Raw genomic sequence first — 56467 nt, forward strand, 5'->3', positions numbered from 1 at the left:
GAGGAGTACGACCGCCAGGTCGCCGACCGCCGCCGCCACCTCTGAACTCCCCTCCCCCGAAAGGCCTTCGCACCATGAAGACGATCACCCACTGGATAGGCGGCAAGCCCGTCGAGGGCACCTCCGGCCGCTACGGCGTCGTGTACGACCCGGCGACCGGCGCGCAGGACAAGCAGGTCGCGTTCGCGACCGTCGACGAGGTGGACGCGGCCGTCGCCTCCGCCAAGGCCGCGTTCGAGAGCTGGGGTGTCTCCTCGCTCGCCAAGCGCACGGCGATCCTCTTCAAGTACCGCGAGCTGCTGGACGCGCACCGCGACGAGATCGCCGAGCTGATCACCGCCGAGCACGGCAAGGTGCACTCGGACGCGCTGGGCGAGGTCGCGCGCGGCATGGAGATCGTGGAGCTGGCCTGCGGGATCAGCGTGCAGCTGAAGGGCGAGCTGTCGACGCAGGTCTCGACCCGCGTGGACGTGGCGTCGATCCGCCAGCCGCTCGGTGTCGTCGCCGGCATCACGCCGTTCAACTTCCCGGCCATGGTGCCGATGTGGATGTTCCCGCTCGCCATCGCCACGGGCAACACCTTCGTCCTGAAGCCGTCCGAGAAGGACCCGTCGGCGTCCTTCCGCCTGGCCGAACTCGCCTCCGAGGCGGGGCTGCCCGACGGTGTGCTGAACATCGTGCAGGGCGACAAGGTGGCCGTGGACCGCATCCTGGAGCACCCGGACATCGAGGCCGTCTCCTTCGTCGGCTCGACGCCGATCGCGAAGTACATCCAGCTCAAGGCGGTTGAGCACGGCAAGCGTGTGCAGGCCCTGGGCGGCGCCAAGAACCACATGCTCGTCCTCCCGGACGCCGATCTGGACTTCGCCGCCGACCAGGCGATCAACGCGGCCTACGGCTCGGCCGGCGAGCGCTGCATGGCCGTGTCGGTCGTGGTCGCGGTCGGTGACACGGGTGACGAGCTGGTCGCCAAGATCGCCGAGCGCGCCGGCAAGCTGCGCATCGGACCCGGCAACGACCCGGCCTCCGAGATGGGCCCGCTGATCACCCGCGAGCACCGGGACAAGGTCGCCTCGTACGTGAAGTCGGCCGCGGAGCAGGGCGCCGAGGTCGTGGTCGACGGCACCGGCTACTCGGTCGAGGGACACCCCGAGTGCGCGGACGGCTTCTTCCTCGGAGTGTCGCTGCTGGACCGGGTGCCGCTGGCGGCGGACGCGTACAAGGACGAGATCTTCGGCCCGGTCCTGGTCGTGGTCCGCGCGGACTCCTACGACGAGGCCATCAAGCTGATCAACGACTCCCGTTGGGGCAACGGCACCGCGATCTTCACCCGTGACGGCGGCGCCGCCCGCCGGTTCCAGCTGGAGGTCAAGGCGGGCATGGTCGGCGTCAACGTGCCGATCCCGGTGCCCGTCGGCTACCACTCCTTCGGCGGCTGGAAGGACTCCCTCTTCGGCGACCTGCACGTCTACGGCAACGACGGCATCGCCTTCTACACGCAGGGGAAGGTCATCACCACCCGCTGGCCGGACCCGGCCGACGCAGGCATCAACCTCGGTTTCCCCAGCCACTCCTGACCTGCCGTCAGGTCTCTTTCGAGGGAGGTACCTCCATGGCCAAGGCCGGCGACCCCGCACGTGCCATGACCGCCCCCGCGCTCCACTCGCTGGACTTCGCCCTGGACCGGGGCAGTCCGGTGCCGCTCTACTACCAGCTCGCACAGCAGCTGGAGGCGGCGATCGAGCACGGGATCCTCGCCCCGGGCAATCTCCTGGGCAACGAGATCGATCTCTCGATGCGGCTGGGCCTGTCCAGACCCACGGTCCGCCAGGCCATCCAGTCCCTGGTCGACAAGGGCCTGCTGGTGCGCCGCCGCGGGGTGGGCACCCAGGTGGTGCACAGCCAGGTCAAGCGAGGGCTGGAACTCAGCAGTCTCTACGACGACTTGGAGGCGGCCGGCCAGGGCCCGACCACCGAGGTGCTGCGCAACGAGCGCGAGACGGTGACCCCGGACGTCGCCGCCGCGCTCGGCATCGCCGAGGGCAGCGAGGTCGTCGCCCTGGAACGACTGCGCTGCACGCACGGCCAGCCGGTCGCCTTCCTCTGCAACTACCTGCCCGCGAACCTCCTCGAACTGGACAGCGCCCGGCTGGAGTCGACCGGCCTGTACCGGATGATGCGCACCGCCGGCATCACCCTGCACAGCGCCCGCCAGACCATCGGCGCCCGCTCCGCCACCCCCGAGGAGGCGACCCGCCTCGACGAGAAGGCGGGCGCCGCCCTGCTGACCATGCAGCGCACGGCGTACGACGACACGGGCCGGCCGGTCGAGTACGGGACGCACATCTACCGGGCGTCCCGGTACGCGTTCGACTTCCAACTGCTGGTCAGGCCCTGACCCGGGCCGACACGGACCGCCGGGTTCAGGGCCGGAGCACGATCTTGCCCTGCGGGTGGTGCCCTTCCAACTCGCGGTACCCGTCCCGCACCTGCTCCAGGGGGTAGGTGCGGGCGATCGGCACCTCCAGCTCGCCGCGCGCGGCGAGTCGGGCCAGTTCGCCGACGACCACCGCGCACGCCGCCGCGCCCTCTCCGTAGGTGTGCGCCCCGACCCTGGCCGCGGCCTGCCAGTCGCGGATCGTGTTGATCCGCTCGGGCCGCACGCCCAACTCCACGGCCAGGTCCACATATCCGTCGCCGAACGTGTCGATGAACGCGTCGACCCGCCCGCCGGAGGCCTCCCGGATCCGGTCGGCCACGCCCTCCCCGTACGCGACCGGGACGACACCGCGCTCCTTCAGCCAGGCGTGGTTGCGCTCGCTCGCCAGCCCGATCACCGCGGCGCCCCGCGAGCTGCACGGCAAGGGATCCGACACCGCCCGCCGCACCGGACACGACGACCGTGTCGGCCGGACCGGGGTCCACCGCGAACACGGTGGCGTACGCGGTCGTGCCGGCCACGTACAGTGACCCGGCCACGTCCCAGGGCAGCCCTTCCGGACGCGAGACCAGCTGTACGTCGTCGGCCACGACGAACTCCGCGTGGCTCGCCCGGTTGTGGGTGAAGCCCAGCACCTCGTCGCCCACCGCGAAGCCCCGCACCTGCGGACCGGCCTCCACCACGACACCGGCCAGATCGCTGCCCTGCCCGGAAGGGAACGTCGAGGGCCAGCGATCGTGCCGCGCGCCCTCGCGGATCATCACCTCGCCGGGCTGGATCCCGGCCGCACGGACCTCGACCAGCACCTGCCCTGCGCCGGGCACCGGCCGCGCCACCTCCTCCACCCGCAGCACATCGATCCCGCCGTACTCGTGGAACCGCACCGCCCGCATCGCGTGATCACCACTCTTCCCCGCTCGGCCAATCCCGTGGGCGGTCATGCCTCGGATGGCCACACACCGACCGCGCCATCGCCTTCAACGACCCGGGAACGGGGCTGTCTTCCCGAGCGCCCGTCCCGATTCCGGGAGTCGGGCGCGACCTGGAGGCGCTACGCGGACGCGTCGGTCCGGTCGAGATGGCGGTGGAGGAACTCGGTGACGATGCCCATCGTGGTGGCCGAGGACCACGGGAGCCCGCTGCCCACGAGTCCGAGGAAGGCGACATCGCCGTGGTTGGCGCCGTTCAGGACGTAGCGGGTGCTGTCGGCCCCGGCGGCGAGCAGCGCCTGGTGCACGTGCTGCGTCTGGGACGGCGAGACCATCACGTCCGCGCTGCCGTGCAGGAGCAGGAACGGCGGGGCCGAAGCGGTCGCGTAGGTGGCCGGATCCGCGGCACGCACGGCGTCGGGGATATCGGAGAACAGCGCATCGGGCTTGCCGAGGTAGGCCGAGAAGTGGGTGGGCTCGTGCCGGTAGTGGAGCTGGGCCTCCTCGTCGAAGTCGTCGGCGATCGCGGAGAGTCGGGAACTGCCGAAGCCGTCGATCACGGCCTGCACCTGTCCCAGGGGTGACGGGTCGGAGCCCTCGGCGAACTCGGCAAGACCGTTCGTCGTCCCCGTGAGCGCCGCCACATGGCCGCCGGCCGACTCCCCCCACACGGCGACCGCGGCGGGGTCGATCCCGAAGTCGTCGGCGTGCAGGCGCAGATGGGCGAGGGCGGCACGGACGTCGTGGATGGTGTCGTGGTAGGTCGCGCCGTCGGGCGTGACACGGTATTCGACGCCGACGACGACGAACCCGGACTCGGCGACATGCCGGCGCAGTTCGAACGCCATGACCTTGTTGCAGCGCAGGAACGCGCCCCCGGGAAGGTAGACGACCAGTGGCAGCCGCTCGTCGGTGGCGGGCCGCACGATGTCGTACTTCAGCTCGCGCGACTCCCCGTCGGGCAGTTCGACGGTCTTGTAGGTGATGTCGTCATGGGTGTCCACCTCGACGGCGCCGAGGGACATCTGCGGATCCGGGTCGATGTCCAGCAGCGTGCTGTCGCCGAGGTCGGGCGGCGAGATACGGGTGGCGATGGGCAGCGGGATCACCGGCGCGGCGGGCATGTCAGGCATGGTCTCTCCGATCGTCATGAACCACCAGAAGTGAAGGTGAATTCAGTTTCATTTATAGAGACACGCTTGTCAACGCGAACACGACAGCGCCCGACGAAGGTGATCGCAGGTGACCCCGGACCCGGTCAGCCGACGGGGGCGGCGTCCCCACGGAATGCCCCGGCCACCACGGGAACCAGCTGCCGCTCGATCTGCTCGGCGGACAGGGCGGCCAGCTCGGCACCGATGGGCGCCAGGGCGAGCCAGTTCAGCAGGCCGGCCGCGCAGCGCGTACGGAAGATCAGCTCCTCCTCGCCGACATCCGGGATGTTCGGGGTCAGCACCCGGAGGGCCATGCGGCGACTGAGGTCGAACTTCTCGTTCAGCCGCTCCCACCCCTGAGGCGGCTCGATGCCGACGCGCGCCACGGTCCGCATCACGGCCAGGTCCTCCCCGCCGGCCGCCAGCGCGCGCATCATCGGCCGGGCGAAGGCGGTCGCCAGGTCCTGGAGTGTCGCGGTGGGGCCGAGGGAGTCCAGGGCCAGCATCTGCGCGTCCAGATACCGCTCCAGCGCGTGCTCGATCGCCGAGTCGCACAGGGCCTTCAATGAACCGAAGTGGTAGCTCACCGCGGCGACGTTGGCTCCGGCGCGATCCGTGATCTCGCGGAGTGTCACGCCCTCCTGGCCTCGTTGCGCGAGCAGTTCCAGGGCGGCCGCCTGCAGGCCGTCCCGCGTGCGCTGACCGGCCTCTCGGCGCAAGTCCGTTTTCTTCACCGATGTCACAATATTAATTCAATCATCCGCTTGAGTTGATTGTCAAGCAATCCCCCACAGTTCAAACAGTCGCTTGACAGGTTGCCTTGCCGTTCATAATCTCAAGCGAGCGTTTGATTTACCAAGACGGACCAGAAACCGATCTGAAGGAACACGTCATGAAGCTGCTCAGCCGGAAGTCGATCACCGCCGCGACCGCGGTAGCTGTCCTGGGTGGTCTCACCATCGCCGCGATGCCGTCACAGGCCGCGAGCCCTGCCCACAACACCGCGGCGACCCATGGCGGTACGGCACCCCCCCCACCCCTGACCGCTCGCGAGCTGGCGAAGCTGCCGCTCACCGACCGGCACCTGACCAAGCACGAGAAGGCCAACCTCGCGGTCGTCCTGCGCGACTACTACGTGGCCGAGGGCAGCCACATCGACGTCCCGACGTTCGTCAACAGCTTCACCAAGGACGGCGTCTTCAACGACATGGTCTCCGGCGTGGCCTACCGCGGGGAGGCGCTCGGCACCGTGCTGCCCTACATGAAGGGCCTCTTCTCCGATGTCCACCGTGAGCTCAAGCGCATCACCGTGAACGGCGACACCATCAGCATCGAGCTGTCGATCCAGGGCACGTTCGACGGGCGGCTCCAGGCGCCGACGGGCGGCTTCGTCAAGGGGAAGGGGCAGAAGGTCGACGCTCCGACCGCCGACTTCTGGTACCTGAAGAACGGCAAGGTCACGACGTTCAACTGCTTCGTCGGCTACTCGAAGATGTACTCCGACATGGGCGTCGACTTCGACTGGGCCTCGGCCGTCGACAAGCACTGACCGCTCCTCCCCGGCGGGTGACGCGCGCAGCCACAGGCCGCGCGTCACCCGCCGGAGCGCTCTGCCGTGGACCGCGGCTTCGCATTCGATCGCGCACCCAAAGACGAAGGAGCACACCGGCATGACCCGGCTCGGAATCGGTCTCCCGCAGAATCGGCAGTACGACCTCGGCAGGGACGTGCCCGACGTGGCACGCGCCGCCGAGGAGATCGGCTACGACAGCCTCTGGGTGTACGAACGCGCCCTGTTCCCCGAACCCGAGACCCAACCCCTGTACGGCGTCCCGGGCCTGCCCTGGCCCGACGCCTACCGGGGCGTGGCCGAGCCGCTGGTCACGCTGACCCTCGCGGCGGCGGCCACCGAACGGGCCGAACTGGGCACCGCCGTGCTGGTCGCCCCACTGCACATCCCCTTCCAGCTCGCCAAGTCCCTGGCCACGCTGGACGCGGCGAGCGGCGGCCGGGTGGTCGCGGGCCTGGGCAGCGGCTGGTCCCTCGACGAGTACGCGGCCGCCGGGGTGCGCCCGTTCGAGGAGCGCGGCAAGGTCATGGACGAGGTGTTCGAGGTGTGCCGGGCGGTGTGGGGCCCGGACCCGGTGGTCCACGAGGACGGCCGGGTCACTCGCATCGCCTCGGCGGTGGTCGGCCCCAAGCCGGCCCGCCCGATCCCGATCCTGGTGCCGGCCAACAGCCCGCGCGCGATGCGCCGGCTCGTCGACCACGCCGACGGCTGGCTGCCGTACGCCGACGGCCCCGCCCAAGTGACCGAGAACTGGCGCCGGTTGCAGGACCTCGCCGCCGAGCGGGGTCGCACCCTGCCCCTGCGCACGGTGGTCCGCGTGAACCCGGACTACACCGCCAAGCGGTACGAGGGCGCGGACCGCAAGCCCTTCCAGGGCGACGTCGAGCAGATCGTCACCGACCTCATGGCGTACGAGGGGATCGGCCTCGACGAGTTCCTGGTCGACCTCTCATGGGCCGCGCGCGACGCGCAGGAACTGAAGGACGTGTCCGCCGAGGTGTACACGGCGGCCAGGGCCGCGGGCTTCTGACCTGTTCCGCCACCGTCTTACCGAATGCGGCTAGGGTGCTGACGGCTCCCGTGGAGGCGTACAGGCAAGGTACGGGTGTCCGGGGGACGGTCATGGTCGCCGAAAGGCGAGTCGGACACGATGGGGGACGCGCGTTGGATCAGCTGACCGGCCGGCCGGCGACATCGGTACTGCCTCCGACGCTGCGCCCGTGGCTCGGGCTGATCGCGGCCCTTTCCGCCCTGGTGGTCGTCGTGCTCGGGGTCATGTACGCGGGCCACGGCGAGTCCGGGACCGTGGACCGGTGGATCATCGCGCCGACGGCCGACAGTCTGCGGCCGCCGTGGCGGCGCGTCGCCCTCGCCCTGGACTTCCTGGGAGAGCCCGTGGGCGCGGGGGTGCTGCTCGCGGTCGCCGTGGCGGGCTGCCTGCTGCTGCGGCGTCCCCGCGCGGCCGTGTTCGTCGTCGCCGGCGCCGCCACGACCGTAGGGGCGGCGACGCTCCTGAAGCACCTGGTGGGACGCACCATCCACGGCCCCGACAACCTGTCCTATCCCAGCGGGCACACCGCCTTCTTCACCGCCCTCGCCCTCATGGCGGCGTTTCTCGCCACCCCACGGCTCGGCCTCGGCAGGACGGCCGGCACGTCACTCGTGCTCATCGCGGCGCTGGCGGCCGGCGCCGCCATGGGATGGGCGCAGGTCGGACTGGGCGCGCACTATCCGACCGACGCCCTCGGCGGCTGGTGCACCGCGCTGGCGGTCGTCCCGGCGACCGCGTGGCTGGTCGACCGGACGGCCGACCGGCTGGGCGAGCGGTCGGACCGCCGAACGGCAGATGCCGGTCGGCAGGCGCGCCACTGACGTCACCTCAGGTCACACCGCGCTGCGGAACACGGGCTTCACCGGTCGCCCGGCAAGCCAGGGAGTGGGATCGGCGGCGTCCAGCGCCTTCCGGTACACCGCGCATGCCTGGGCCACCACGTCGACGGTGCGGTCGATGTCCGCGTCCGTCAGTGCGCTGCTCACCACGAAGGACGGGGCCAGCACTCCGCCGGCCAGGAGCCGGCGCAGGAACAGGGTGCGGTACTGCTGCGACGGCTGCCCGTTCTCGTCGAGAGTGGCGAAGACCAGATTGCTGGCCCGTCCCCGGACGACGACGTGGTCGCCGACGCCCATGCCGGCCGCCGCCTCGCGGACACCGGCCGCCAGCCGTTCGCCGAGGGCGTGCAGCCGCGCGGTGATGCCCTCCTCGACGTAGGTGGCCTGCACGGCCATCGCCGCTGCCAGGGCATGCGTTTCCGCACCGTGCGTGGTGGACAGCAGGAACACCCGCTCACCGGAGTGCCGCAGCCCGCCCCACTCCATCAGCTCCCGGCGCCCGGCCAGAGCGGAGACGGCGAACCCGTTGCCCAGCGCCTTGCCGAACGTGGAGAGGTCGGGGACCACGCCGTACAGGCCCTGGGCGCCCGCCTCGGACCAGCGGAAGCCGGTGATCATCTCGTCGAAGATCAGTACGCAGCCGTACCGGTCGGCCAGCTCGCGCAGGCCGGCGAGGTATCCGGGCGGTGGCTCGGTGTGGGCGGCGGGTTCGAGGATCAGACAGGCGATCTCGCCGTCGTACCGGGTGAGCAGATCCTCCGTGGCGGCCAGGTCCCCGTACGGGAACGCCACGGTGAGATCCGTGGTCGCCGCCGGGATGCCCGCCGACATCGGCGTGGTGCCGATGAACCAGTCGTCCACGGAGAAGAACGGGTGGTCCCCGCAGATGGCCACCCGCAGGCGCCCGGTGACGGCGCGGGCGAGCCGTATCGCCGCGGTGGTGGCGTCGGAGCCGTTCTTCGCGAACTTCACCATCTCGGCCGTCGGCACCGTGGCCAGGAAGCGTTCCGCGGCCTCGACCTCCACGATGGACGGCCGGACGAAGTTGCTGCCGCGGTCGAGTTCCCGCCGCACCGCCTCGACCACGCGCGGGTGGGCGTGGCCGAGGCTGACCGACCGCAGGCCGGAGCCGTACTCGATGTAGCGATTGCCGTCGACGTCCCACACGTGGGCACCGCTGCCGTGGCTGATGACGGGGGCCAGGTTCTCGGGGTACTGGTCGTCGCCCTTGGCGTAGGTGTGCGCACCCCCGGGGATCATGGCGTGCAGCCGCTCGTTGGCTGTCCGCGACAGGGGCAGGTGGAACTCTTCGGTGTCCACGGGGACCTCAACTTTCTCTGTGCTTCAGGACCTCGGCGAGACTCGGCGCCGCGCGGTCCCGCTGGGACATCAGTGCAGCCGGCAGCGGCCAGGGAATGGCCAGTTCCGGGTCGTCGTAGGCGATGGTCACGTCCTCGGCCGGATCGTGCGGGCGGTCGATCCGGTACGAGGTGTCGGCGGTGTCGGTGAGTGCCTGAAAACCGTGCGCGCATCCCGCGGGAATGTAAAGAGTTGGCTGTGATTCTCCTGTGAGTTCAAAGGAAATCCAATGGCGGAAGGTCGGGGAATCCGGCCGCAGGTCCACCACGACGTCGAAGATCCGCCCGTACGAGCACCGAACCAACTTGGCCTCGCCGGCGCCGGAGCGCAGGTGCAGACCGCGCACCACGCCCCGGACCGAGCGGGACACGCTGTCCTGGACGAAGGCGTGCGGGTCGAGGCCCACCGAGCGGACCACGTCGGCGTCGAAGGTGCGGCAGAAGAAGCCGCGTTCGTCGGCGTACGGCGTCGGCTCGAACAGGAACGCGCCTGCTATCTCCGGAACTTCGGTCGCTTTCATGGAGACTCCTGCCGAGCGTGGACGTGGGTGCGGTCGGCCGCCGGGAACAGGGCCGCGGTCAAGTCGGCGAACTGGCGGTCGAGTTGGTGGGCGGCGTCCCGGTTCCGCTCGACGAGCGTCTGCCGCAGCTCGGGCGATCGCTTCTCCAGCGCCCGGAATTGCTCCAGCAACCGGTCGGCGTCGACCTCGCGGGCCGGGTGGCAGAACGCGCCGAGACCCATCCGGTCCATGAGCGCGTCACTCTTCGCCGCGTAGCTGAGCGCGAGCACCGGCGTTCCGGTCTTCAGCGCGCAGATGAGGTTGTGGTACCTGACTGCCACCACGGTGTCGGCGGCCGTCATCTCCTTCATCAGGTCGTCCAGGGAGGTCGGTTCGGCCGCGGTGACGAGCGGTGAGTCCACCGCGTCGAGGATGGCGGCGACCACCGTCGCGTCGCACCGGTCGCCGGTGAGCAGCCGGACCGTCCTGCCCTCCTCGACCAGGGTGCGGACGAACCGGATCGTGCCGTCGAGATAGCGGCCGTGGATCTCGTCGGCGCGGGCGCGGTCGTCGTTGCCGCCGTGGAAGTCCATGACGCCGACGCAGACCGTGCCCGGTGCGTCCGAGGGCGCGTTCGCGGGTGGTGACGGGAGGGAGAAGGCGAGGTCCGGGTAGACCTCGTCGCGCGCGGTGTTGACGCCCATCGCCCGCATCGCGTCCCGGGACTGGGCATCCCGGTAGGAGCGGTAGGCGGCCAGGCGGCCCGACCAGCGGACCAGGGCGCGGGTGGGCCGGTTGCGGATCTCGGCGGCGCCGACACTGACCAGGGCGACCTTTGTCCGCGTCAGCTTCCCGCTCGCGCAGAGCAGGAACAGGGAGTACGGGAAGCCCCAGGGCCGCAGCGGCAGGGTGGCTTCCAGGACGCCCATGCCCGGCACGATCACCACGTCGTGGCGGCGCACCCAGGCGGCGGTGCGGAAGACGTCGACGAACTTCCCCAGACCCTTCGCCGCGATCGAGCCCAGGCGGGACGCGGTGCGGTACTCGGCGCGGTTCCAGTGCAGTCGCGTGGCGGGGATCCCGAACCGGGCCGTCACGGCCTGGGGTCCGCCGCACAGCGCGTCCACGGCCGCGTCCGGATGGTCTCTGCGGAGGTATCCGAGGACGGCTTCGAGCGACCCGTCGTTGCCGAGGTTGCCGGAACCGAGGAGGCCGAACACGCCCACGCGCACCGGGTGTTGGGGCGCGGACGTCATGCGTGCCTCCCTTCGCGGCCGGCGACGAGGGCGTCCACGGAGACCGTGAGCTGGGCCGGGTCGACCGGGGCGCGGTCCTCGACCCGCTCGCCGGCGCCCGGCCGCACCCGGCTGGTCATCCACGCGGCCAGGTGGCCGTAGCAGGCACGCCGGTCGGCCGGGGAGATCGGCGCCCGCCGGATCGCGGAGGCGAAGCCCCAGACGTACTCGGCGAGTAGTCTGGGCGTCGGGTGCAGCAGACCTGCCCGGCGCGGGTCCAGGTTGACGCACCGGGAACGCTTGGACGGGTTGGCCCGCTCGGCGCGGTTGGGGTGGTCGCGGCGGAAGTAGAGCAGTTCCGGCACCTGGTGGAAGCGTCCGTGCAGGGTGATCTCGGCGACGTACGTACGGTCCGCGTGGTGGTAGCTGTCCATCGGTTTCACCCGGCGCAGCACGTCGGTCCGCATCACTCCGTAGAAGTCGTCGCCGCCCGGCTCGAACAGCAGGCTGCGGAAGCGCTCCGGGGCGTGCGGCGAGCCGGTGGCGAGCGTGTACTCGTAGGGCACCGTCACCTGGCCGTCGCCGTCGATGACGGCCTGGTCGGTGTGCGCGAGGATGACGTCGGGCCGCTCGTCCAGTGCTTCTATGCAGCGCGTCAGCAGGTCGCGGCCGTAGAGGTCGTCGTGCGAGGCCCACTTGAAGAGCTCGCCGCGGGACTCGTCGAGCACATGGTTGTGGTTCGGGGTGGCGCCGATGTTGCGGGGCAGCCGGAGGTAGCGGATGCGGGAGTCCTGGGCGGCGTACTTGCGGCAGACGGCCTCGGTGCCGTCGGTCGAGGCGTTGTCGGAGACGACCAGTTCGAAGTCCTCGTAGGTCTGGCCGAGCAGCGCGTCGAACGACTCGGCCAGGTACTCCTCGCCGTTGTAGACGGGCAGGCCGATGCTCAGCCTGGGTCGGTCGGTCATGAGGTCCTCACTTCGGGGATGGGTTCGCGGTGGCGCTCGCGCAGGGCGGAGCGCAGTTGCAGCCACCACACGGCCGAGCCGCTGATGGTCGCGGCGGCGACGCCCCAGGCCGAACCGGACGTACCGCCGAGGGCCGCGCCGCCGAGTCCGCCGCCGACGTAGCAGGCGGAGGCGAACAGCTGGCAGCGCAGGCTGCGGCGGGCGGCGCCGAGCGCGCGCAGTCCGGCCGCCGCGCCGGTGCCGAGACCCGCGCCCGCGACGCTGAGGGTGATCTGCACGAGGAGATGCGAGGAGGAGTGCCAGACGTCGCCGAGCGCCAACTCGCCCAGCCTGCCCGGCATCAGCAGCAGCGCCGCGCCCCAGAGCAGCGCGCCGGTGGCCTGTCCCCCGCCGAGGAAGAGGCAGAACCTGCCCAGTCGGTGCGGGGCCTGCCGCAGCACGCGGGCCGCCTCGGGGACGGTGACCAGCGACAGCCCCATCAGTACGGCGAGGAAGGGGCCCATGAGGAGTTCGGCGCCGCGCACCGCGCCCACCGCGCTCACTCCGACGATGGCGCCGAGCCCGTACGCCCGCACCTGGCTGGCGCCGCTGAGGCTGACGTTCTCGACCAGGTACCGGTAGCCGAGATCGCGCTGCTCGCGCAGCCAGCCGCGTGCCTCGGCCGGCCGGGGCCGGATGCCGGACTGGAGGTAGCCGTACGCCGCGGCGACGGTGGCGGACGCGCCCCAGGCGAGCACGAAGGCGGCCACGGTGTCCACGTGGGCCGCCACCACCATGGCCGGGACGAGCGCGACGCCCCAGACGACGTCGTTGACGAACGCCTTGCGCCCGGCGCCGGCGGCGAAGAACGAGAACCGCCAGGCGTCCTGGAGCAACAGTCCCGGCAGCATGACGCCGAGGGCCACGAACGCGGGCCCCACCCGGCCGCCGAGGCCGAGCCCGGCCGCCAGGCAGACCACGCCGAGGGCCGCGCCGACGCCGAGCGCGGTGCCCGTCGACCGGGCCACCGCCCCGCGCCAGGACGCCTCCGGCACGCCGCTGAAGCGCACCACGAGCGGGTCGGTGGCAAGGCCCCGGGAGACGTTGAGGACCACGCCGTAGGTCACCCAGGCGAGGCTGAACACGCCGAACGCGGTCACGCCCAGCGAGCGGGCCACGTAGATGCCCACCGCGAAGTTGCTGATGCTGGAGGCCGCCTGGTCGGCCAGTCCCCAGGACAGCCGGCCGACCAGGGCCCGCTTGGCGGACCCGGCCGGTGCTGTCGTCTTCTCCCCCGGGACGGTCATGGGCGTCATTCCTTGACCAGGTCGGCACCGCGCAGGGCGTCGGCCGCGGCGGCGACGGTGTCGAACGGCAGCCCGGACCGCTCGGCGACATCCAGCAGGCTGTGCTCGCCGTCGGAGAGGTTGAGCACCCAGAGCATGGCCATCTGGGCCTGCTTGGTGTCACTGCGGCCACCGAGCGCGTCGTACAGCCCGCGCCGGCCCAACTGCGGTTCGCCGTAGGGGCTGAGGTTCACGTACCGCCGGTTGCGGTCGAGAACGGCGAACGCCTCGCGGCAGACGGCGAGGGTGTCCGCCATGGCCTCCGGGGAGACGAAGTCCGGGTTGTCCGCCGAGGTGTGGTACTCGGGGTAGCCGGCGTACGGGGTGCGGGTGAGGGAGCCCACGCCCAGATTGAAGCCGGGCGAGCAGTACTGCCGCTCGTCGTAGCCGTACGGGGTGAACTCGGTGATGCTGTGCGGCCGTTCGGACGCGGCCAGCACGTGCCGCAGCACTCGGTCGATCTCGGCGTCGCCACGCCTGCTCCGCTTGTACGTCAACTGTCCACGGTCCCCCGCACAGGCCAGCACGAGGCCGTGCTTGACCCGATCCACCCGCTCCGCGTTGCGGGCCAGCCAGGTGATCGCCCCGATGGTGCCGGGCGCGAAGATGAACCGGTAGGTGTAGTACGGCGTTTCACGCGCCAGCTGCCGGGCGAGGAACGTCGCCACCGCGATGCCGGCGAGGTTGTCGTTGGCCAGCGACGGGTGACAGGTGTGGCAGGAGACGATCACCTCGTCGGCCACCTGTCCGGGGACCACGTGCTCGGCGTAGGTGAGGTGGCCGTCCGCGAGGGTGGAGTCGATCCGCACCTCGTAGTCGCCCTCGGGCAGCCCGTCCAGGGTCTCCTGCGCCAGGCAGAAACCCCACTCCGGCTTGTAGTAACTCGTGCGGTACGGAACCCAGTTCGGGTGATCCGGCAGGGTGTGCAGGTGTGCGCGCAGCTCGGCGAGCGGCATGGTCGCCGACACGGGCACGCTGTAGCCGAGCACGTGCAGGCTGGACTCGGCGAAGTCGACGACCCGTCGGCCCGTGCTGTCGGCGATGTACGCGTCCCGGATGTTCCATTCCTGCGGCACCGTCCAGTCGAGCACCTGCGTCCCGGTCGGCACTTCGTGCACCTCCAGCGGGATGTACTCGCCGACGATGTCCAGGGTGGCGCGCACACCGTCGCCGGTGATGCTCCGGCAGAGCGGGTACAGCCGCTCCACCAGACCGTGCATTTCCTCGCCCGGCTCGGTCATCGGCGCCACCGCAGGGTGTCGTCGACGGTGCCGGCCTCGGAGGCCGCCTTGAGCACGGCGAGGCGGGTGAAGCGCTGCTCGAAGTCCTCCCGGGTCAGGTCGAACTTCCGGTAGGCGTCGGCGAGTTCGAGGGCGCCCTGCTTGACCGTCCACTCACAGTCGAAGTCGGGGATGGCGGTGCGGAAGCGGGAGAAGTCCACGCGGTACGACCGCGGGTCGGCGCCGTTCTCCCCGGTGATGACGACCTTCGCGCCGGACACCGCCTCGGCGACCTGCTCGGCGATCTCGGCGACCGTGACGTTGTTGATCTCGCTGCCGATGTTGAAGGCCCGGTCGTGGACCGCCTCGCGCGGCGCGGTGAGCGCGGCCGTGAAGGCGCGGGCGATGTCGGCGGCGTGCACCAGCGGGCGCCAGGGGGTGCCGTCGGAGAGGACCAGCACCTCGCCGGAGAGCAGCGCGTGGCCGACCAGGTTGTTGAGGACGATGTCGGCGCGCAGCCGGGGCGAGTAGCCGAAGGCGGTGGCGTTGCGCATGAACACCGGGGTGAAGTCGTCGTCGGCGAGCGCGTGCACGTCGTCCTCGACCCGCACCTTCGACTCCGCGTACGGCGTCACGGGGCGCAGCGGGGCGTCCTCGGTGACCAGGTCGTCGCCGCCGGAGGCGCCGTAGACGGAGCAGGTCGACGCGTACAGGAAGCGCCCGACTCCCGCGTCGCGGGCCAGCTTTGCCAGTCGTACGGACGCGTGGTGGTTGATGTCGTAGGTGAGTTCCGGGGCCAGCGAGCCGAGCGGGTCGTTGGAGAGCGCGGCCAGGTGGATCACCGCGTCGAACCCGGCCACGTGCTCGGCGGTGAGGTCGCGCAGGTCCACCCGCACGCCGGGCGGGTCGGCGGGCTGCGGGCCGAGGACGGAGTCGGCGAAGAGGCCGGAGTCGAGGCCGGCGACCTCGTGTCCCGCGGCGGTGAGGACGGGTGCCATCACGGTGCCCAGATATCCCTGGTGTCCGGTCAGTAGTACGCGCAAGGTGTTCAACCCCCCAGGTTGAGCGTGAGTTTGGTGACGGCGAAGGCCTCGGCGTAGCGCGCGTGGCATTCGATTCCGCGGATCCGGGCGAGGCCGAGGAAGGCCTCCCGGTCGTACCACGGGCGGTGGCGCTGCGAGGGGTAGTGCTCCTGCAGCAGCCGTACCTTCTGTTCGGCGGTCTCGGTCTCCAGCGGCTGGTAGGCCGCAGGGCGGCCGAGGTCGCCGTCCCACTTGGCGATCTCGTAGCCGAGCACGAGGTGGTCACGGAACGCCGTGGTCATCAACTGCGCCAGGCCGCGGTGGTCCTGGTGGGCGTCGTCGGTGCGCGGCGCGAGGACCAGCTCCGGCTCGGTCTGGGCGCGGAGTTCTTCGACCGCTTCCTTGGCCTCCTCCCAGTGCGCGGGCAGGCGGCCGTCCGGCAGCTTGTGCGCGGTCAGGCGCAGGTCGGCGCCCGGGCAGAAGGCGGTGAGCGCGGCCTGTTCCTCCTGCTCGCGCTCGCTGCCGCCGCCGGAGAGCACCAGCGCGTCGACGCGGATGCCGGGCCGCGCCTGGCACAGCGTCAGCAGGGTGCCGCCGGCGCCGATGGCGATGTCGTCGCAGTGGGCGCCCACCGCCACGATCCGGTCCAGAGGACCGGCTCCGAGCCTGATCACGCACGCACCCCCGCGCTGTCCCGCTCCCACACGGCCCACGGACGGTCGCCCCGCGCGTAGGCCTCGTCGAGCGCGGCCCGCTCCTTCACGGTGTCCGTCGGCTTCCAGAAGCCGCGGTGCTGATGCGCCACCAGCCGCCCCTGCTTGGCCAGTTGGGCACACCCGTCGGCGACCAGGTCGCCGTTCTCCGGTATGTGGTCGAAGACCTCCTGGCGGAGCACGAAATAACCGCCGTTCTCCCACAGCGGCATGTCGCTCACCGCGGTGATGCCGCCCACCAGGCCGTCCTCGCCCAACTCCACGCAGTGGAAGGAGGACTGGGGCGGTACGACCATCATGGAGGCGCCCGCGTCGCGCTGGGCGAACTTGTCGATCATCTCCGGCAGCGGGGCGTCGGTCAGCACGTCGGCGTAGTTGGCGAGGAACATCTCGTCGCCGTCCAGGTGATCCCGCACCCGGCGCAGCCGCTCCCCGATCGGCGACTCGATGCCGGTCTGGGCGAAGGTGATCGTCCAGTCGGCGATGTCGGTGGAGAGCAACTCGGTCTGCCCGCCGCGCAGGACGAAGTCGTTGGAGGCGGTCTCCTCGTAGTTGAGGAAGAAGTTCTTGATGTGGTGGGCGCCGTAGCCGAGGCACAGGATGAACTCCTTGTGCCCGAAGTGCGCGTAGTAGCGCATGACATGCCAGATCAGGGGTCTGGGCCCGACCATCGCCATGGGCTTGGGTACGTCGTCGGAGGTTCCGTTGCGCATGCGCATCCCGTAACCGCCGCAGAACAGGACGACCTTCATGCTGTGACCTCTTTCGACTGCGCCGCCTCGACGATGCTCAGTTCCGGGATGGGAAAGACGAGCCGGCCGCCCCACTCGTGCACGTAGGACAGCTGCTCGACCAGTTCGGCCCGCAGGTTCCACGGGAGGACGAGGACGTAGTCCGGCTTGTCGGCCGCTATCTGCTCGGGCGACAGGATCGGGATGCGGGTGCCGGGGGTGAACCGGCCGTGCTTGTACGGGTTGCGGTCGACCGTGTAGGCGAGCAGGTCGGGGCGGATGCCGCAGTGATTGAGCAGGGTGTTGCCCTTGCCGGGGGCGCCGTAGCCGACCACCGTCTCGCCGCGCTCGGCCGCGTCGATGAGGAACCGCAGCAGGTCCCGGCGCACCTTGGCGACCCGGGCGGAGAACTCGGTGTACCCGGCCAACTCCTGGAGCCCGGCGGCCTTTTCGCGGGCCAGTACGTCGGCCACCCGCTGCGAGGGCTCCCCCGCGACCTCGGCCGGGCGGGACCACAGCCGGATGGAGCCGCCGTGCGTGGGCAGCAACTCGACGTCCACCAGCGTGAGTCCGCCGCTGGCGAGGGCCCGGATCGCGGAGGCGACCGTGTAGTACTGGAAGTGCTCGTGGTAGATCGTGTCGTACTGGTTGTCCTCGATCAGGGTGAGCAGGTGCTGCACCTCGATGGAGACCCAGCCGTCGTCGGCGACCAGGGCGCGCAGTCCCTGGGTGAAGCCGACCACGTCGGGGATGTGCGCGTACACGTTGTTGGCGACGACCAGGTCGGCCGGGCCGTGCTCGGCGCGGACGGTCGCGCCGGTGTCGGGGCTCAGGAAGTCCGTGAACGTGGGCACACCCGCTTCCCGCGCGGCGGCGCCGACGTTCACCGAGGGCTCGATGCCCAGGCAGCGGATCCCCCGGTCCACCACGTGCCGCAGCAGGTAGCCGTCGTTGCTCGCGACCTCGACCACGAAGGAGTCGGTGCCGAGGCCGAGGCGGTCCACCGCGCCGTCGACGAAGGTGCGCGCGTGCTGCACCCAGGAGGTCGAGTACGAGGAGAAGTACGCGTACTCCTTGAACGTCTCCTCCGGCGTGATCAGCGGCGGTATCTGCGCCAGCCAGCAGTCGGTGCAGACCCGCAGATGAAGCGGGTACGCCGGTTCCGGCAGGTCCAGTTGATCGGCGGCGAGAAAGCTCTCGCACGGCGGTGTCGCCCCGAGGTCGACGACGCTCGCCGTCGCCTCCGAGCCGCAGAGTCGGCATCGTGTCATGTGCTGTCCCCATCCCCCCTGCCCGCGTGGGTGTTCCCACCGGGAGCCGGTGCTGACCGTCCCGCGATCGCGGTGCGGTACTCCTCCAGCAGGCGCTCCAGGCCGACGGCCGGGCTGAATCCCTGCTCGTAGCGGCGCCGGGCCGCCTCGCCCATCTCCCGGTTGCGGTCCGGGTCGGCGGCGATCCGGCGGATGCCGGACGCGAGCGAGGCAGCGTCGCCGGGCCGGTGCAGCAGCCCGGTGACGCCGTCCTCGACGAGTTCGACGAAGGCGCCGTGACCGGCGGCGACGGTCGGCACCCCGGCCGCCATCGCCTCCACGACCACCAGGCCGAACGCCTCCAGCCAGGTCGAGGGCGCGATCACGGCGACCGACCGCGCGATGGCCTTGCGGCACTCCGCCGGGTCCAGCAGGCCGACGTAGCGCACGTCGTCGCGGCCCGCCGCCCAGGCGGTGACCTCTTTCTCCAGCGGCCCGGTACCGGCGATCGCGAGCGGGACGCCCACACCGCCGCTCGCCGCGAGCTCGTCCCACGCGGCCATGAGCAGCCGTACGCCCTTGGCCTCCGCGAGCCGGCCGAGATAGAGCACCTGCTCGCCCTCACCCTCCCGGCGGATGTCGGGTTCGGGGACGAAGTTGTGCTTCACCGCGAGGCGTTCGGCCGGCATGCCGGAACTCACCAGGACGTCGCGCTGGGCGGCGGAGATGCACAGGAAGCGCTCCACGCCGGTCCACCAGCGCTTCCGGTTGACCGAGAGGCTGACCGCGAGCGGCACGGTCGCGAGGCTGGAGTTGCGGTAGCAGCCGTGCCGGACGGCGGGCAGCGGGGTCGAGCCGACGCACTCGGTGCACGGGCGGCCGTCCCGCTGGAGGGTGCCGGGCGGGCAGACCTGGGTGTAGTTGTGCAGCGTGGCGACGGCGGGCACTCCGGCGTCGGCGCACGCGGCGAGGACCGCGGGCGACAGGAGCGGGAACACGTTGTGGACGTGCACCACGTCCGGCCGCTCGGCGCGCAGTGTGGCGGCCAACTCCTTGCGCACGGCCGGATTCCACGGCACCAGGAGCGGCACCGCGACCTTGCCGAGGAGGGAACGGGCGCCGATGTCGTCGCTGCGCCGCTCGAACAGCTCGACCCGGTGACCGGCCGCGCGCAGCAGCTCCACCTCCTGGTCGACGACGTTGTTCTCCCCGCTCGGCTGCGCCGAGTTGTAGCGGTTGTGCACCACGAGGACGTGCATGCTCAGTTCACCTCCGAGCCACGGGCCCAGCGCGGGACGTACCGACGACTGTCTTCGGGCATCAGGAAGGGGGCGGGCTTGGCCGGGGCCGCCAACAGCGAGGCGGCCAGGGCCAGATGCAGCAGATACGGCGAGGCGTCACCGAGACCGGCCTCGGTGTACGAGGCGATCGCGCAGTAGCTGATCAGGAAGATCGCGCAGGCCCTCTCCAGTGACGGCGGCCGCAGCAGCGCGACGCCGCCCAGTACGGTGATGATCGCCGCGACGAGGGTGACGCCGATCAGACCCTGTTCGTTGTAGACGGCCAGCCAGCTGTTGTCGATCGGCAGCCCGCCGAACGACTTGTCGCCCAGGCCCACGCCGAACAGGTGCTGCGCGGTCGACCGGGGCTCGGCCAGCAGGGCGTTCCACACCTTGGCCCGGCCGGTGAGACTGGAGAAGTTCTCCTGGCTCTGCCCGCGCAGGAACCACGTCTGCAGCGCGGAGGCGAAGCCGACCGCGGCCACCACGGAGATCAGCACCGCCCAGGTGAAGAAGCGGCGGGCCGCGGCACTGGTCAGGACGAGCGAGCCGATCGCGAGCGCCAGCCCGAGCAGCAGGCCGAGCGTGGCCGTCCGGGTGTGGGTCAGCGCGAGCAGCACCAGCGACGGCACGATGACCAGCACGGCGCTGGTCCGGTCGGTCCGTCTGCCGATGACGAGCAGCACGGTGAGCCCGATGATGACCGCCGCGTACTGCCCGATCTGCGGCGGGGTGAGCGGCCACAGCGCGCCGACGAGGCGTCCGCCGTAGAGGTCGGGCAGGGCCTTGCCCGGGGCGACGACCAGGCCGAGGGCCACCGAGCCGAGGACCCCGTAGTACGCCCGGATGTGGTGGCGGACGAATGTCGCGCTGCCGTCCCACCAGCGGGTGAGCAGCCACAGGGTGCCGACGAAGAGCGTCAGGCGGAAGCAGCGGAACAGCGCGCCCATCCCGGACTCCAGGCTCGCGCTGGAGATCACGCTCGACACCAGCAGCAGGGAGAGCAGCAGCACATAGGCGCTGGACCTGATGCGCACCCGCTGGTTGACCACGAGGGCCAAGCCGAACGCGGCGACCAGCGCGCCCATCGTGACCATCTGGATGAGGGAGCGGGGCAGCGGGACGATGGTCTTGGCCCCGGCGGAGCCGAGCGTGTTGAGGATCAGCAGCCCCCAAACGATCCCGACGGCCTTCGGGGCGCGGGCCGGGCGCGGTTCGGCGCCCGGCTGTGTTCCGGCCTTGTCCGGTCCGCCGGGGAGACCCTCGCGCGCGGGGTTGTCAGCCATCTCGACCACCCACCCGCAGATCGAGGGTGCTGCCCTTGTCCTGTCGGTACGGTGCCGCCTGCCACTGTCCGAAGTCGAGCACCCGGCTCTGGTCCTCGGCGACGAACTTCCACGGTCCGACGTAGACGTTGTCGTGCCAGCGGTTGTGCTGCTTCTCGGTGATGGCGTCGGCCACCCGCTCGCCCTGGTAGGGCGACCAGTCCGGATAGGTGCCGTAGTTGGACAGCAGCCCCATGCGGTCGCACATCTCCGTGCACTTGACGACGGACTCGTCGAGCACGAAGCGGTTGTCGTGGATGTCCACCCGCTGGGTCTTCCACCGGCAGTCGGAGTAGAGCGGCGCCTTGGTGATCGCCGGTCTCACACAGCTGCTCGTCTTCTTCACCAGCAGGGTGCAGTCGCCGGAGGAGGTGTTGGCCGGGCTGTTGCAGAACCGGTCGGCGTTCTCCCACAGAGTGATCCCGGACCAGTTGTTCTCCAGTACGTTCCGGTAGACATCGATCTTGTCGGTGCGGGCCGGGACCCGTGGTTCGCCGCCGGACTCCGACAGGTAGACGGTCGCGTAGGGGAAGTTGTCGCCGCCGGCGGCCGCCTTGCGGCCCTCGACCCAGTTGTTCCGCCGGATCGTGTTGTCCCGGATGACCGCGTTGTAGCTGGTCTCGTAGATCAGTGCGGCTCCGTCGTTGTCCTCGATCACGTTGTTCTCGATGCGGAAGTCGTTGTTGTTGGTGTCCGCCCACAACCCCGTTCCACGGTTGTCGTGCACCCAGTTGCCGCTCACCTCGGCGCGGTCGACGGCCCAGAACTTGATGCCTCCGGTACAGCCGCAGCCCTCCCGCCGCCGCTCCCAGTCGCCGGTGTTGTTGCCCACGATCTCGTTGCCCTCGACCACCAGGCCGGTGATGCGGCCGTCGCCCTTGTACGCGTTCATGCCGTACTGGCCGTTGTCGCGCAGGCAGTTGGCGCGGACCTGCTGGCGGTCGCCGGCCATCAGCCCGGCACCGGAGTTGTCCTGGATCGTGGAGTGTTCGATCGTCCATCCGTCGGCCGAGTCGTGGTTGACCACGCCCTCGTCCAGCGGCGGGACGAATCCCCGCACGGTCAGATGGCTGATGGTGACATCGCTCGCGGGACCCGCGAAGGCGTACTGGTTGACCTTGCGGCCGTCGAGCACCGCGCCCGGCGCACCGAGGTAGCGGTCCCCTTTCTTGGGGATGACCTGCGCGTAGCGGTCCCGCTCAAGTCTGTGCGTGCCCGGCCGGAGCCAGAACGTGGTGTTCGGGGGGCTGCTCTTGGTCTTCGCCGCCAGATCGCCGACCATGGCGGGGTCCACGGTCACCGCCCTCGCCGGCGCCTTCGCCGGTCCGGCGGCGGGGTTGGCACACACCCGGGCCACGGGCCGGGTGGCGGACGTGGACGTGGACGGCGCGGCGCTCGGCTTCGCGTCCGGGGCGCTCGACGTGCTCTCGCAGCCGGTCACGGTCAGCACGGCCAGCGCCGGCAGTATCACCGCCAGCGCCCGGTGCCGTCTTCTGATGCCCACGCGCCCCCCTAGCCGCGGAATCCGAGCACTGTGGTGAACCCGTCCGTGCCGTCGGCGAATCCGGTGCCGACGAGCGTGGTGGTGGGTTCCTTGCGCCCGAATCCTGCGGAGTACCACCCGAGCGGTGGGTCGGTCTCGCCGCGATGTGCCCGCCAGGACAGCTGCCCGGGCAGGTCGAGCACCGCGGACCGCCCCTCGCCGTCCCGGATCCAGGTGAGCACCGCGCGGTGCCCCACCAGGTCCGCGGCGATCGCGGGGCCGAGGTGGAACACCAGTCGGACCTCCTGGCGCGGGCCGCGCACCTCGTCGACGATCCTCAGCTCCTGGTTCGCGGCCGTCAGTTCCACCCGGCGGTGGTGCACCGAGCCCTGGTAGCCGTCGTGCTCCGCGGCCCAACGGGCCACCCCTGCCCCGGAGTCGTCCACGTCCAGGACGCGGGTGCGGGCGTGCCGGGTCCACAGGAACGGGCCGCCGGAGACGGACTGGTCACCGCCGTCCAGTTGCAGGGTGTTGTGGCCGAGCGTCGAGCGGAAGTACTGCCGCCACACGGGCTGACCGTGGTAGCAGTACGTCCCCGGATCGGCGAGTACGTCGACTCCGTCGTGCCGCACCTCCACGGACAGCGCGTCGGCGTGGGCGTGCGCGGCGATGGACAGGAAGCCGTGCGGGCCGCCGTCGCAGCGGCACCAGATCTCCTCCGGACCGCGCAGGACGGTGAGCCCGGCGTCGGCGAAGTGGGCCGGCCGGGTCGCCGGTCTGCCGGTTCCGTCCTTCGCGTACGGCCGGACGAGCGCGGTCAGCAGCGGGGTGCGCACGTCGGTGGCGGTCACCTCCGGCCACCAGTCGAGCCGGCCGAACACGGCGTCGCCGGTGGCCAGCAGGGAGGCCCAGCGGTCGGTACCCGCGCCGTCCAGGATCAGGCCGTGGCCGTCGTCCGCGTCCCCCTGACGGGGCGGTCGCAGCCGGTTGTCCACCACGGCCGCCAGCGCGTCGGTCATCCGCAGCAGCACCAGCCGGAGCGACTCGGGCACCGGCACGTCGGCGGCGTCCGCCTCGGCCACGGCGGCCAGGCCCAGTTCCAGGACGAGTCCGTGGTACTCGGTGGCCAGCTCGCGGTTGAGGCCGGAGTCGAAGGTGTTGGCGCGCAGCTGCCGGTCCAGCGACCGCAGGGCGTCCGATCGCCAACGCGCCGACGTGGGGAACCAGTTGAACGCGCAGGCCGCGGCGAACTGCCCGGCCGTCTCGGCGATGACGTGGTTGTTGGCCGAGGAACCCCGGCTGGGGAAGCCGGCCAGCCAGCGCTGGTGGTGCCAGATCTGGTTCAGCGCCACGGGGTTGTCCTCGAACAGCTCGGCCGCGCCCGGCCAGCCGTCGAGCAGCCGACGGACCCACACCCAGGACAGCAGCCGGATGCCCAGCTCGATACCGCTGATCCAGTGCACGCCGCGCAGTGGCGGGTTGGCCGCCCACCACGACCGCAGATGCTCGGCCACGCGCTCGGCGTACCGCTCGTTGCCGGTGATCGCGTAGGCGGCGGCGAGCACGGTCAGGTACTGGTGCCGCGACAGCTCCCAGATCTGCTTGATGTCCCCGACCGCGTCCTCGTCCCGGTACGGCACGTCGAAGGCGTAGCCCCAGGGGGCCCGGAGCCCGGTCTTCGGGTCGCGCCACCAGTCCGGGTCGTCCAGGTCGTCGCGGACCACCCCGAAGAACTCGGCGTGCCCGTACATCAGCCGGTCCGCCTCGGCGACGAGACGCTTCGCGGCGTCCGGTGCCACCGCGGCGATCGCCTCTTCCGGCAGGACCGCGGTGAACCGGGCACCGGTCACGCTCGGGCAGTCCGGTCGCGCCGATCGCCACCGCCGCCTCCGCACGGCGTCGCCCGCCCGGCCCGCGACCTCCCGCGGTCCCATCCGGGACAGCCGCCGCAGGTACCAGCCCGCGCTCATGGTCATGGCTGCCTCGCCAGGGTCACCGGTGCGCCGCCCGCCAGGCCGGCCTGCACGGCGAGAGTGGCCACCGTGGTGGCGACCAGCGACTCCAGCGGCACCGGCATCGGTCCGCCGGTCCGAACCGCCTTGACGAACGCGGCCAGTTCGGCGTTCTGACCCTTGTCCCGGGCCTTGGGCAGCCGTGAACTGACCCACTTCTTGGGGCCGTGGACCGAGGCACGGACGAAGTCGTCGAACTTCAGCACCTTGCCGTCCCCGACCAGGTCCAGGGTCTCCTTGGGGAAGCCGGAGGCGCCGGTGGTGACGTAGCCGATGGTGGCGGTGGAGCCGTCCGGGTAGCGCAGGACGACCTGGAGGTCCTCGTTGCCGGGCGCGGCCGTCGCGTACACGGAGACCGGGTCGGCGTCGAGGAGCCAGCTCGCCGTGTCGATGAAGTGGCCGCCCTCACCGGCGAACCGCGAGCCCTCGGCGCCCTGTTGGAGATACCAGCTGCCGTGCTGCAGCTTGCCCGCGTTGACCAGGTATCGCAGGTTGGCCGGACCGCTGCGCGCGCCGAACCGGTCCTTGGCCTCCTGGAGCAGCGGCGCGAAGCGGCGGTTGAAGCCCACCTGGATGCGGTCGTTGCCGGACTCCTCCACCGCCGCGAGGACTCCGGCCAGCTCGTCCTCGGTGAGGGCCAAGGGCTTCTCCACGAACACGGTCTTGCCGGCCAGCAGCGCCTGCCGGGTCAGTTCGGCGTGCGAGCTGTGCCGGGTGACCACGAACACCGCGTCGACGGACTTGTCACCGAGGACGGCGTCGAGGTCGGTGGTCGCGTTGGCGAAGCCGAACTTCCGCTGCGCGTTGGCACCGGAGAGCGCGGTCGTGGTGACGACGGTCGACAGTTCGACGCCCTCGCGCCGGGCCAGGTGCGGCAGCAGCATCGACGTCGCGTAGTTGCCCGCACCGACGAACGCGAGACGCACCGGACTCTTCGCGGACCGGGCCGGGGTGGACGTCCCCTCGCTGCGGCGGACCGCGGGCACAGCCACCGACGGGGCCTCCGGCTCCCCCGCTTCCCCCGTCTGCCCGGGGTACTTGAACAGCACGGCCACGGCCTTCAACTCGCCGTCCTTCAGGCGCTGATACGTCTCCACGGCGTCGTCGAAGTCGGCGATGTGGCTGACCAGGGGGTCCACGTCGACCCTGCCTCGGGCGACGAGGTCGAGGAAGCAGGCGAGGTTGCGGCGCTCGGTCCAGCGGACGTAGCCGATCGGGTAGTCGCGGCCCTCCAGCTCGTACGACGGGTCGTAGCGCCCGGGGCCGTAGGAGCGCGAGAAGCGGACGTCGAGTTCCTTCTCGTAGTACGCGTTCCAGGGCAGGTCGAGGCGGCACTTGCCGATGTCGACGACTCGGCCGCGGTCCCGTGCGAGGCGGGCGGCCAGTTCGACGGGCTGGTTGCTGCCGCCGCCCGCGGCCAGGAACACCTGGTCCACGCCGTGCCCGTCGGTGAGTTCGGCGACGGCCGCCTCCACGGCGGCGGACGCGGGGTCGCCGCAGGCCGCGGCGCCCAGGCGCTCGGCGAGTTCGCAGCGCGCCGGGTCGGGGTCGGCGCCGACGACGCGGACGCCCGCCGCGGTGAGGAGCTGCACCACCAGTTGCCCGATGAGGCCGAGGCCGATGACCAGGGCGACCTCGCCGAGCTGCGGCTCGCCCTGGCGGACGCCCTGCATCGCGATCGAGCCGACGGTGCCGAAGGCCGCGTGCTGCGGGGCGAGGCCGTCGGGGACCGGGGCGTAGAGGTTCTTGGGGACCCAGTTCAACTCGGCGTGCAGCGCGTGTTCGTTGCCCGCGCAGGCGACGAGGTCGCCGACCTTCACGTCGTCGATGCCGGCGCCGACCTGCTCGACGACCCCGCACAGCGAGTAGCCGAGCGGGGTGTAGGAGTCGAGCTTGCCCATCACCTTGCGGTAGGTGGCGGGCAGTCCGTTGGTGGCCACGCTCTGCATGACCTTGGCCACCTGGTCCGGGCGGGAGCGGGCCTTGCCCAGCATCGACATGCCGGCCTCGGAGACCTTCATGAGCTCGGTGCCGGTGGATATCAGCGAGTAGGCGCTGCGCACCAGCACACCGCCCGGCTTGCACCCCGGTACCGGAACGTCGAGCACCGCGAGCTCGCCGCTCTTGTAGTTCTGTACAACCTGCTTCACCAGAACTCCTGTTTTCTAAGCCGTCGTCCGAGCGCTCTGGGCGGGGCCAGAGGTCGCGTCGCGATACCAGTACTCGAGGGTCAGTACGTGCCACAGATGCTTGGAGTAGTCCGTCTGTCCGGCGGCGTCCTCGGCGACCATCCGGGCCAGCGCGTCCCGGCGCAGCAGCCCGGACCGGACGAGTTCACCGTCGTTGACCACCTCGCGCACCAGCGGTGCCAGGTCCCGGCTCATCCAGGCCCGCAGCGGGGCGCTGAAGAGGCCCTTGGGCCGGTACACGATCTCCTTGGGCAGGATCGAGGTGGCCGCCTCCTTGAGGACGGCCTTGCCCTGACGCCCGACGATCTTGCGGCTGCCGGGCACGGCGAACGCCGCCTTGACGACCTCGATGTCGACGTACGGCGTCCGGACCTCGGTGGAGGCGGCCATGCTGGAGCGGTCCGTGTACGTGAGGTTCAGGCCCGGCAGGAACATGCGGGAGTCGGTCAGGCACATGCGGTTGACGAAGTCGTCGAGGTCGTTGTCCTGGTAGACGTCCGTGTGTTCGGTGATGACGTCGTCGACCGTCCCGGCGAGGTCCGGATTGAGCAGCGCGAGCAGCTCGTCCTGGTCGTACATGGTGTAGCTGCGCCGGAACGCGGTCTCCTCCGGCAGACCGGCGAAGGACAGGAACCGCTTCGCGAAGCGCACCGACCTGTAACCCCGGGTGGCCGAGGCGACCGGCAGCCGGTCCACCACCCCGGACACTCCGCGCCGCAGGGGGCGCGGGACGCGCTGGTAGCGCAGCGCGAGCAGGTTGGCGAAGTGCTTGCGGTACCCCGCGAACAGTTCGTCCGCGCCCATGCCCGAGAGCATCACCTTGACCCCGGCCTCCCGGGCGGCCATGCAGATCAGGTACGTGTTGATCGCGGCGGGATCGCCGATCGGCTCGTCGAGGCTGTACGTCATCTGCGGCAGCAGGTCGAGCACGTTCGGGGCGATCTCGATCTCGTGCAGGTCGACGCCGAACTGCTGGGCGACCTGCCGGGCGTAGCGCAGGTCGTCCGGCATCGCCTCGAACTTGGCGTCCTCGGCGCGGAATCCGATCGTGTAGGCGGAGATCCCCGGCTGGTGGCGGGCGGCCAGCGCGGTCAGATAGCTGGAGTCGAGGCCGCCGGAGAGGAAGGTCGCCACGGGTACGTCGGACATGAGGTGGCGGCGGGTCGACTCCTCGACGATGGCGGCGAGGTCCGGCCGTTCACCGGCCAGGGCGCGGTCCCGGCCCTCGGCGGCGACGTCCTTGAGGCTCCAGAAGGTGCCGCGCTCGACCCGGCCGTCGGGCCGGCAGCGCAGCCAGCTCCCCGGCGGCAGTTTCTCGGCCTCGCGGAACGCGCAGCGGGAGTCCGGCACCCAGTAGTAGAGGAGGGAGGCCACGAGCGCCGCCTGGTCCACCTCCAGCTTCTTGCCGGTCGCGGCGGCGAGCGCCTTGAGCTCGGAGGCGAACATCAGGCCCTCGCCCCGCCGGAGCAGGAACAGCGGCTTGATGCCGAGCTGGTCGCGGACGAGCACCAGGTCACCGGTGCGCTCGTCGAAGATGCCGAACGCGAACATGCCGCGCAGCCGGGGCAGACAGTCGGTGCCCCAGCGCCGCCAGGCCTCCAGGACCACCTCGGTGTCGGAGGTGCCGCGGAAGCGCACCCCGGTGGCCTCCAACTCCGTCCGGAGTTCAGGGGCGTTGTACAGCTCGCCGTTGTAGGTCAGGGCGAGGCCGTCCGAGACCATCGGCTGGGCGCCGGTCTCGGACAGGTCGATGATGGACAACCGGCGGTGCCCGAGCTGCACTTCGCCGTCACCGACCGGGTGGCCGTAGCGGCCCGAGCCGTCCGGGCCGCGGTGGGCGAGGGTGTCGGTGAGCCGGTCGGTCACGGCCTTTCCGTCCGGCCATCGGTACGTGCCCGCGATGCCGCACATGTCCTACCTCACCTCCTGGTCGTTGTCCGGGACCCGGGCGGCCCGTATCGGCTGCCGTTCGGGGAGCCGTCGTTCCGCTCGATCCGTGGCGTTCTGCCAGGTCGGCGGCTCGCTGCGGCCGCGCAGCGCGTTGGCCAGGCCGTCCCACAGCGTGCCGTCGGTCCGGTCGCGCGGATCGGGGTCGATCAGCACGACACCGACCACCGGGATGCGCTGGTCCGCGAGCTGTCGTGCCACGGTGTGCAGCCATGCGGCGCTGCCGTGCCCGGCGCGTACGACGAGCACGGTGCGGCCGCCGAGGTACTGGAGGTCGGTCCACGCCGTGCCGGGCGCCACCGAGCCGACGCCGATCCGCTGGTCCTGAGGGGGCACGGTCGCGGCCTTCTCACCGCCGACCACGGTGGGGTCCCCCGGTTTCGGGCGGCGGCGCGAGAGCTGCGTGCCGGGGAGGCCGTCGACGACGTTCACCGGTCCGTCCTCCCCGAGGGCCCGGGCGAGACCGAGGGCGATCACTGCTGTGCTGCGCGCGCAGCCCAGTTCCAGCAGCGACAGTGGTTCCGCCGAGCCGCGCGCGGTGCGGGCCAGCGTCGTGGTGAGCCGTTCGCGGGCCACTCTGGTCCGCCGTCGCTGCCACAACCGGCCGGACCTGCGCGGCAGTTCCGCGATGACCGAGGCACCGAGGTTCGCCGCGATGTCCCGGCGCAGTACGGGGCGGTCCGCGACGACCACGCCGACCGCGGCCAGCGCGAGCCCCAGGAAGAGCCCGAGGACGAGTCCGACCACGCCGTCGGTGACGAGGGCCTTGGGCAGGGAGTGCTTCACCGCGCGCGGGGCGTCCACGATCTGGGTGCCGGCGACGAGTTGGGGCGCGCCGACGCGTGCTTCCTCGGCGCGTTGGCCGAAGTCGGAGATCTGCGAGGTGAGTTCGGCCCGCCGGGCGAAGAGCGACTCCAGGTTCGCCGCGTCCGCCGGGTCGCTGTCGGGCGACCTGCCGCCGATCGTCTTGTTGACGTCGGCGAGCTCCGACTGCATCCGGGCGCGCTGGTCCAGGAGGCCCTGGGCGTTGGCGTCGGCGATCTGCTGGATCCGCTTGGCGTGGTCCGCGACGAACGCCTCGGCCAACGCCTTGGCCCGGGCCACCGCTTCCGCGTCGGTCTTGGCCGTCACATCGATCTGCAGGACGTTGTTGGTCAGTCCGGAGCCCCGGTAGTCCTTCATGAAGTCCTCGGGTTTCTCGGAGGACTTGAGGATCTTCAGGGCCTGGCCGGCGATCCGTGAGGTCGCCAGCAACTGCGCGTCGGTGCGGATCAGCGTTCCGGTGTCGTTCGGCTGGTCCTCCTGGTGCGCGACCAGCACCTTGGCCGTGGCCGCCGGCGCCGGTGGCAGCAGGACCGCCACGGCCGCGCCGGCCAGCAGCCCGAGCAGTGCCATGGCGCCCCACAGGCGGCGGCGTCTGCGCACCGCGACCACCAGCGCCTGGAGGTCGAGGAGCGGGGTGGCGGCCGACGACTCCGAAGTCGTGCTCGTCGTCACGCTGGATCTCCTGTCGCGTGGCCGTGGACCGCGAACGTCAAAGTGGCGTCGTCGGAAAGCCGGTCGGCGGTTTTCCCCGTCGTGCGGGTGTGGACGGTGCCGGCGACGACGACGCCGACGAGTTCGTGCCCGCCGTCCGCGCACGCCTCGGCGATGCCGGCGAGTTCGGCGGCGGTCCAGTTCCCCGCGCTGAGGAGGGCGAGGGCGGCGGACTCGGTGTCGCTGTCCGGCACGATCGGCCGGTCCGCCGAGACCTCCACGACCCTCAGCCGGGGGTCGTTGGCGGACTCGGCGACGAGTTGTCCGGCGGCCAGCCGGGCGATCTCGTCGCCTTCCGGTACGACGACCAGCAGCCGCCGGGGTGCGGGCAGTTGGTTCCGGAGGCGGGTGCACACCCGCCGGTAGCGGATCCGCCGCTCGGCCTCGTCGCCGGAGAGCAGCGGGGCGGGCAGGTCCCATCGGGTGTCGGTGCCGAGGAACCGGCGCAGCCGGGCCCGTGCGCCGTGGCTCTGGGACTGGTGCCCGTGCCGTTCGTCCGGCACGTCGACGGTGCCGAGGAAGGGTGCGCCGAGCGCGGCGACGATCTCCGGTTCGGTGCGCAGTCGGCGGTTCATCCGTGCGGTGGCGAGATGCCCCACGACGGCGAGCAGAAAGAACAGCAGCGCCCCACCGGCGATGAGCTGTGTCCTCGTCGGCGCCGCCGCGCCGGTCGGCCGGGGAGCCGGTCCCATGACGACCAGGCCGGCCTTGGCGGTCGCCGGGTTGGCCTCCTCCAGCTTCTTCATGGCGTCCGCCAGTCCGGTGCGCAGGGCTTCGAGCTCGGTGCGGGTCTGCACGCTCTCCACGGTCTGCCCCGGATCCGCCGCGTCGGCCAGCTCGGTGATGCGGCGGTTGGTCTTGGCCACCTGCTTCCGCAGCGCCTCTGTCGCGGTGTCCGCCGCGGGGTCGGTGCTGCCACCCGCGATGCGGGTGGCGAAGGTGACGAACTGCTGCGCCAGCTGGTCGGCGAGCCGCTGCGCGCGCTCCGGGGTGTCGGCCGTGCCCGAGACCTTGATGATGTTCCCGTCGTCGGCCTTGGCACTCACCTTGTCCCGCAGTTCGGTGCCGTCGACGCCTTTCCAGTGGAGCGCGGCGGCGGCGCGGTCGACCACCGCCGAACTGGTGGCGATGTCCACCTGGGTGAGCAGTTCGCGCTCCTCCCACTGACCGGGCAGCAGTACCGATGCCTCCGCCGTGTAGCGCGGCGGAAGCAGCAGCGCCGAGGTGCCGTAGCCGACGAGCGCGCCGACCACGGCGAGGACGGCGAGGAGCCGCCAGCGCCGCCGGAGAATCCGTCCGATCGTGGCCAGACGGATCGTGTCGTCATTCAATGGTGCGGCCTCTTCCCCGTACGGACCGGCCCACCCGTCGACACCGGGGCTTGGTCCCGGGTGGCGGCGGCGTAGGCGGCGAGCAGCGACGCTTGCGAGTTCTCCCAGGACAGCGGGCCGCTGATCCGCTCCTGGCCGATCCTGCCCATCCGGGCCCGCTTCTCCGGATCGTCCAGGAGCAGCGCGATGAGCTTGGCGAACTGGGCCTCGTCGTCGTCGGGCGCGTAGACGGCGGCGTCACCGGCGGAGACGCGCGCCTCCCGGAGGTCGAACGAGACGATCGGCCGTCCCATCGCCATGTACTCGAGGACCTTGTTCATGGTCGACACGTCGTTCAGCGGATTGCACGGGTCGGGGGAGAGACAGACGTCCGCGGTGCACAGGTAGCGCACCAGGTCGGCGTCCGGGATGCGCCCGGTGAACTGCACCTGGTCGGACAGGCCGAGCTCCCGGGCCAGCTCCACCATCGCGTCGAAGGCGTCGCCGGCGCCGACGAAGACCGCGTGCCAGTCGGTCCGGCCGACCTCGTCGCGCAGTTTCGCCAGGGCCCGCAGGGCGTAGTCGACGCCGTCCTGAGGTCCCATGACGCCGAGATAGCAGAGCAGATGGGACTTGCCGCGCTTCAACTCCGGATCTTCAGGCACCGGTTGGAAGCGGTCGGTCGCGGGCGCGCTGCGCACCACGAAGACGTCCTCCGGCCGCTTGCCGCCACGGCGCAGTGCGACGTCCCGGTAGCTCTCGTTCGTGGCGAGCACGATGTCGGCGGCCCGGTAGGTCCGTCGCTCCAGCGCGCACACGGCGCGGTAGAGCAGGTCCTCGCCACGGTCGAACCGGGAGAGGTACAGCTCGGGCACCAGGTCGTGCTGGTCGAAGACGAACCGCGCGCCGCGCCGCTTCATCCACAGGGCCGGTAGGAACAGCAGGTCGGGCGGGTTGCAGGCGTGGACCACGTCGACCGGGCCGACCTTGCGGGCCAGCCGGAGCGTGTGCCAGAGCGCCGATCCGTACTCCCGCAGATAGCCGGCCGGTCCTCCGGTGGCGGCGCGCAGCGGGTAGCGGTGGATCCGCACCCCGTCGATCACCGCCTCCGGCTCCGTGTCCCGCTTCTCGCCCCGGGGGCAGATGACGTGCACCTCCCAGCCCGCGTCGCGCAGCGTGGTGCATTCCTGCCACACCCGCCGGTCGAACGGCACCGACAGGTTCTCCACCAGGATCAGCGCGCGACGGTTCGTGCCGTCGCCGCCGGTCGCGTTACCAAGCAAGGCCCATGTACCCCGGTTCGGTCCGGCGCGCGTCGGCGTCGGGAAGGCGGATGAGGTCGATGATCGCCGGGCTGCCCGCATGGGGCAGCGCCGACAGCACGGCGGGATCCTTGGTCCCGACCAGGCACACCTCGGCGTGCTCCAGCACCTCGTCGACGGAGTCGGCGAGCAGTTGTGCGAGATGCGGCAGCCGGCTCTCGATGTACTCGCGGTTGGCGCCGAGCAGCCGGGAGAGGCTCACGTTGGCGTCGTAGATCTTGAGGTCGTAGCCCTTGCCGAAGAGCCGCTCCGCGAGTTCGACGAGCGGGCTCTCGCGGAGGTCGTCGGTGCCGGGCTTGAAGGAGAGCCCGAAGAGGCCCACCTTGCGCTTGCCGGTGCGCTCGACCAGGTCCACCGCACGCTGGAGATGGTCGGAGTTGGAGGCCAGCACGTGGGACAGGATCGGCACGGAGACGTCGGCCCGCTGTGCCGCGAAGACCAGGCTGCGGAGGTCCTTGGGCAGGCAGGAGCCGCCGAAGGCGAAGCCGGGGCGCAGGTAGGCGGGGCTGATGTTCAGCTTGCGGTCGGCGAGGAAGACGTCCATCACCTGGTGCGAGTCCACGCCGAGGGCCTGGCAGACGGCGCCCAGTTCGTTGGCGAAGCCGATCTTGAGGCCGTGGAAGGCGTTGTCCGCGTACTTGATGGCCTCGGCGGTCGGGATCGGCACCCGGAACACCTCGCCGGGCAGGCCGTCGTAGAGCGCCGCGACCGCGTCGCCGCTGGCCGGGTCGAGTTCGCCGATGACGGTCTTGGGCGGGTCGAAGAAGTCCTTGACGCTGGTGCCCTCGCGCAGGAACTCCGGGTTGACCGCGACTCCGATGTCCACGCCGGCGGTGCCGCCGACGTGCTTCTCCAGGATCGGCACCAGCAGGTTGAGGCAGGTGCCCGGGAGCATGGTGCTGCGGAAGACGACGGTCTGGCGGCCGCCCCGCTCGGCGAGCGCGGCGCCGATCTCCTCGGTGACCCGCTCCAAGTAGGTCGTGCACAGGCTGCCGTTGGGCTCCGACGGGGTGCCCACGCAGATCAGCGACACCTCGCTGTCCGCGATCGCCTCGCGGACGTCGCGGGTGGCGCGCAGGGCTCCCGTTCGTACGACCTCGGCGATGAGTTCGCCGATACGTTCTTCCACCACGGGTGCCTTGCCGTCGTTGACCAGGTCGACCTTCACCTGGTTGACGTCCACCCCGATGACCTCGTGGCCCATGCTGGCCAGGCACGCGGCCGATACACAGCCCACGTAGCCGAGTCCGAAAACGCTGACTCTCATGACCGGTCTCTCCCCCCAGGCAGGCCGTTGCGGCCTGCGGTCCGCGCGTCGGTCGGACGACCCCCGCGCATCAGTAGGCCCCCTGCCCGTGGATCACGGCGCGCAGGGTCTTCCACAAGATCACCGTGTCCAGGGCGAGCGACCAGTCCTCCACGTACCGCAGGTCGAGGCGGACGGCCTCCTCCCACGGCAGGTCGCTGCGTCCGCTGATCTGCCACAGGCCGGTGAGCCCGGGCTTCACCAGCAGCCGGCGCCGGATGTCCGGGCCGTACTCGGCGGACTCCTCCGGCAGCGGGGGCCGCGGTCCGACGAGCGACATGGCTCCGGTGAGCACGTTGAAGAGCTGCGGGAGTTCGTCGATCGAGTAGCGGCGCAGCACCGTACCCACCCGGGTCACCCGCGGATCCCTGCGGAGCTTGAACAGCAGGCCCGCGCCCTCGTTGCGGTCGGCCAGCTCGGCGCGTGCCTTGTGGGCCCCGACGACCATGGTGCGGAACTTGAGCATGGTGAACTCGCGGCCGTCCTTGCCGACCCTGCGCTGGCGGTAGAAGGCCCCACCCCGGCTGTCCACCACCACGAGCAGCCCGACGACGATCAACAGCGGCGCGAACAGCACCAGCAGAATCGTTGCACCCAGTCGGTCGACGACCCCTTTGATCGCCCGGCGGCCCCCGGTGAAGGTCGGCATGCTGACCCGCAGCAGTGGGATCCCGAGCACCGCGTCGACGTGCAGTCGCGGGCCGGCCACCTCCATCAGCACAGGGGCGACGATCATCTCGGCGTCGCTGCCTTCGAGGTTCCAGGCCAGGCGCTGCAGCCGGTCCGGTGACCAGTGCGGGTCGGGTGTGACCGCGACGACCCGGTAGCCGTCGTGGCGGACGTGCTTGGCGACGTCCTCCAGCATGCCTATCACCGGCACGCCGTCCAACTGGTCGCCGTCCAGGCCGCCTTGCTCACCGTCGACGCCGCGGCCGTCCGTCGTGCACACGGCCTCCACCCGCCAGCCGAGGTGCGGAAACTTACGGGTGCGGGCGATCAGGTCGCGCACGGTCGCCGGGCTCCCGGCGGCGAGCACCGGTCTCAGGCAGCGTCCTTCGTTGCGCTGTCTGTGCAGCCAGAGGCGGAGCACATACCGCTCCGTCATGGTGACGAGCGCGATCGCGGGGATCGCGACGAAGATCCAGAGCTTGATGTTGCGCGAGGTCAGAGCGATCCCGCCGAGCGCCAGGACGACGGTCGCCGTGAACAGCGAACGTCCGAGCCGGCGGAACTCCTCGGCACCCTGGCCGAGCACGGCCGGAGCCCACGAACGGCTCACCGCCAGCGCTCCCAGCACCAGCAGCTGGGTGCCGAATGCGAGAATTCCCCATTTCTCGTGCCAGTTGGCCGCGTCCCGGGCCCCGAAGAAGTCTCCGATCGCCGCCACCACGCAGGCGGTGGCCACGGTGTCGCTGGTGATCACGGTACGTCGGTACCGCTGCTCCCAGTCGGTCGCGGGCTGACTGATTACCCCGTCCGTCAGACGCTCGCGCGCCGCCGAAAAAGGGCCGACTATTCCCCCCTGTGGCACAGAACCCCCCAAGGTCCCCAGTGGTACGACGTGTTCGCCTCACACTGTTTCGCTCCCCGCGGAGGTCCCCGCCCTCCGCAGCGCTGTTCCCCCCGAGAAACTGCCGCCCCTCTTCCCCTGCCGGGAGGCCCCTACCTCCCGTGCGTGGCGGCCCGGCCGTCGCGGAGCCACCTGAACCGCTACCGATCACCCCGCCGACGGACCTGGACGCTCCCCGCGCCACAAGCCCCTCTCGGGCTCCGACAGTCGGTCTCCCCCACGCCTGACGCGAGAGCCACCGATACTGTCCGCCTTGCCGCCGGACCCATAGATCATCATTTGTCGCCTGGTGTCACAGCTTGCGAAGCACGGTCAATCTAGACCATCTGAGCCCGTCTGCAGAGAGGCTTGTGTGCAATTTGTGCGCAAGATTTGAAGAAGAGTCATCGGACCAGTGCCGCCCCGCGCGCCTCCCGGTACACAGAAGGCGCCCGCAGCCCAGCAACGGCGGGAGTTTTACGAGCCGCGGGGCACTGATAATCCGAGGCGTCCCGGCACTGAACGCGGGTGCCTAGGAAGGGCTTTCATCGCTCTGCCCGCACCGACGGACACCGAGGGTGGCCTCGGCCGGGTCGTCGCCGTCGACTCCACGACCGCACGAGTGCCTCGACCGATCGGCCGCGCTCACACAACGCCAGATACGGTCGTGACCGAAAAGGCGCACTCCTTATGAGCCACCAGTGGTTGCCCCGACGTGAACCGCCCATGGACGTCAAGAATTGTTTTCGACAATCTCCGCCACGGAATTCCGCCTTAGCCTCGGCATGCGGCCACCGGCCTTCCGGGAACGCGAAAGCCGCCCTCTCCTGAATGAGAGGACGGCCACCGACCCGCCACAAAGCTGGTCGGGACGACAGGATTTGAACCTGCGACCCCTTGACCCCCAGTCAAGTGCGCTACCAAGCTGCGCCACGTCCCGATGCGACACACGCGGAGAAACGCGTGATCACGCGGACAGTACTTTACCGCACGCCGCGTGCCGCCCCGAAGGGGGCATGGGGCGCGGGACACTTGGCGCATGAGTACTACGGGACGCGGCAGCGACGCAGCGCCGGACGAAGTCACCGACGGGCGCGACCGGGACGCCGACGGGCGGGCGCGCAACGCCCGGCCGCGCGACGGGCTCGGGCGGCCCCTGCCCTACGGGGCGGCCGGGGTCGAGCGGCAGCCCGAGGGAGTCGTACGTCCCCCGGAGCGGTCCGTCGTCGAGGCGCAGGAGCTGCTCTCGGCCGGGAAGCCCTTCCACGCGCACGAGGTGTTCGAGGACGCCTGGAAGTCGGGGCCGGCGGAAGAGAGGGCCCTGTGGCGGGGGCTGGCCCAGCTCGCGGTGGGGCTCACGCATGCCGCGCGCGGCAACCTCACCGGTGGTGTCCGGCTGCTGCGGCGGGGCGCCGGAGCGGTGGAGGAGTGGGCGTCGGAGACGGGACGGCAGCGGCCGTACGGGATGGATCTCGCGGGGCTGGCCGCATGGGCACGGGAGTTGGCGGACGACGTGGAGCGGGACGGCGCGAGCGTGGACGCGGGGGCGCGGGCGCCTCGGCTGCGGGGGTAGGCCTCCTCGCAGGTCCACGCGCGGAGCCGGTGCACACGTTGTCAGTGGTGTGCGGCAGACTCGACGGCGTGCGAAAGATTCATGTCATCGGTATCGGCGCGGGCGACCCCGACCAGCTGACCCTGCAGGCGGTCAGGGCGTTGCGCGGCACGGACGTGTTCTTCGTCCTGGACAAGGGCGAGGTGAAGAGCGACCTCACCCAGCTGCGCCGGGACATGCTCGACGCGCACGTACCGCAGGGGTCGTACCGGGTGGTGGAGGCCCGCGATCCGGAGCGGGACCGCGCCGCCGGAGGTGCGGCGTACTCCCCCGCCGTCGGGGACTGGCGCAGCGCCCGGGCCGCCATCTACCAGCGGCTCATCGCCGAGGAGCTGGGCGAGGAGGAGAGCGGCGCGTTCCTTGTGTGGGGGGATCCCGCGCTGTACGACAGCACGCTCGGCATCCTGGAGGAGATCCTGGAGCGGGGCGAAGTCGCCTTCGAGTACGACGTCGTGCCCGGGATCAGCAGCGTCTCGGCACTGGTCGCCCGGCATCGGACGGGGCTCAACCGGGTGGCCGGGTCGGTCCAGATCACCACCGGGCGGCGGCTGGCCGAGGGCTTCCCCGACGGGGTGGACGACGTGGTGGTGATGCTCGACGCGCACCAGGCCTTCCGGCGGTACGCCGACCAGGACATCGACATCTACTGGGGTGCGTACATAGGCACCCCGGACGAGATCCTCGCCTCCGGTCCGATCGCCGAGGCCGGTCCGCGGATCGAGCGGCTGCGGGCCGAGGCCCGGGAGCGCAAGGGCTGGATCATGGACACGTATCTGCTGCGCCGGAACCCCGACCGGAACTAGGGGCTGTCCTGCCCGCGACTCCGGGCTGATCCGAACGACAGCCCCCAAGGGTAGATTCCGCCACCCGAGCGGTCCCGCAACACGTGCGCCTCCGGCGGCCCGGTGGGATCGTGACCTCGTGACAGTGACCGAGGACACCGCACCACCCGCCGCCTCGCAGCCGCCGGTGCTGGACGCGCGTCGCCGCAACATCGTCTTCGTGACGATCATGCTGGGCATGCTGCTTGCCGCCTTGGACCAGACGATCGTGGGCACGGCGCTGCCGACGATCGTGTCGGACCTGGGCGGCGCGGAGCACATGTCTTGGGTGGTGACCGCCTACCTGCTCGCGGAGACGGTGTCGACCGTGCTGGTCGGCAAGTTCGGTGACCTGTTCGGCCGCAAGGTGGTCTTCCAGGTCTCGGCCGTCGTCTTCATCTCGGGCTCGTTCCTGTGCGGCTTCTCCACCAACATGACGCTGCTGATCGCCTGGCGCGCGGTGCAGGGCATCGGTGCCGGTGGCCTCATGGTGACCGCCATGGCGCTGATCGCCGACGTCATCCCGCTGCGCGAACGCGGCAAGTACCAGGGCGCGATCGGCGCGGTGTTCGGCGTCGCCACGGTCATCGGACCGCTGCTCGGCGGCCTGTTCACCGACCATCTGACCTGGCGCTGGGCGTTCTACGTCAACGTGCCCATCGCGATCGTCGTCGTGATCGCGGCCGCCCGCACCATCCCGGTGGTGAAGGCGGTGTCCCGGCCGGTGATCGACTACCTGGGCATCGCGCTGGTCGCGGTCGGCGCCAGCGCGCTGATCCTGGCGACCGGTTGGGGCGGCAACGAGTACGCGTGGGGCTCGGCGACCATCATCACGCTGTTCGTCGGCGGCGCGATCGCGCTGGGGCTGTTCTGCTGGGTGGAGACCCGGGCCAAGGAAGCGATGCTGCCCATGCGGCTGTTCGCCAACCCGGTGTTCACGGTCTGCTCGATCCTCAGCTTCATCGTCGGCTTCGCGATGCTCGGCGCGTTGACGTATCTGCCGACCTATCTGCAGTACGTCGACGGCGACTCGGCCACGGTCTCCGGCGTACGGACGCTGCCGATGGTGATCGGGCTGCTGATCGCGTCCGTCGTCAGCGGCAACGTGGTCAGCAAGACCGGGCAGTACCGCTGGTTCCCGATCGTCGGCTCCGTGGTGATGGGCGTCGGCCTGTATCTGATGTCCCTCATGGGCCCCTCCAGCGGTGCGTGGCTGGAGTCGCTCTACATGTTCGTGCTCGGCACCGGGATCGGCCTGTCCATGCAGGTCCTGACGATCGCCGTGCAGAACACCGTCGACTACGCCGACCTCGGCACCGCGACCTCCGGTGTCACCTTCTTCCGTACGCTGGGCAGTTCGTTCGGCACCGCGGTGTTCGGCACGATCTACGCCAACTCGCTCAAGCCGAACCTCTCCGAGGGCGTCGCCGGCGCAGCGCGGGTCGGCGGCGTGGACCCGGTCACCCTCACCAAGGCGGCCAGCAGTCCGGAAGGCCTGCACAAACTGCCTTCGGCCACGGCCGAACCCATCGTCAACGCCTACGCGGACACGCTCCAGACGGTCTTCCTGTGGACCGTGCCCGTCGCGGTCGTCGGGTTCGTGGTCGCCCTGTTCCTCAAGCAGGTCCAGCTGCGCGACAGCGCCCGGGCGGGCTCCACCGACATGGGCGAGGGGTTCGCGTCGCCGCGCGGCGGGGACTCGCAGCGACTGCTCGAAGCGGCGGTGGGGAAGATCATCGGCAGCACGGACCTCGACACGGCCCGGCGGCTCATCTCGGACTCCGACACACGGCTGGACATCGCCGGGGCCTGGGCCGTCATGCAGGTCGAGCTGTACACGCGGATGGTGGGCCACTCCAGCCTCGGGCTGATCGCCGCACGCCGGCATCTGCCGCCTGAGGTACTGCTGCCGGTCTTCGACCGCATGGTCTCGGAGGGTTATCTGACCCGCGACGGCAATCTGCTCTCCCACACCGCGGCGGGCAAGCGTGAGGCCTCGGTCATCGGCGAGGCCTGGGGCAAGTGGCTGGAGGACCGGGTGCAGCAGGACGTCGGCCGCCCGTCCGGCACCGACCTGCGCGCGGCGGTGGACACGATCGCCAAGCGCCTGCTGGTCGAGGACATGTCCACCGGACTGCCGCAGAAACAGCCGGAGTTGGCGAAGAGCGGGCCGAAGTAGCTCAGCACACAGGGGTGTCGGACCGACCCGGGCCGCCGCTCAGGCCGAGTCGAGCCCCAACCGTCCCAGCACACCCGCCGCATCGGCCACCGCCCGCACTCCCTCCGGCAGCGGTGGCCGTCGTACGACCACCACGGGCAGGGCGAGTTCACGCGCGGCCGTCAGCTTGGCGGCCGTCGCCTCTCCCCCGCTGTCCTTCGTCACGAGTACGTCGATGCGGTGTTCCCGCAGCAGAGCGGTCTCGTCGGTGACGGTGAACGGCCCGCGGGCGATCAGCACTTGGGTGTTGGGCGGCACCGGCGGCTCGGGCAACTCCACGGACCGCACGAGGAAGTGACGATCCGTCAGACCGATGAAGGCCGAAAGACCCAGTCGCCCCGTCGTCAGAAACACCCGTCGCCCGAACCGCGCCAGCGCCTCCGCCGCGTCCGCCAGGGAATCGACGAGATGCCACCGATCCGCGGCCCCGGCCGTCCACCCCGGACGGCGCAGCACCACCACCGGCACCCCGGTAGCCGCGCCGGCCCGCACGGCGTTCTCGGTGATCGCGGCGGCGAAGGGATGCGTGGCGTCGACGACGGCGTCCACGTGCTGCTCGCGCAGCCAGTCGGCGAGCCCCTCGGCCCCGCCGAACCCCCCGATCCGCACCTCCCCGTCCAGCGCCCCGGGCCGAGCCACCCGCCCGGCCAACGACGTCGTGACCCGGACACCAGCGCGCGCCGCGAGCACACCGGCCAGTTCGCGGGCCTCGGTGGTGCCGCCGAGGATCAGGAGGTGCGGGGACATGGGTGCGAGCGTACGAGGTCGTCCGCGGGGAGGCCGCACCGGGACGTCGGCGCGGTCGACCCGCCGAACACTATGAACAGAACGATCTCCGCCATGGCTCCCCCGCCCCCTTGCTACTTAGCATCGCCGCGCACGGCGCGACGTTGCGTCGGCGTGGACGAGGAGAGCCGCCTTGGACAGTTGGAGAACACGCGCACGGGATTGGCGTCGAGCGGGAGTCGTCGCCTCCGCGACGGTCGCGCTCCTGGGCACCATCGGCGGAGCCCCGCCGTCGGCCCGGGCGGACGCCCCGCCGCCGACGACCGCGACCTGCCCGGCCGAACTGGTCGGCAAGGCCACCTGTTACACCGGCCAGGACAAGAACGGCGCCTACTACGCCATCGCCGTCCCCAAGGACTGGAACGGCTCCCTCGTGGTCCACGCCCACGGCGGCCCCGACCTGGGCAACACCTCCGATCCGCAGCGCAGCGTCGACGACCTGACCCGCTGGTCGGTGATGGTCGAGGAGGGGTACGCCTGGGCGGGCTCGTCCTACCGGCGCGGCGGCTACGGCACCCGGATGGCCGCCGAGGACACCGAGAACGTACGCCGGCTGTTCGTCGACGAGTTCGGCAAGCCCCGGCGGACGTATGTGCACGGCCAGTCGTGGGGCGGTGACGTCGCCGCCAAGGTCGTCGAGACGTACGGCAAGAAGCACGGGCGGTACGACGGGGCGCTGCTCACCAGCGGGGTCCTCGGGGGCGGGTCCCGCGGGTACGACTACCGCGTCGATCTGCGCGTGGTCTATCAGTACTACTGCCAGAACCACCCCCGCCCGACCGAGCCGCAGTACCCGCTCTGGCAGGGTCTGCGCGCCGACTCGACGATGACGTCCGCCGGGCTGCGCGCACGCCTTCAGGAGTGCACCGGATTCGAGTCGGCTCCCGCCGAGCGCACCGCGCTCCAGCAGCGCAACCTCGACGACATCCTCGCCGTCACGCGCCTGCCCGAGCGCACGCTGGAGTCGCATCTGCGGTTCGCGACGTTCACCTTCCGGGACATCGTCCACAACCGCCTCGGCGATCGGAACCCGTTCTCCAACCAGGGCGTCCGGTACACCGGTTCGCACGACGACAAGGCGCTCAACGCCGGTGTCCAGCGCTTCGGCGCGGACCCGACCGCCGTACGCGATCTGTCCTACGACAGTGATCTCACCGGCAAGATCTCCATCCCGGTGCTCACGATGCACGCGATCGACGACCCGACGGCGTTCGTGGAGCACGAGGCGGCCTACCGGGCGACGGTCGAGGGGGCCGGCCGGGAGCGGTACCTGGTGCAGACGTTCACGCGGGAGTCGGAGCACAGCGCGCTGAGCGACTCCGAGTACGCCAACGACATCTCGGCGCTGGACCGTTGGGTGCGGACGGGCAAGCGGCCCACGGCCAAGTCGATCGCGGGCTCGTGCGCCGGCTTCGACCGGACGTACGCCACCGGCTGCTTCTACGATCCCGGGTACCACCCCGCCGCCTACGCCACGCGCGTGCGGCCGCGGCCGGGCGGGCTGCGCTGGCCGGCCATGACGGCGGCGCAGGAGAAGGCGTGGAGCAGGATCCCGGGGGTCGGGATCGCGCCCTAGACGGGACATGCGAGTGGCCCCCGTGCACCTGCACGGGGGCCACTTCGTCTTCGTACGCTCCTCAGCCCTGGCGGGCCTTGAAGCGGGGGTCCTTCTTGTTGATCACGAAGACCACGCCCTTGCGGCGGACCACCTGGGCGCCGGGCTTGTTCTTCAGTGAACGCAGGGACTTGCGTACCTTCATCGTTCTGCTCTCCTCGTCACACGCGCCGATTCGAGGTCGGCGCCGGGTCGCGGTCAGCCCTGGGCGGCCGTCGCCCGGCCGTAGCGGCGCTCGAAGCGCTCCACTCGTCCTGCGGTGTCCACGACCCGGGTGTTGCCGGTGTAGAAGGGGTGGGACGCCGAGGAGATCTCGACGTCGATCAGGGGGTAGGTCCGGCCGTCCTGCCACTCGGTCGTCTTCGCCGAGTCGGCGGTGGAGCGGGTCAGGAACGTGACGTCCGCGGCACGGTCACGGAAGACGACGAGCCGGGTGTCGGGGTGGATGCGGAGCTTCATGGGATGTCCTTCCTGGGGCGCCGGGCGACGCGTCGGGCGTGCTGCTCGACGCGTCGCGCCTGTGGTGCGGCCGAGCCGGTGGTTCAGCGGGTCTCGCGGAACTCGACGTGCGCCGCGGCGACCGGGTCGTACTTGCGCAGGACCAGTCGGTCGGGGTCGTTCTGGCGGTTCTTGCGGGTCACGTAGGTGATGCCGGTTCCGGCCGTCGACCTCAGCGTGACCACGGGACGCGCCTTGCTGCGTGCCATGAAGTCCTCCCTTCGCCCACGCCACGGATCTCTGATCCGAGCATGTCAATCACAGCTGGTCCAACAACGCCTCCCCCCGTCGCATTCCCGAGCCGTCGGCGCAGGCCGAAGGGCAGGTGTCGGGTCAGCGCAGCAGCAGCTGAAGCCCGCCGACGATGGTCGCCGCGATCACGAGTTGCTCGAAGAGTCGCTGGTTGATTCGGTTCACAGCCCATTTGCCGATCAACGCGCCGGGCACGACGAACAGGACGAGCGCTGCGTCAAGGAGCAGCGAGTTGCCGTCGATCAGACCGAGACCGGCGCTGAAGGGCACCTTGGCGACATTGACGATCAGGAAGAAGAAGGCCGAGGTCCCCAGGAAGCCCAGCTTCCGGAAGCCCGCGGAGAGCAGGTACATCGACATCACCGGCCCACCCGCGTTGGCGACCATCGTGGTGAAGCCGCCGAGCACGCCGTACGAGCGGGCCTTGACCCGGCCGGACCTGGTGGCCACCGAGTCCGGTTCCGCGTCGGCCTCCGCGGTGCGCCGCCGCCAGACCGTCACTCCGGCCATCAGCAGCAGGATCGCGCCGATCGACGTCCGTACGATCTGGTCGTCGGCCCAGACCAGGAACACCGTCCCGGCCACCACGCCCGCCGCGACCGCCGGGAACAGCCGCCACAGCGTCGGCCAGTGCGCGTGCCGCCGGTAGGTCAGCACCGCCAGCACATCGCCCGCGATCAGGATCGGCAGAAGTACGCCGGTGGAGGCGCGGGCGGGCAGGACCGCCGCGAAGATCGCGAGGCTCACCGTGTTGGCCCCGCTCACCGCGGTCTTCGAGAAGCCGACGAGGAGAGCCGCCGCGGCGAGGGCGGCGAACTCCCAGCCGGTTATGTGCCAGAGCGTCATCGTGTCCATGCGAACACCGATGCTATGCGCACGTATCCGGCCACCGTAAGGAGCGTCTCGCGGGTCGGTCCGTACCGGCGTCCTGGCACCTAGCCAGTATTGGACTGTGGACCTCCGCTCCACCCCTGAGAAGATCTCCCCGGGACCTTCGCCGACGCTGCTGGAGGAGACATGGCCGACGTCCGCGAGCACGCCCTGGACGGCGTCAAGGGCAGGATCGTCGTCACCGAGTGGGCCGCCGAGCGCCCCCGCTACCTCGCCCTCGTGCTGCACGGGTACGGCGAGCACATCGGGCGGTACGAGGAAGTGGCGGGGGTGCTGGTGCGGCACGGCGGTGCCGTCCTCGGGCCCGATCACGCCGGGCACGGCAGGTCGGCGGGCGAGCGGGTGCTGATCGAGGACTTCGAGGACGTGGTCACCGACGCGCACGCCGTCGCGGACCTGGCCCGGTCCGCGTACCCCGGCGTACCCGTCGTCCTGGTCGGGCACTCGATGGGCGGCCTGATCGCGGCCCGCTACACCCAGCGGTACGGGGACGAGCTCGCCGCGCTCGTGCTGTCCGGGCCGGTGATCGGCGACTGGACGCTGCCGCACCGGCTGCTGGCCCACGACGAGATCCCCGACACACCGATCAACCCGGCGGCGCTCTCCCGCGATCCCGGGGTCGGGGCGGCGTACGCGGCGGATCCGCTGGTCTGGCACGGGCCGATGAAGCGGCCGACGGTGGAGGCGTTCGCGCGCACCCTGGAGACCGTGTCGAAGAGCGGCGCGGTGGGCCGGCTTCCGCTGCTGTGGCTGCACGGGGACGACGACCGGCTGGTCCCGCTCGCCGGGAGCCGCGTCGGGGTCGAGGAGCTACGCGGTCCCGGCCTCCTCACCTCACGCATCTACGCGGGCGCCCGGCACGAGGTCTTCCACGAGACGAACCGGGCGGAGGTCTTCGCCGATCTGACCCGTTTCCTGGACGGGGCGCTGATCACCCGCTGACGCTGCCGCGTTTGCGCCGTTTCGCGTCGGGCACCCGGATGGGACGAACGACGACGAAGGAGATGCCCGTATGACTGTGGTGAAGAGCGCACTTCCCGAACCGGCCCGTGCGATCGCCGGGGACGCGTTGCAGGGCACCCTCGTGGATCTGCTCGGCCTCTCGCTGATCGGCAAGCAGGCGCACTGGAACGTCGTGGGCCCGCGGTTCCGCTCGATCCACCTGCAACTGGACGAGGTGGTCGACACGGCCCGCGCGTTCTCCGACACGGTGGCGGAGCGCGCCGCGGCCCTCGGGCTGCCGCCGGACGGCCGGCCCGAGACGATCGCGGCCGCCTTCACGCTGCCGAGCCCCAAGGACGGCTGGCAGCAGGACACCGAGGTCGTGGAAGTGATGGTGGCCTCGCTGGGGGCGGCGATCGGCCGGCTGCGCGAGCGCATCACCGCGACCGACGAGGCCGACCCGGTCACCCAGGACCTGCTGATCACGATCACCGCCGAGCTGGAGAAGCAGCGGTGGATGTTCGAGGCGGAGAACTGGCCCCTCGACAAGTGACCGGCCGGCCCGCCCTGTCGGGTGGCCGCCGGTGCCTCACCCCAGCAACCAGCCCCCGTCCACGCTCAACTCCACCGCGTTGACCGACCGGTTGCGCAGCAGGAAGTCCGTGGCGTCCACCACGTCGGCCACCGTGGCGAGTTGACCGGTGGGAGTCCCGGCGCGCAGACCGGCCAGGACCTCCGCCGGTTTCGCCCGCCAGTAGGGGCTGTCTCCCACGACACCCGGGTGGACGGCGTTGACACGGATCGGGGCGAGTTCGACGGCGAGGGTGTGCACCAGGCCCCGTATCCCCGCGTTGACGGTCGCCACGGTCGTCGCGCCGGGGTAGGGGCGCTCCTTCGCCTGCCCGCCGAAGAGGACGATCGCGCCCTCGTCGTCCATGCGCGGGCGCATCACGTGCACGACCTCGGTGTAGCCGACGAGTTTGAGCGTGACGAGGTGCAGGGCGGCTGCGATGTCGTAGTCGGTGACCCGGTTCTCGTCGCGGGAGACGCCGGCGAGGACGAGGTGGTCGACGTGTCCGACGTCGGCCAACGCGCCCGCGATCTCCTGCGGTCGGGCCAGGTCGAGCGCGAGGCCGCGGGCGCCGATCTCCTTGGCGACGGTGTCGGCGCGGTGGGTGTCACGGCCGGTGAGGACGACCTCGTCGCCTCGCTCCGCGCGGACGCGGGCGAACTCACGGCCGATCCCGGACGTGCCTCCGACGACCAGAACACTGCTCATGGGTCCAGGATCTCCTTCAGGTAGTCCCAGTCGCGGGTGAAACGGTAGGAGTGGCGGGACGGCGGCTGCGGCGCCTGGGTCTCCAGCCAACGCAGCGGCCCCCGGCCCGAGTTGGCGAAGCCGTGCACGCAACCGGCGCCCGCCCAGGCGCAGTCGCCCGGCCCGAGCCGGTACCGCTCGCCGTCGAAGACCGCCTCGGCTTCCCCCTCCAGGAACAGGTACGTCTCCTCGAAGGGGTGGTCGTGGCTGCCGGCGACACCGTCGGGCGCGTACTGGACCATGAACATCGTCGAGGCGACCGCGCCGAGCTCGCCGTCGACCATCATCTTCACCGTGATGCCGCTGTAGACGAGCAGGGCGGTGCGCATGCTCGCGGAGACCGCGAGGAGGTCCTGGGACTGCTTTCCCGGGTCCATCTGCGCCGGTTCGAAGTGGCCGAAGGAGCGGGTGCGCGGGTCGCGGACGTCGACGCGGACGGGGTCGCGGGCGGGCAGCGCGGGCACGGGCCGGGTGTCGTGGCCGTAGCGCGCCCGCGGGACCGGCGCCAGCATGTCCGCCCAGCGTGCGGCCGTGTCCCCGGCGCCGCGCCAGGCGTGCGGGACACCGGTCGGGAGGAGGCCGTAGTCGCCCTCTTCGAGGAGGTACGAGCCCTCGGGCACGTCCAGGATCACGGTCCCGTCGAGCACGTGGAAGCTCTCCTCGTACGAGTGCACATGCGCCGACACCTCGCCGTCCGGCCGGAGTTGGCAGACGCCGAAGCCGGTGTGGACGCTCCCGTCGTCCTCGCCGACCAGTGCGCGGCGCCGGAATCCGTGCGCGTCGTAAGGGAGTTCTGGCAGGTCGGCGGCCCTGCGCACCAGATGCCTCGTCATGCGCTCTGCTTCGCCTCCTTCGCCGCGAGGAGGCGGTCGCGGGACTCCTCGACGAGCCTGCGGGCACGGGCGACGTCGGCCGTCAGTTTTCCGTCGCGCTTGTGGACCACGCCGTCGACGATGACGGTCTCGACGTTGGACACGTCGGCCGACAGGGTCACCGCGGTGACCGCGTCGTGCAGCGGAGCGACGTTCAGCGCGGTGGCGTCGATCGCGACGACGTCGGCGCGCTTGCCGGGGGTCAGGGAACCGGTGCGGTGTTCGAGGCCCGCGACATGCGCGCCGCTCAGCGTCGCCGCCTCCAGCATCTGACGTGCCGTCAACATCGTGTCGGGCACCGGCACATCGGCCTGCCAGCTCGCCGCGTTGACGCGCGCCCGCTCGGCACCGAAGGCCGCGCGGATCTGGGTGAACATGTCGCCGGGCACGGTGGTCACGACGTCGATGCTCAGCGAGGGCCGCAGCCCGTGCTCGATCGCCTTCATCACGGGCGGCCAGCCGTGCCCCATCTGCGTCTCCACCTGCGGCGCGATGGAGACCGTACCGCCGCTGTCGGCGACCATCCGCCACTCCTCGTCGCTGAGATAGCAGCAGTGGACGTAGGTGGTGTCCGGGCCCAACAGGCCGAGTCCGTGCAGCTGTTGGACCATGCCGTAGCGGCCGGCCAGGCGACCCATCGCCACGTGCACGGTGATCGGGATGTCGAGGTCACGGGCCAGCGCCCACTCGGCGGTGACGACGTCGTTGACGCAGAAGCCGGGGCCGCGGGTGGCCAGGCCCATGGTCAACAGGCCGTCGTCCGAGGGGAAGTGGGCGGCTCGGATGCGGCGGACGTCGTCCCCGGGGATGGCGATCTTGCTCTCGAACCAGTAGTCGGCGAGGCAGGTGTTGGCGCTGCCGTACGCGTACTGGGCGCGGATGCCGGTCTCGCTGAGGGCCTCGATCGCGGCGTCCGGGTGCTCGGGGGTGTTGTTGATGTGGGACCAGTCGACGAGGGTGGTGATGCCGGCGTTGAGGCACTCCAGGGTGCCGGCGAGGTTGGCCGCGTAGACGTCCTCGGGGGTGTAGAGCGGGGCGAAGGTGTCGAGGATGTCGACGAAGTAGTCGTCCAGGGTGGCGTCGGGGGCGACGCCCCGGATCGAGGCCTCCCAGGTGTGCCGGTGGGTGTCGACGAAGCCGGGGATCAGGATGCGGCCGGACATGTCGAGGATCTCGGCGTCGGCGCTGATCTCCCTCTGAACGGCGGTGATTTGGCCGTCCTCGATCAGGACGTCCCCCTCGGGCAGGTCCCCGATGTCGGGGTCCATGGAGACGATGTGGCCCGCGCGCAGGAGTAGTCGGTCGGTCATCGCGCTTCCTCCCAGGGAAGGTCGGGGGTTCTCAGTAGGCGGCGAGGTGGCGGACCGCCGCCACGACCTTGTCGACGGTGGGGATGACCCGTTCCTCCAGCGCGTCCGCGAACGGCAGCGGGACGCACTCCCCCGCCACCCGGCGCACGGGCGCGTCCAGCAGGCCGAACCCCTCGTCGGCGACGACGGACACGAGGGTGGCGCCCCAGCCGCCCTGGTACGGGTTCTCCTCGACGGTGACGAGCCGCGAGGTCCGGCCCAGGGAGGCGATGACGGTGGCGGTGTCCAGGGGCACCAGGCAGCGCAGGTCGACCACTTCGGCCTCGACGCCTTCGGCCGCGAGGAGTTCGGCGGCCGTCAGCGCCACCGGGACCATGGAGGCGAGGGCGACCAGGGTCACGTCCGCGCCCTCACGGACGACGGCGGCACGGCCCAGCTCGACGACGTGACCGGGTGGTGGCGGCGCCCCTTTGCTCGCGAGCAGCCCCTTGTGCTCGAAGAAGACGACCGGGTCGTCGCTGCGGATCGCCGCCGCCATCATGCCGACGACGTCGGCGGGCGTGGCCGGAGCCGCGATCTTCAGCCCGGGGACGGTGAACGCCCAGTTCTCGGTGGCCTGCGAGTGCTGGGCACCGAAGCCGAGACCGCCCCCGTTGGCAGTGCGCACGACGAGCGGGACGGTGACCTGACCGCCGGTCATGTACCGCACCTTTGGTATCTCGTTGGCGAGGTAGTCCCAGCAACAGGCGAGAAAATCCGAGAACATGATCTCGGCGACCGGCCGCATGCCGGTCATCGCGGCGCCCATCGCCGCGCCCACGATGGCCTGTTCGGAGATCGGCGTGTCCCACACCCGCCCGGGCCCGAACTCCTCGAACAGCCCGGCGGTCGTCTTGAACACCCCGCCGGCCGCCCCGATGTCCTCCCCCAGGCACACGACGGCCGGGTCCCGGCGCATCTCGCGCGCGATGCCCTCGGCGACCGCCTGCCGGTAGGTGATCACGTCCGCCATGCGGCACCCCCGTCCGCCCATACGTCGGTGAGCGCATCGCGCGGATCCGGCGCCGGCGCGTTCTTCGCCGCCTCGACCGCCCGCTCCACGACGTCACGCGCGCGGGCGTCGGCCTCGGTGACCGTCTCCTCGGACATGCCCAGCTCGACCAGTCGGCCGCGCGCGAGGTCCAACGGGTCGTGCTTGAGCCAGCGTTCGACCTCCTCCGCGGGGCGGTAGGCGGCCGGGTCGGCGCGGCTGTGCCCGAAGTGCCGGTAGGTCGCGGCCTCAAGCAGGGCGGGCCCGTCTCCGGCCCGGGCCCGCCGGGCGAGGCGGGCGACCGTGTCCCGGACGGCGACGACGTCGTTGCCGTCGACGGTCTCGCCGGCCAGCCCGTAGGCGGCCGCCCGGTCGGCCGCGGGCTGGGCCACCGCCGTGACGTCGGCGATCGCGGTGTACTCCATGTAGAGGTTGTTCTCGCAGACGAACAGCACGGGCAGCTTCCATACGGCGGCCAGGTTCAGTGCCTCGTGGAAGGCGCCGATGTTGGTGGCGCCGTCGCCGAAGAAGGCGACCGCCAGCTGTCCGGTGCCGCGCAGCCGGGCCGACCAGGCCGCGCCGACCGCCATCGGGAGGTGGGCGCCGACGATCGCGTAGGAGCCGAGCATGCCGGTGGACGCCTTGGTGAGGTGCATGGAGCCGCCCTTGCCTCCGCACAACCCCGTGGCGCGGCTCATGAGTTCGGCCAGGCACTCCTCGGGAGTGGCACCGCGGGCCAGCGCGTGGTGGTGGCCGCGGTAGGTGGCGAAGACGTAGTCGTCCTCGCGCAGAGCGGCGCTCGCGCCGACGGCGATCGCCTCGTGCCCGGCGGCGAGATGGGTGGTGCCCTTGACCAGGCCGGACAGGAACAGGTCGTGGGCGGCCTTCTCGGTACGCCGGATGACGGCCATCCGTTCGTACAGGGCGAGGAGTTCGGCCGCGTCCATCAGCGGGTCCCGTCCGCGAAGCCGGTGTTGAGGTGGGACTGCGCCTCGCGCCGGGTGTTGAGCTCACCGCCGACGGTCCAGTACTTGCGGCCCGCGACCAGCAGTTCCTCGGCCGGGAACTTGGTGATGACCTCGCAGCCGTCGGCGGTGACGACCAGTTCCTCCTCGATGCGGGCCGCGGACCAGCCGTCGGCGGCCGGCCAGTAGGTCTCCAGGGCGAACACCATGCCCTCCTGGAGGACTTCGGGATGGTCGAGGGAGACGAGCCGGCTGAAGATGGGCTTCTCCCAGATCGACAGGCCGACCCCGTGGCCGTACTGGAGCGCGAAGGCCGCCGTCTCGTCGGCGAACCCGAACTCCTCGGCGCGCGGCCACACCCGGACGATGTCGGCGGTGGTGGCGCCGGGCCGGACCAGGGCGATGGCCCGGTCCATGTACTCCCGGCAGCGGACGTACGCGTCGCGCTGGGCACCGGAGGCGCTGCCGACGGCGAAGGTGCGGTAGTAGCAGGTGCGGTAGCCGAGGTGGCTGTGCAGGATGTCGAAGAAGGCGGGGTCGCCGGGGCGGATCAGCCGGTCGCTGTAGACGTGCGGATGGGGTGAACAGCGTTCGCCCGATATGGCGTTGACGCCTTCGACGTACTCGCTGCCGAGGTCGTAGAGGGTCTTGCTGACCAGTCCCACGCACTCGTTCTCGCGGACGCCCGGCCGCAGGAAGCCGTACAGCTCCTCGTAGGCCGCGTCGACCATCGCGCAGGCCTGGGTGAGCAGGGAGATCTCGTCGCGGGTCTTGGTGCGGCGGGCCTCCAGGAAGACCTGCTGGCCGTCGACGACGTCGATGCCCTCGGTGCGCAGGGCGGCCAGCACGGGCATCTCGGCCACGTCGATGCCCAACGGCTCGCCCGCCAGGCCGTGTTCGCGGAGTTCGGCGGCGATCTTCCGGGCCACGTCCTCGGCGATGCCCGCGTCCGGGTGGAAGGCGCCGCGCAGGGTGGAGATGCCGGCGCGGGCGCCGGTGGGCGGGCCGTCCTTGCCGTCGCTGTAGTCCAGCCACGGGTTGTAGAGCTGGTGGTGGCGGGCGGCGGAGCCGAAGTCCCAGACGATGGGCTCGCCGCCGCGCGTCAGCAGGGCGAAGCGGATCAGCTTGTCCATCGCCCAGGTGCCGATGTGCGTGGCGGTCATGTAGCGGATGTTGGCGAAGTCGAAACTGAGCACCGCGCCGAGGGAGGAGCGGTTCAGCGAGTCGTGCAGCCGGGCCAGCCGCTCCGTGCGGAGCCGGTCCAGGTCGATGCGCTCTTCCCAGTCGACGGCGTTGGGTCCGAATGTGCGGATCGTCATGGCGACCACCCCCGCTTCGGAGTGAACGACCGGACCCGGCGAGTGTCAAGTGTTACTGAACAGTCGGCCCGTGCCACTGAACGGATTGGCTGAACACGAACCAGACGCCCACGGCCGGTTCGGCGCCGTCGTTCCGGTAGCGGTGCGGGGTCGTCGACTCGAAGCACACGGCATCGCCCGGACCCAGCGTGTACTCGTCGAAGCCGAGGGTCAGGACGAGTTCGCCGGAGGTCAGACACCCGTACTCGGTGCCCGCGTGCCGCATGAGGCCGCCGGAGCTGGAGGAGGAGCCGCCGGGCCGGTAGGTCACCTGGAGGAAGTCGACGTCCACGCCGGGCACATGACCGAGCCGCTCCCACACGACGCCCGAGTCCAGCTCCAGCGTCTCCCGTTCACCGGGGGTGACCAGCGGCCCGATACGGCGGCCGGGGTCCGCGGCGAAGGCGGCGAGGGCGTGCAGGACGGTGCCGGGGACCGCCGAAGCCGTTGCCGCGGCGGCGACTTGAGCGTCGGCGGCGATGTCGTCACGGCCGTCGTCACCGCCGTCGAAGAGCGACTCGATCGAGATCCCGAGAGCCGTGGTGATCGCGTACAGCGTGCTCACGGACGGCTGGCTCTTGCCGGTCTCGATCTGGGAGACCAGGCTCGCGGAGACGCCGATCTCCCGCGCCAGGGCGCGCAGACTCATGCCCCTCGCCTGGCGCGCCCGCCGGACACGGGCACCGACGGGCGGTGCTGCGGCAGGAGACACGACCCCTCCCCTCAGGACCGAACGTGTGCAGCTCCATTGAACAGTACGCGTGCGATCGTGCGCAGCACGCCGTTGTCATTGTTGGACGGGGCTGTGTAGCGGGCTCTGGCGACGACGTCCGGATGGGCGTTGGCCATCGCGAAGGACCACTCCGCGGCGTCCAGCATCTCCAGGTCGTTGAGGTAGTCGCCGAAGACCATGGTCTGTGCGGGCGTGATGCCCAGGTCACGCTGGAGGCCGCGCAGGGCGGCGCCCTTGTTGGCGGTGGGGTTCATGACGTCGGCCCAGTGCTCGCCGGAGACGACGACCTGGTGGGTCGTGGCGAACGGGGCGAGGCCCGGGGCGGTGGTGCGCTCGGCGGAGCCGAAGTCGTAGAGGGCGACCTTGAGGATGTCGTCGTCGATCACGGTGGCGTCCTCGACGACCTGGTTCTCGACGTAGTACCGGCGCACCTCGTCCAGGAACGCCCCGTCGATCCGCTCGACGTACGCGGACCGCTTGCCGCAGACCACGGCCCCCACGTCCACGCCGGACGCCGCCAACTGCCGTACCGTCCGCACCAGTTCGGCGACCACGCCCGGTGCCAGCGGGTCCGAGGCGAGTTCCACGCCGTCACGTACGACATAGGTGCCGTTCTCGGCGATGAACGCCATGCCCTCGGCCACCTCGGCGAACTCCCGCGCCAGCGTGGCGTACTGGCGGCCGCTCGCCGGGCTGAACAGCACACCGCGCCGGCGCAGTTCGGCCAGCGTCTCCCAGAGGCCGGGCGGGATCCGCTTGGCGTCGTCCAGGAGCGTGCCGTCCATGTCGGTGACGATCAGCCGGATGTCCGCGGGACCGGTGGGAAGGTCGGTGACGAGGTGTGCGGGGGCGGAGGACATGACCTGCTTCCGGTGAGGGTGGACGGCACCGCCGCCCGCTCCGGACGGCGCTTCCACCCTACGTGAGCCGGTCGAAGCCCAGGTCAGCCGCCCGACCGGATGAGTCCGGTCAGGTAGCGCCACAGCGCGGACCGGCGCTTGGCGCTGTGGTCGGGGCCGTCGGACGCGTCCGGTTCGCCGGATACGTCCTGGCCGAGCGAGACGCCCGCCATGCGCGGCGGCGGGTACGAGGTGACCGGTGCGGACAGCTCGTAGCGGACCGGCAGGGAGCGCAGGCCGCGCATGAACGGCGAGGAGCGCCAGGGCAGTTGGTCGACGGGGAGGGCGAGTTCGAGGTGCGAGAACCGCTCGAAGAGCCGGCCGACGCCGGCCGCCGCGATCGTCGAAGCAAGCTCGCGGGCGGGGCACTGGCGGCGGCCCGCGCCCCAGGACAGGTGGGCGCGGCTACTGATGGTCGAGGTGCCGGGTGCCGTCTTGTCGGCGAAGAGCGGGTCGGCGTGCGCGGCGGCGGAGGAGACCCACACGGGGTCGCCGGCACGGATGGTGTACCGGCCGAGCCGCGTGTCCTCGGCGGCGAACCTCGGTACGAAGTTGACCAGCGGCGGCTTGCGCATGACCACGCGGTTCATGGTCTCGCGGACCATCCCGGCGGACAGCGCGGTGCGCACCCCGCCGTCGGCGTCCCCGGAGATGACCTCGCCGACGGTGTTGGAGATGAGGATGCCGACGTGGTCGGAGGTCATGCCGAGCAGCATGAACAGCTCGCGGGCCAGCTCGTCGACGGAGAGGTCCGGGTGGGCGGCAACCAGGTGGGAGGGGAAGTCGTCCGCGGGCTGCGCGATCTTCGAGGCGGCGAGTTCCTTGAGCGTGTGCAGCAGCCGGTCGAGGGCCGGTTCCGCGTCCGGGCCCGCGTCGAGCACCCGCCACATGTCCATCAGGGCGTCGTCGCCCTGAGAGCCGGGGAAGCCGAGCAGATGACTCGCCGCCATCAGCGGGAGCGGCCGGGAGAACTGGGCGGACAGGTCGGCCGCACCCGTGACGCCGCCCTGCCCGAGCAGGGAGATCAGCTCGTCCGCGTAACCGGTGACGGCCGCCTTCAGCCGCTTCGCCTGCGGGTTGCGCGGGTCCTGGAAGGGCCGCAGCGCGGTGTCCCATGCGGTGCGCAGCGCCGGGTAGCCAGGGCCGCCCTGGATCAGGACGTGGTTGACCTCGAGGGACGGGCCGAGCGGCCAGTCGGCGGGCACCCGGCCCTCCGAGCGAGCCCGCCAGTTCTCCAGGCCCTTCGGCCAGCCGGCGTCGTCCTGGAGCACCTGGAGCGACTCGCGGTAGCCCAGCACCAGCCACGCGGGCACGCCCAGCAGGTCGACCGGCGCCACCGGTCCGTGCCGGTCGCGCAGCCGCTCGTAGACGAGCGCGGGGCGGGTCTCGTAGTCCCGGGTCAGCAGGGGCTCGGGGGCCAGGGCCTCCAGCCGCGGGCTGTCGGACACCGCGCCCCCTTCGTCGACCAGGTCGATCTCCATGCGTCAGCCGCCCCCTTCGACACCGCCGGCCTGCGGACGCGGGGGACGTTACCCCAGGCCTCCCACGTGTCACCGGGCGGGGGTACTGACCGGTAGCCGATCGTGATGTCGTCAATTCACCGGCGGCGGGCGGCCTTTGACGGACCGGGAGACAGGGGCCGGCGGACGGCTCGGTCGGGATGGCCGAGGCATGCGGTGACCTGCGTCCACGACCGCTCGGGCATCACCCGTACGGGCCAGTGCGCTGGTGGGCCGGTGGGCCCGGTGGTGCGCTGAGGGGAGACCCGATCCTTCCAGGAGGCACCCGTCATGACCCGTCGTGCGTCCCGCCCCGTCCGTGTGTTCGCCGCCGCGCTGGCCGCGGGCACGCTGCTGACCACCGCGGCCTGCTCGGACGACGGCGACGGCGGCTCCAACGCCTCGGACGTCGCCGCTCCGGATGTCGCCGCCTCGTCCGTCACCGACGAGGCCCGGGCCGCCTCCCCGCTCGCCGCGCGGACGTCGACCGCGCCGGCCCGGCTGACCGAGGCCGGGGCGCGGGCCGCGCTGATCACCGAGGCGGACATCGAGGACGACTGGACGAAGGTCGACGACGCGGCGACCTGGCGGGACGAGCTGCTCGTCGGCAAGGTCGACGTGGCGGGCTTCCTCACCGCGAAGACGAACGCGGCCGACTGTCAGAAGCTCCTCGACGGCCTGTACGCCGACGATCTGCTCGGCAAACCCGCGGGTGCCTCCGCCCTCATCGGCTTCGAGCAGGGCGACTCCCGCCTCCTCCACCAGGTCGCCGCCTACGACCGGGCCCCGCTCGCCGCCTCTCTGACCTGGCTGGGGACCCTGCCGGACAAGTGCGACCAGTTCACCGCGACGGACACCAAGGACGGGAAGCGGACGGTCCAGGTGATCGAGACCTCGGTGCCGAAGGAGGGCGACGCCCGGCAGGGGCTGCGCGTGACGGTGCAGGGCACCACCAACGGCACGGCCACCACGCTCACCCTGGACGTCATGGCCGTACGCGTCGGCGACGACGCGATCACCGTCACCGCGGGCGGTCTCGACGGCGACGAGTCCGACTCGGCCGAACAGGCCGTGAAGGAGGGCACCTCGCGCCTGAAGGACGTCCTGGCGGGGAAGACGCCCGCCGCGGACCCCGGCAACGACGACTGAGAACGCTCCCCCGTGTCTCGTCCCACCCCCTGCACCCCGATTCCCGGGACACCGTGATCACCGCGCGGCACAATGGCGACGAAGGTGGCAGGCGGTGCGAGGAGGAGCAGAGTCGTGAGTGAGAGCCACACCCCCTCG

Annotated in this window: 51 protein-coding genes, 1 tRNA gene and 1 pseudogene (2 of these 53 cut by a window edge); 14 read left to right on the forward strand and 39 right to left on the reverse strand. The window is 71.1% G+C overall.

Annotated features, from left to right (window positions below):
- The 3 genes in view from iolD to ACIP6U_RS02800 are tightly spaced (at most 35 nt apart) and all read left to right on the forward strand, a layout consistent with a single transcriptional unit that may run on beyond the window.
- Window positions 1–45: the 3' end of a 3D-(3,5/4)-trihydroxycyclohexane-1,2-dione acylhydrolase (decyclizing) gene (iolD, locus tag ACIP6U_RS02790; protein ID WP_401711903.1), read on the forward strand. The gene continues 1833 nt to the left of window position 1, outside the view; 45 of the gene's 1878 nt are visible here — the last part of the coding sequence; its start codon lies beyond the left edge, outside the window; it ends in the stop codon at window positions 43–45.
- A gap of 29 nt (window positions 46–74) precedes the next feature.
- Entirely contained in the window at window positions 75–1577 is a 1503-nt protein-coding gene (locus ACIP6U_RS02795; protein WP_401711906.1) for a CoA-acylating methylmalonate-semialdehyde dehydrogenase, read from the forward strand.
- 35 nt (window positions 1578–1612) lie between these two features.
- Entirely contained in the window at window positions 1613–2398 is a 786-nt protein-coding gene (locus ACIP6U_RS02800) for a GntR family transcriptional regulator (RefSeq protein ID WP_401711908.1), read from the forward strand.
- A gap of 25 nt (window positions 2399–2423) precedes the next feature.
- Here ACIP6U_RS02800 and ACIP6U_RS02805 read toward each other — a convergent pair.
- The 3 genes and pseudogenes from ACIP6U_RS02805 to ACIP6U_RS02815 all read right to left on the reverse strand — a co-directional run bounded on the left by ACIP6U_RS02805 (window position 2424) and on the right by ACIP6U_RS02815 (window position 5257).
- Window positions 2424–3333: pseudogene (locus tag ACIP6U_RS02805) on the reverse strand (NADP-dependent oxidoreductase).
- 158 nt (window positions 3334–3491) lie between these two features.
- Window positions 3492–4502 carry an alpha/beta hydrolase fold domain-containing protein gene (locus tag ACIP6U_RS02810; protein WP_401711911.1) on the reverse strand — a complete coding sequence of 337 codons (1011 nt, stop codon included), beginning with the start codon at window positions 4500–4502 and terminating at the stop codon, window positions 3492–3494.
- A gap of 125 nt (window positions 4503–4627) precedes the next feature.
- On the reverse strand, window positions 4628–5257 hold the full coding sequence (locus ACIP6U_RS02815) for a TetR/AcrR family transcriptional regulator (RefSeq protein WP_401711914.1): 630 nt from the start codon (window positions 5255–5257) through the stop codon (window positions 4628–4630).
- A 158-nt stretch (window positions 5258–5415) separates the two neighbouring features.
- On the opposite strand from ACIP6U_RS02815, the gene ACIP6U_RS02820 reads away from it, so the two are divergent.
- The 3 genes from ACIP6U_RS02820 to ACIP6U_RS02830 all read left to right on the forward strand — a co-directional run bounded on the left by ACIP6U_RS02820 (window position 5416) and on the right by ACIP6U_RS02830 (window position 7965).
- Window positions 5416–6072, forward strand: a complete 657-nt coding sequence (locus ACIP6U_RS02820; RefSeq protein WP_401711916.1) for a nuclear transport factor 2 family protein — start codon at window positions 5416–5418, stop codon at window positions 6070–6072.
- Window positions 6073–6193: 121 nt separating this feature from the next.
- Window positions 6194–7123: an LLM class F420-dependent oxidoreductase gene (locus ACIP6U_RS02825; protein WP_401711918.1), complete on the forward strand. Its 930-nt coding sequence runs from the start codon at window positions 6194–6196 to the stop codon at window positions 7121–7123.
- A 143-nt stretch (window positions 7124–7266) separates the two neighbouring features.
- Window positions 7267–7965: a phosphatase PAP2 family protein gene (locus ACIP6U_RS02830; protein WP_401712904.1), complete on the forward strand. Its 699-nt coding sequence runs from the start codon at window positions 7267–7269 to the stop codon at window positions 7963–7965.
- 12 nt (window positions 7966–7977) lie between these two features.
- On the opposite strand, the gene ACIP6U_RS02835 is transcribed toward ACIP6U_RS02830, so the two are convergent.
- From ACIP6U_RS02835 to ACIP6U_RS02940, 22 genes are all read right to left on the reverse strand, one after another.
- On the reverse strand, window positions 7978–9303 hold the full coding sequence (locus ACIP6U_RS02835; protein WP_401711921.1) for a glutamate-1-semialdehyde 2,1-aminomutase: 1326 nt from the start codon (window positions 9301–9303) through the stop codon (window positions 7978–7980).
- Window positions 9304–9310: 7 nt separating this feature from the next.
- Window positions 9311–9862 carry a dTDP-4-dehydrorhamnose 3,5-epimerase gene (gene rfbC, locus ACIP6U_RS02840; protein WP_401711924.1) on the reverse strand — a complete coding sequence of 184 codons (552 nt, stop codon included), beginning with the start codon at window positions 9860–9862 and terminating at the stop codon, window positions 9311–9313.
- A complete protein-coding gene (locus tag ACIP6U_RS02845; RefSeq protein WP_401711927.1) occupies window positions 9859–11097 on the reverse strand; it encodes a polysaccharide pyruvyl transferase family protein in 1239 nt (412 codons plus the stop codon). Before ACIP6U_RS02845 ends, rfbC begins: the two co-directional genes overlap by 4 nt.
- Window positions 11094–12041 (reverse strand): glycosyltransferase family 2 protein, encoded by a 948-nt coding sequence (locus tag ACIP6U_RS02850; RefSeq protein ID WP_401711929.1) that lies wholly within the window; start codon window positions 12039–12041, stop codon window positions 11094–11096. The genes ACIP6U_RS02845 and ACIP6U_RS02850 overlap by 4 nt, the downstream gene beginning before the upstream one ends.
- Complete coding sequence (locus tag ACIP6U_RS02855; RefSeq protein WP_401711932.1) at window positions 12038–13336, reverse strand: hypothetical protein; 1299 nt, start codon at window positions 13334–13336, stop codon at window positions 12038–12040. Before ACIP6U_RS02855 ends, ACIP6U_RS02850 begins: the two co-directional genes overlap by 4 nt.
- Window positions 13333–14616 (reverse strand): DUF4910 domain-containing protein, encoded by a 1284-nt coding sequence (locus ACIP6U_RS02860; protein ID WP_401711934.1) that lies wholly within the window; start codon window positions 14614–14616, stop codon window positions 13333–13335. Before ACIP6U_RS02860 ends, ACIP6U_RS02855 begins: the two co-directional genes overlap by 4 nt.
- Window positions 14604–15629 (reverse strand): NAD-dependent epimerase/dehydratase family protein, encoded by a 1026-nt coding sequence (locus tag ACIP6U_RS02865; RefSeq protein ID WP_399123257.1) that lies wholly within the window; start codon window positions 15627–15629, stop codon window positions 14604–14606. Before ACIP6U_RS02865 ends, ACIP6U_RS02860 begins: the two co-directional genes overlap by 13 nt.
- 5 nt (window positions 15630–15634) lie before the next feature.
- Window positions 15635–16282, reverse strand: coding sequence for a PIG-L deacetylase family protein (locus ACIP6U_RS02870; RefSeq protein WP_401711937.1), 648 nt, complete (start codon window positions 16280–16282; stop codon window positions 15635–15637).
- Window positions 16279–17073, reverse strand: coding sequence for a sugar phosphate nucleotidyltransferase (locus ACIP6U_RS02875; RefSeq protein WP_401711939.1), 795 nt, complete (start codon window positions 17071–17073; stop codon window positions 16279–16281). Before ACIP6U_RS02875 ends, ACIP6U_RS02870 begins: the two co-directional genes overlap by 4 nt.
- The gene (locus ACIP6U_RS02880) at window positions 17070–18323 is read right to left on the reverse strand and encodes a class I SAM-dependent methyltransferase (RefSeq protein ID WP_401711942.1); all 1254 of its coding nucleotides are present in this window, start codon (window positions 18321–18323) and stop codon (window positions 17070–17072) included. Before ACIP6U_RS02880 ends, ACIP6U_RS02875 begins: the two co-directional genes overlap by 4 nt.
- Complete coding sequence (locus ACIP6U_RS02885) at window positions 18320–19561, reverse strand: glycosyltransferase family 4 protein (RefSeq protein WP_401711945.1); 1242 nt, start codon at window positions 19559–19561, stop codon at window positions 18320–18322. Before ACIP6U_RS02885 ends, ACIP6U_RS02880 begins: the two co-directional genes overlap by 4 nt.
- Before the next feature lie 2 nt (window positions 19562–19563).
- Window positions 19564–20868: an O-antigen ligase domain-containing protein gene (locus ACIP6U_RS02890; protein ID WP_401711948.1), complete on the reverse strand. Its 1305-nt coding sequence runs from the start codon at window positions 20866–20868 to the stop codon at window positions 19564–19566.
- Window positions 20861–22411, reverse strand: coding sequence for a right-handed parallel beta-helix repeat-containing protein (locus ACIP6U_RS02895; protein ID WP_401711951.1), 1551 nt, complete (start codon window positions 22409–22411; stop codon window positions 20861–20863). Before ACIP6U_RS02895 ends, ACIP6U_RS02890 begins: the two co-directional genes overlap by 8 nt.
- Window positions 22412–22419: 8 nt before the next feature.
- Entirely contained in the window at window positions 22420–24366 is a 1947-nt protein-coding gene (locus ACIP6U_RS02900) for an alginate lyase family protein (RefSeq protein WP_401711953.1), read from the reverse strand.
- Window positions 24363–26552: a bi-domain-containing oxidoreductase gene (locus ACIP6U_RS02905; protein ID WP_401711956.1), complete on the reverse strand. Its 2190-nt coding sequence runs from the start codon at window positions 26550–26552 to the stop codon at window positions 24363–24365. The genes ACIP6U_RS02900 and ACIP6U_RS02905 overlap by 4 nt, the downstream gene beginning before the upstream one ends.
- 15 nt (window positions 26553–26567) lie before the next feature.
- On the reverse strand, window positions 26568–28502 hold the full coding sequence (gene asnB / locus ACIP6U_RS02910; RefSeq protein ID WP_401711959.1) for an asparagine synthase (glutamine-hydrolyzing): 1935 nt from the start codon (window positions 28500–28502) through the stop codon (window positions 26568–26570).
- A 3-nt stretch (window positions 28503–28505) separates the two neighbouring features.
- Window positions 28506–30035: a Wzz/FepE/Etk N-terminal domain-containing protein gene (locus ACIP6U_RS02915; protein WP_401711962.1), complete on the reverse strand. Its 1530-nt coding sequence runs from the start codon at window positions 30033–30035 to the stop codon at window positions 28506–28508.
- Window positions 30032–31405 (reverse strand): Wzz/FepE/Etk N-terminal domain-containing protein, encoded by a 1374-nt coding sequence (locus ACIP6U_RS02920; protein WP_401711965.1) that lies wholly within the window; start codon window positions 31403–31405, stop codon window positions 30032–30034. The genes ACIP6U_RS02915 and ACIP6U_RS02920 overlap by 4 nt, the downstream gene beginning before the upstream one ends.
- The gene (locus ACIP6U_RS02925; RefSeq protein ID WP_401711967.1) at window positions 31402–32667 is read right to left on the reverse strand and encodes a glycosyltransferase family 4 protein; all 1266 of its coding nucleotides are present in this window, start codon (window positions 32665–32667) and stop codon (window positions 31402–31404) included. Before ACIP6U_RS02925 ends, ACIP6U_RS02920 begins: the two co-directional genes overlap by 4 nt.
- Window positions 32657–33973 carry a nucleotide sugar dehydrogenase gene (locus ACIP6U_RS02930; protein ID WP_401711969.1) on the reverse strand — a complete coding sequence of 439 codons (1317 nt, stop codon included), beginning with the start codon at window positions 33971–33973 and terminating at the stop codon, window positions 32657–32659. Before ACIP6U_RS02930 ends, ACIP6U_RS02925 begins: the two co-directional genes overlap by 11 nt.
- A gap of 70 nt (window positions 33974–34043) precedes the next feature.
- On the reverse strand, window positions 34044–35543 hold the full coding sequence (locus ACIP6U_RS02935) for a sugar transferase (RefSeq protein WP_401711972.1): 1500 nt from the start codon (window positions 35541–35543) through the stop codon (window positions 34044–34046).
- Window positions 35544–36424: 881 nt separating this feature from the next.
- Window positions 36425–36501, reverse strand: a tRNA-Pro gene (locus ACIP6U_RS02940).
- Window positions 36502–36600: 99 nt separating this feature from the next.
- Between ACIP6U_RS02940 and ACIP6U_RS02945 the strand changes: the two genes are divergently transcribed.
- The 3 genes from ACIP6U_RS02945 to ACIP6U_RS02955 all read left to right on the forward strand — a co-directional run bounded on the left by ACIP6U_RS02945 (window position 36601) and on the right by ACIP6U_RS02955 (window position 40173).
- Window positions 36601–37134, forward strand: coding sequence for a DUF309 domain-containing protein (locus ACIP6U_RS02945; RefSeq protein WP_401711974.1), 534 nt, complete (start codon window positions 36601–36603; stop codon window positions 37132–37134).
- Between the two features lie 68 nt (window positions 37135–37202).
- The gene (gene cobF / locus ACIP6U_RS02950) at window positions 37203–37976 is read left to right on the forward strand and encodes a precorrin-6A synthase (deacetylating) (RefSeq protein ID WP_401711976.1); all 774 of its coding nucleotides are present in this window, start codon (window positions 37203–37205) and stop codon (window positions 37974–37976) included.
- Window positions 37977–38094: 118 nt separating this feature from the next.
- Window positions 38095–40173, forward strand: a complete 2079-nt coding sequence (locus tag ACIP6U_RS02955) for an MDR family MFS transporter (RefSeq protein ID WP_401711979.1) — start codon at window positions 38095–38097, stop codon at window positions 40171–40173.
- A gap of 39 nt (window positions 40174–40212) precedes the next feature.
- Here the strand turns inward: ACIP6U_RS02955 and ACIP6U_RS02960 are convergent, their stop codons facing one another.
- Window positions 40213–40959, reverse strand: coding sequence for a cobalt-precorrin-6A reductase (locus ACIP6U_RS02960; protein ID WP_401711981.1), 747 nt, complete (start codon window positions 40957–40959; stop codon window positions 40213–40215).
- Between the two features lie 172 nt (window positions 40960–41131).
- On the opposite strand from ACIP6U_RS02960, the gene ACIP6U_RS02965 reads away from it, so the two are divergent.
- A complete protein-coding gene (locus ACIP6U_RS02965) occupies window positions 41132–42574 on the forward strand; it encodes a DUF6351 family protein (protein ID WP_401711984.1) in 1443 nt (480 codons plus the stop codon).
- 61 nt (window positions 42575–42635) lie between these two features.
- On the opposite strand, the gene ykgO is transcribed toward ACIP6U_RS02965, so the two are convergent.
- The 4 genes from ykgO to ACIP6U_RS02985 form a co-directional block, all read right to left on the reverse strand.
- Window positions 42636–42758, reverse strand: a complete 123-nt coding sequence (gene ykgO / locus ACIP6U_RS02970; protein WP_124002110.1) for a type B 50S ribosomal protein L36 — start codon at window positions 42756–42758, stop codon at window positions 42636–42638.
- 53 nt (window positions 42759–42811) lie between these two features.
- Window positions 42812–43072, reverse strand: coding sequence for a type B 50S ribosomal protein L31 (locus ACIP6U_RS02975; protein WP_401711986.1), 261 nt, complete (start codon window positions 43070–43072; stop codon window positions 42812–42814).
- Between the two features lie 83 nt (window positions 43073–43155).
- A complete protein-coding gene (gene rpmG / locus ACIP6U_RS02980) occupies window positions 43156–43320 on the reverse strand; it encodes a 50S ribosomal protein L33 (protein ID WP_124002108.1) in 165 nt (54 codons plus the stop codon).
- Between the two features lie 124 nt (window positions 43321–43444).
- Entirely contained in the window at window positions 43445–44218 is a 774-nt protein-coding gene (locus ACIP6U_RS02985; RefSeq protein ID WP_401711990.1) for a sulfite exporter TauE/SafE family protein, read from the reverse strand.
- Between the two features lie 162 nt (window positions 44219–44380).
- Between ACIP6U_RS02985 and ACIP6U_RS02990 the strand changes: the two genes are divergently transcribed.
- Together ACIP6U_RS02990 and ACIP6U_RS02995 are read left to right on the forward strand one after the other, a co-directional pair.
- Complete coding sequence (locus ACIP6U_RS02990; RefSeq protein WP_401711993.1) at window positions 44381–45196, forward strand: lysophospholipase; 816 nt, start codon at window positions 44381–44383, stop codon at window positions 45194–45196.
- Window positions 45197–45266: 70 nt separating this feature from the next.
- Window positions 45267–45749, forward strand: coding sequence for a DNA starvation/stationary phase protection protein (locus ACIP6U_RS02995; protein WP_124002105.1), 483 nt, complete (start codon window positions 45267–45269; stop codon window positions 45747–45749).
- Between the two features lie 36 nt (window positions 45750–45785).
- On the opposite strand, the gene ACIP6U_RS03000 is transcribed toward ACIP6U_RS02995, so the two are convergent.
- From ACIP6U_RS03000 to ACIP6U_RS03040, 9 genes are all read right to left on the reverse strand, one after another.
- The gene (locus tag ACIP6U_RS03000) at window positions 45786–46475 is read right to left on the reverse strand and encodes an SDR family NAD(P)-dependent oxidoreductase (protein ID WP_401711995.1); all 690 of its coding nucleotides are present in this window, start codon (window positions 46473–46475) and stop codon (window positions 45786–45788) included.
- Window positions 46472–47347 (reverse strand): cupin domain-containing protein, encoded by an 876-nt coding sequence (locus ACIP6U_RS03005; RefSeq protein WP_401711998.1) that lies wholly within the window; start codon window positions 47345–47347, stop codon window positions 46472–46474. Before ACIP6U_RS03005 ends, ACIP6U_RS03000 begins: the two co-directional genes overlap by 4 nt.
- On the reverse strand, window positions 47344–48696 hold the full coding sequence (locus ACIP6U_RS03010) for an amidohydrolase family protein (RefSeq protein WP_401712001.1): 1353 nt from the start codon (window positions 48694–48696) through the stop codon (window positions 47344–47346). The genes ACIP6U_RS03005 and ACIP6U_RS03010 overlap by 4 nt, the downstream gene beginning before the upstream one ends.
- A 31-nt stretch (window positions 48697–48727) precedes the next feature.
- A complete protein-coding gene (locus tag ACIP6U_RS03015) occupies window positions 48728–49708 on the reverse strand; it encodes an alpha-ketoacid dehydrogenase subunit beta (protein ID WP_401712004.1) in 981 nt (326 codons plus the stop codon).
- The gene (locus tag ACIP6U_RS03020; protein WP_401712006.1) at window positions 49696–50673 is read right to left on the reverse strand and encodes a thiamine pyrophosphate-dependent dehydrogenase E1 component subunit alpha; all 978 of its coding nucleotides are present in this window, start codon (window positions 50671–50673) and stop codon (window positions 49696–49698) included. Before ACIP6U_RS03020 ends, ACIP6U_RS03015 begins: the two co-directional genes overlap by 13 nt.
- Window positions 50673–52010, reverse strand: coding sequence for a M24 family metallopeptidase (locus tag ACIP6U_RS03025; protein ID WP_401712009.1), 1338 nt, complete (start codon window positions 52008–52010; stop codon window positions 50673–50675). Before ACIP6U_RS03025 ends, ACIP6U_RS03020 begins: the two co-directional genes overlap by 1 nt.
- A gap of 52 nt (window positions 52011–52062) precedes the next feature.
- Window positions 52063–52761 carry a helix-turn-helix domain-containing protein gene (locus ACIP6U_RS03030; protein ID WP_401712011.1) on the reverse strand — a complete coding sequence of 233 codons (699 nt, stop codon included), beginning with the start codon at window positions 52759–52761 and terminating at the stop codon, window positions 52063–52065.
- A gap of 11 nt (window positions 52762–52772) precedes the next feature.
- Complete coding sequence (locus tag ACIP6U_RS03035) at window positions 52773–53642, reverse strand: Cof-type HAD-IIB family hydrolase (RefSeq protein WP_401712014.1); 870 nt, start codon at window positions 53640–53642, stop codon at window positions 52773–52775.
- 83 nt (window positions 53643–53725) lie between these two features.
- Window positions 53726–55162, reverse strand: coding sequence for a cytochrome P450 (locus ACIP6U_RS03040; protein WP_401712017.1), 1437 nt, complete (start codon window positions 55160–55162; stop codon window positions 53726–53728).
- A 309-nt stretch (window positions 55163–55471) separates the two neighbouring features.
- On the opposite strand from ACIP6U_RS03040, the gene ACIP6U_RS03045 reads away from it, so the two are divergent.
- Together ACIP6U_RS03045 and ACIP6U_RS03050 are read left to right on the forward strand one after the other, a co-directional pair.
- Window positions 55472–56329 (forward strand): hypothetical protein, encoded by an 858-nt coding sequence (locus ACIP6U_RS03045; RefSeq protein WP_401712020.1) that lies wholly within the window; start codon window positions 55472–55474, stop codon window positions 56327–56329.
- A gap of 114 nt (window positions 56330–56443) precedes the next feature.
- A protein-coding gene (locus tag ACIP6U_RS03050; protein WP_401712023.1) for an SAM-dependent methyltransferase crosses the window boundary here: on the forward strand, window positions 56444–56467 show its start. The gene runs 789 nt beyond the window's last position; 24 of the gene's 813 nt are visible here — the first part of the coding sequence; the start codon lies at window positions 56444–56446; its stop codon lies beyond the right edge, outside the window.

The sequence above is a fragment of the Streptomyces sp. NPDC088794 genome (assembly GCF_044750545.1).
GTDB lineage: Bacteria > Actinomycetota > Actinomycetes > Streptomycetales > Streptomycetaceae > Streptomyces.

What these genes read in the sequence shown, in the direction of transcription:
- ACIP6U_RS02795 (WP_401711906.1), top strand. Translation starts at nt 75, where the DNA reads ATGAAGACGATCACCCACTGGATAGGCGGCAAGCCCGTCGAGGGCACC.
- ACIP6U_RS02800 (WP_401711908.1), top strand. Translation starts at nt 1,613, where the DNA reads ATGGCCAAGGCCGGCGACCCCGCACGTGCCATGACCGCCCCCGCGCTC.
- ACIP6U_RS02810 (WP_401711911.1), bottom strand. Translation starts at nt 4,502, where the DNA reads ATGCCTGACATGCCCGCCGCGCCGGTGATCCCGCTGCCCATCGCCACC.
- ACIP6U_RS02820 (WP_401711916.1), top strand. Translation starts at nt 5,416, where the DNA reads ATGAAGCTGCTCAGCCGGAAGTCGATCACCGCCGCGACCGCGGTAGCT.
- ACIP6U_RS02825 (WP_401711918.1), top strand. Translation starts at nt 6,194, where the DNA reads ATGACCCGGCTCGGAATCGGTCTCCCGCAGAATCGGCAGTACGACCTC.
- rfbC (WP_401711924.1), bottom strand. Translation starts at nt 9,862, where the DNA reads ATGAAAGCGACCGAAGTTCCGGAGATAGCAGGCGCGTTCCTGTTCGAG.
- ACIP6U_RS02845 (WP_401711927.1), bottom strand. Translation starts at nt 11,097, where the DNA reads ATGACGTCCGCGCCCCAACACCCGGTGCGCGTGGGCGTGTTCGGCCTC.
- ACIP6U_RS02850 (WP_401711929.1), bottom strand. Translation starts at nt 12,041, where the DNA reads ATGACCGACCGACCCAGGCTGAGCATCGGCCTGCCCGTCTACAACGGC.
- ACIP6U_RS02855 (WP_401711932.1), bottom strand. Translation starts at nt 13,336, where the DNA reads ATGACGCCCATGACCGTCCCGGGGGAGAAGACGACAGCACCGGCCGGG.
- ACIP6U_RS02875 (WP_401711939.1), bottom strand. Translation starts at nt 17,073, where the DNA reads ATGAAGGTCGTCCTGTTCTGCGGCGGTTACGGGATGCGCATGCGCAAC.
- ACIP6U_RS02880 (WP_401711942.1), bottom strand. Translation starts at nt 18,323, where the DNA reads ATGACACGATGCCGACTCTGCGGCTCGGAGGCGACGGCGAGCGTCGTC.
- ACIP6U_RS02885 (WP_401711945.1), bottom strand. Translation starts at nt 19,561, where the DNA reads ATGCACGTCCTCGTGGTGCACAACCGCTACAACTCGGCGCAGCCGAGC.
- ACIP6U_RS02890 (WP_401711948.1), bottom strand. Translation starts at nt 20,868, where the DNA reads ATGGCTGACAACCCCGCGCGCGAGGGTCTCCCCGGCGGACCGGACAAG.
- ACIP6U_RS02900 (WP_401711953.1), bottom strand. Translation starts at nt 24,366, where the DNA reads ATGACCATGAGCGCGGGCTGGTACCTGCGGCGGCTGTCCCGGATGGGA.
- asnB (WP_401711959.1), bottom strand. Translation starts at nt 28,502, where the DNA reads ATGTGCGGCATCGCGGGCACGTACCGATGGCCGGACGGAAAGGCCGTG.
- ACIP6U_RS02930 (WP_401711969.1), bottom strand. Translation starts at nt 33,973, where the DNA reads ATGAGAGTCAGCGTTTTCGGACTCGGCTACGTGGGCTGTGTATCGGCC.
- ACIP6U_RS02945 (WP_401711974.1), top strand. Translation starts at nt 36,601, where the DNA reads ATGAGTACTACGGGACGCGGCAGCGACGCAGCGCCGGACGAAGTCACC.
- ACIP6U_RS02960 (WP_401711981.1), bottom strand. Translation starts at nt 40,959, where the DNA reads ATGTCCCCGCACCTCCTGATCCTCGGCGGCACCACCGAGGCCCGCGAA.
- ykgO (WP_124002110.1), bottom strand. Translation starts at nt 42,758, where the DNA reads ATGAAGGTACGCAAGTCCCTGCGTTCACTGAAGAACAAGCCCGGCGCC.
- ACIP6U_RS02975 (WP_401711986.1), bottom strand. Translation starts at nt 43,072, where the DNA reads ATGAAGCTCCGCATCCACCCCGACACCCGGCTCGTCGTCTTCCGTGAC.
- rpmG (WP_124002108.1), bottom strand. Translation starts at nt 43,320, where the DNA reads ATGGCACGCAGCAAGGCGCGTCCCGTGGTCACGCTGAGGTCGACGGCC.
- ACIP6U_RS02985 (WP_401711990.1), bottom strand. Translation starts at nt 44,218, where the DNA reads ATGGACACGATGACGCTCTGGCACATAACCGGCTGGGAGTTCGCCGCC.
- ACIP6U_RS02990 (WP_401711993.1), top strand. Translation starts at nt 44,381, where the DNA reads ATGGCCGACGTCCGCGAGCACGCCCTGGACGGCGTCAAGGGCAGGATC.
- ACIP6U_RS02995 (WP_124002105.1), top strand. Translation starts at nt 45,267, where the DNA reads ATGACTGTGGTGAAGAGCGCACTTCCCGAACCGGCCCGTGCGATCGCC.
- ACIP6U_RS03000 (WP_401711995.1), bottom strand. Translation starts at nt 46,475, where the DNA reads ATGAGCAGTGTTCTGGTCGTCGGAGGCACGTCCGGGATCGGCCGTGAG.
- ACIP6U_RS03005 (WP_401711998.1), bottom strand. Translation starts at nt 47,347, where the DNA reads ATGACGAGGCATCTGGTGCGCAGGGCCGCCGACCTGCCAGAACTCCCT.
- ACIP6U_RS03010 (WP_401712001.1), bottom strand. Translation starts at nt 48,696, where the DNA reads ATGACCGACCGACTACTCCTGCGCGCGGGCCACATCGTCTCCATGGAC.
- ACIP6U_RS03015 (WP_401712004.1), bottom strand. Translation starts at nt 49,708, where the DNA reads ATGGCGGACGTGATCACCTACCGGCAGGCGGTCGCCGAGGGCATCGCG.
- ACIP6U_RS03020 (WP_401712006.1), bottom strand. Translation starts at nt 50,673, where the DNA reads ATGGACGCGGCCGAACTCCTCGCCCTGTACGAACGGATGGCCGTCATC.
- ACIP6U_RS03025 (WP_401712009.1), bottom strand. Translation starts at nt 52,010, where the DNA reads ATGACGATCCGCACATTCGGACCCAACGCCGTCGACTGGGAAGAGCGC.
- ACIP6U_RS03035 (WP_401712014.1), bottom strand. Translation starts at nt 53,642, where the DNA reads ATGTCCTCCGCCCCCGCACACCTCGTCACCGACCTTCCCACCGGTCCC.
- ACIP6U_RS03040 (WP_401712017.1), bottom strand. Translation starts at nt 55,162, where the DNA reads ATGGAGATCGACCTGGTCGACGAAGGGGGCGCGGTGTCCGACAGCCCG.
- ACIP6U_RS03045 (WP_401712020.1), top strand. Translation starts at nt 55,472, where the DNA reads ATGACCCGTCGTGCGTCCCGCCCCGTCCGTGTGTTCGCCGCCGCGCTG.